Consider the following 55,283-nt stretch of genomic DNA (forward strand, 5'->3'; position numbering starts at 1 on the left):
ATAGTCTCTACGACCTCAAATCCGCTGCAAGAATGCCATCCTACAGCGAAAATCAGAGTTCTCGGACGGTCTGGGGGGGGGCGAATTTGGCTTAATCCCCCTTATTCCCGTCCGCTTATTGAACAGTTTGTTAAGCGTTTGGCAGAGCATGGCAACGGAATTGCATTGCTCTTCAATCGTTGTGACTCAAAGATGTTTCAAGATGTCATCTTTAAGAAAGCCACGGCAATGAAGTTTCTACGTAACCGGATTCGTTTCTTTCGCCCTGATGGAACACGTGGGGACAGCCCCGGTTGTGGAAGTGTTCTTATTGCATTTGGCCGGGAAAATGCCGAAATTTTAAGGAATTGCTCTTTACAAGGCAAATATGTTGAACTTAACAATGATAAATGATGAAAATCTTATATTTACTCATGCTCATTGCCGGTCTTTTATGGATCGGTGATTTCTCCATCACCTTAAAGCCCTTTTCTGTATCTTTACCATGCTGGTATAAAACCGTTGGCATACTTCTATTTTGGCTGTCAATGACTATATATGTTTTAGGCGAGCATACTAAAGGCTATAAAGAAGGATTTGATACTGGAGTTAAAAAGTGCATTGAGATACTTGATAGAAATTGCCACTCTAAAGAAATAAATAATGATGAAACGGTACAGAATCAATAAAACTACTACATTCGTAGAAGATAATCACAGCGGAAATAAAGAGAAATACCTCATTCCTGATTACAAAGTGCAAGTCAAATTTGCGTGGATTTGGATAACAGTTAAGTCCTTCCATGATGAAGATGAAGAATACGCAAAAAATTGTGCGAATGAACTTCTTGAAAAACTTAACGAAAAGATTTGATTATGATTGAATTACAAGGGAAATTCGGCAAAGATTGTAAAATATTTGCCAATACAATAGAAAATGAAGCTATCGGAACGATACAAAACATTTTGAATAATCCGGTTACGACTGGTGTTCCAGTTCGTGTTATGCCTGATACCCATCAAGGAGTAGATATAGTGATTGGATTCACTATGCCGGTTACAGATCGTGTCAATCCCAATCATATCGGAGTGGATATTGGTTGTGGAATGTTATGTGTAGAAATTGAAAACGCAATAACAAAAGATTCTTTTCCGGACATTAATCATGCAATCCGTTCCACCATACCTATGGGATTTGAGATTAACCAACAATCCTTATCCCAACAAGAAAGGGAGAATTTGTTTACCTTCTTATCTATCAGAATGGAACAGTTCTGCTCTAAATTCCAACTGGCAAAACCGGTTATTAGTGAGGAATATGTATCACAACTTTGTAAGAAGGTGGGAATAAATGAAACTACATTCTACAACTCTTTAGGTACATTGGGAGGTGGGAATCACTTTATAGAACTGGGGCGTGCTGAGTCAACCAATAATATATTTCTTACAATACACACCGGATCGCGAAACTTTGGTGTGAAGGTTTGCAAATACCATGCCGAAATAGCCAAATTTGACAAAAAAGCTTTTTCTAATGAAATTCAACGCTTGAAGTCCACTGTTGAACCACAATCCATGCAAGCTGAAATACAGCGTTTGAAGGAAAAATTTGCCGGGTATTCCGGGTATCTCACAAATGAAGCAATGCTTCACTATTTATGTGACATGGTGATTGCACAAGGATATGCCGCTTTCAACCGCAAGTTGATTATACAACGTATAATCAAAGCTTTGGGCTGGAACACTGCAATATCCGTTGAGACAGTCCATAACTATATCAGCTTTGATGATATGATAATCCGTAAAGGGGCTATTGCTGCATACGCCAATGATTATGTTGTGATTCCTATGAATATGGCAGACGGTATTCTTCTTTGTCGTGGTAAGGGAAACAAAGATTGGAATTATTCTGCACCCCACGGTGCCGGACGCTTATACTCCCGTTCCGAAGCTAAAGAAAGATTATCAATGGATGTATTCAAAGCCCAAATGAGCAATGTGTATTCTACTTCCGTATGTGAAGGGACATTGGATGAAAGTCCTATGGCATACAAAAATGTTCAGGAGATAAAAGAGCTTATAGAACCTACGGTAGAAATTGTTGATACAATTGTGCCCCTAATCAATATCAAAGCTGTATGATAGAAAAGACAGACTTCCCTTATACTCTTGGCGGCTATGTCGAACAGCAAAATTATAAAGGTTTCGACATAGCCGTTTCCATTCGCAGATACAAAGGAATATCAGCTTATGTCATTTCCTCGGAGAAAAGGCTGATCCGTGAAGAATCTGCCACCTTTGCCGACAAAGAAGACATGTTCCGTTGGGGACGAGAAGCGGTTGACCGGTATTTGGAACAGCAAGAACGTAGAAAAGAAGAGAATGCAGTCAAACGGGCAGACTATTATAAGAAGAAAGCTCGTGTGGCAGCATTGAAAGCCTTTAATGCCGCTATGTATTTCTCTGATATAAAGGACGGACTTTATGATAAGGCAAAAGGATTTTTTGAATATGAACTGGATAAGGAACATGCAAAGATCAGATGAAAACACTTGATATTATACAAGGCTTTTGCGATCATGTTTTTCGTGATAAAAAAGGAAACCGCATCTTTCCCAATATTTTTGTCGGGAAATGGGAAGCTGACTTATTGGAAGTTACCCGGTCACGCCTGACTTATGAATATGAAGTAAAAGTAAGCAGATGTGATTTCCATAAAGACAAAAAGAAAAGTGATAAATATGGCAAGAACAAGTTTGATGTTGTCACTTCCGGCCAACGTACCAATTATTTTTATTATATAGTACCGAAAGGTTTGATAAAGCCCGATGAAGTCCCTGATTTCTCCGGGCTTATTTATGCTTATGAAGGATCAGTGCAATGTTATTCTCTTGAAAAGGGAAGATATGCAGTAAAGAGAATTTTCTTTGAAGTAGCCAAACCTGCCCAAAAAGTTTCTGACATGAAAGCGGATGATAACTTCATTCGTAAACTCGACTTATCCATGTACTATCGCTATCACCAAATGAGAAGAGACAATTACAAAAACAAGGAATAATATGGAATTAAGATTAGACCCTGAAATACCGGTCACACGGGTTGTCAACGGGCATAATGTTTTCAATAAAGGCTATCACCACGGATTACGAGGAAAAACCTATGAAGAATACTATGGCAAAGAGAGAGCTGTTGAAATAAGAAAAAGACACAGCGAGGCTTTGAAAGGACATAGATATTGGTCTAATGGAAACGCCCATGCCTTTGCGTGTATCGCAATCACTCCCGAAGGCAAATGGTATAGATTCGAGTCAATAACCCAAGCTGCCCAAAAGTTAAATCTGAATTATGCCACAGTTCGCCGGTATATAAAACGAAAAATCAAACCCCAAAATGGCTGGCAATGGTTCTTGGAGAAAGATAATAACTGGATAAAACATATTGATGATGGAAAAGCTGAATGAAATCGCACAAAAAGCTTATGAATGTGCTGTAAGACGTGGAAAGATTGATCCCGACAATGATAGTAACAACAATCTCCACCGCGATCTGCTTGAAGAAGTTGCCGAAGTCTTTGAATGTACAGGTGAGAAATCTCCACATATTAAAGAGTATTTAGATGTAGAAGAAGAGCTGGCAGATGTAATCATTGTTGCCCTAAGCACACTACACCATTTCAAATGTGACATTGATTCACTCATTGAAGCCAAAATGAATTATAATAAAAATAGAATGGATTGATATGGGAACCGGACAATTAATAAAATTGATTGTTGAGGCGTTTGTGCTTATCTTTGCACTACCATGTGTCTATAAAGATTTCATGAACTTATGGAAAGAAAAATAAGTGATATAAAAGACAAAAAGTTGAAAGCTGAAAATATCACATTGGCAGCAATATATAACATATTGTTCACCAATGATATAGTTTGCTCCTTAATTGTAGAAATGTTAAGTGCATTACGCAAATCAGGGCTTTGTCGTTTCCGTGTAAAGCAGCAAGGAAATAAACTGGAACAGTTGATGCTTCAATATGAAAAGAAAATCAATAAAATAGCCGGAAACCGAGCTTTTTTCATGGCTGATGCCAACCAATATGTTGCAGATGAAGTACAACCTGATTTGCTTAAAATGGAATACTCCATTAAAATGGAGTTTGACAAATGCCGGATTGAGAATAGTGCCTTACTTGCCAAAGTAGAACTTGCAAGATGTATGGCAGAGCTTGCTTGCCTATCCCTTGACAAACGGATAGAAGAAGTCCGTCCATATAATAAAGAAGTAACCGGAATAACATATCTCCGGCTCACTGACACATTTAAAGTATTGGATGAACTTTCTGATATTTTATATAGGGGAGGGTATTGTAACCTCAATCAAAGCGATAATTGCAAAAGGGGTATGGCTATCATACAACGAAAACTTACTGATTGTGATATTATCAGCAGCGCAATCAATGAGTCAGACAAGTTAAATCCTGCTGATAAAGACGGATAAAAATGGCAAAATATCGTATAGGAATATCCGAAAGTTTATTGGGAGATTCTTGCTATTAATGTCAGATCAAAAGGTTTGGCATTTGGTGAAATGATGAAAGTTTCGGTACCAAAGAACGAATTTTAGATTATGTTTGTAAACTTAAAAAAACGGACATATAGTGTTTAACTATTTATAAACTGATTATGAAATTAGAAGGAAGAATCATCGTGGCACAACCGATACAATCGGGTGTATCAAAGAATGGCAATAACTGGCAGAGACAAGACTTTGTTTTGGAAATTCCCGGCCAATACCCTAAGAAAGTTGCCTTTTCAGTAATGAATAGTAATATTCAGAATTTTGGATTGGCCGTTGGGCAAGATGTTGATATTGAAATAGATATTAATGCGAATGAATGGCAGGGAAGATGGTTTAACTCCATTACTTGCTGGAAAGCAACACTCCGTAATCCGGGACAGTCTGCCGCGCCACAACAGCCCCAAACTTATTATCAGGGAGCATCATCCACCACGGCACCCTCACAAAACATGCCTCAACCACCAGTGGATTTCGGGGAACAAAAAGACGATTTGCCTTTCTAAAAAAGGAGAAGGGAGCCGAAATGCCCCCTTCTTTTTATTAATGTTCCACTTTTACGATTTCATTATAAACTATTCTGCTTCGTGGGTTATAATTGACTATTGTTTGTTTATATCCCTTTGTACCCCATCTCCACCATAGGAACTTGTGTTTATATATCCGGCTTATCGCGCTTGAAAGACTGTCTCTCACTTCATAGGTAAATGTGCTATCAGGAATATTTGCATAAAAATCCACCCATTTATCTGAATAATTGAAACTGCTGTCTTTCAGAACAAATACAATACTGTCTTTAGTGACAACTTTTGTGGTTGTGATATATTCGACTTCTTTAGGACGCAGATTCAAATCTTTTATCAGTTTTGCATCCGCACTCCGCAGCTCTTTCAATTCTTCAATGTTAAGCCGCAAAACATGGTTTTCAACCACATTTAGACTATCCCTAATCTTATATTCTTCAAGTCCAGTACAGAGACTTTTCATATTATCTGAAAGTCGGGCACTTTCCATTTTCTCCTCCTGCCACAACCGGTACATCGAAAAGGTTGCCGCAAGGAGTAACACCCAAATTACTCCTATACCTATCTTCCACCTCATAATCAATCTGTATATACATTTTTACCAACTTCTGCAATAACCACCCATGCACCATTACAGAACCCATATATCTTACCGTCATTCGCCGGCATTTCAGGTATTGTGTTAAGCTTTGTCTCATTGGCAGTGGCTTTGCTAAGAGCACTTTGAGCTGTACTTTTTGCTGCATCAGCCGTTGTTTGTGCGGTCACAGCCTTTCCATCCGTAACAGCCAACATTCCGGTCAGAGTTTTTTCATTGGTTACTCCTGCAAGGAAGGTTTCAATTTCATTGAAGGTATCAATGGCCGTAGTCGCATCAACAGTGCCAACCAGTTCATCCAATGCTGTTTTCACTGCATTTATGGACTGTTCCAGTTGGGATTCTGCCAATTGAGCACGTCCGCTTTCTGCCAAAATATCCGATTTATTCGCATAGCTGCCACTATCAGAACTCTCCAAAAATGAAGATGAAATAGGAAGTTCATTACATCCTACCATAACATACTGTCCGGCTATCAACCCGTCAACATTTATATCACAGAACTCTCCGACACTAAGTGCTGTTTTGTAAGGTACATAATCCTTTCCATTAGAACTTTTATACACAACAACTCTATTGTTTGCTGCATCTCCAAAATTGATGCTGATTGCAAATTTCCCAGTAGATAACTGTACCGGTTGGCTTTCGTACCAACCCTCTTCTTTAAGAGTAAAATTCAATTTTGCCATATCTTCTATATGTCGTTTATATGTTTGTTTCCTATATCAACTCCCAGCCTTTCCTTACCTCATCCATATTTGCAGGAACGCCATTCTCAACATAACTCATTGCAGCTACCACCGCAATAAGTTGTTCCCGGTTGTTTCTGTTCAGAACTGTATGACGAGATATGCCCGAACGTTTTTCGACTGTGGCAATATACACGTCAGTATTGTTTTCACATGGCGGTGCCCATCGCATAATAACATCTTCAAGTTCATTGGCCGTACCATCTTTGTCAGTATCATACTTATTAAGAATATAAGTTTGAAGGGTTTTAAAAGCAGCACGATAACCGTATGCCATAGTTTTAAACTGAAAGAAGCTTTTATCTGTCTGTGTTACAGACAATCCCTGCCATTTCGTATTATTTCTTCGTATATTTAATGGATTATTATTCCGTAGTCCCCGTGTCATTTTTATCCTCCTTTTCTTTTTGTGTTTCAAACAATATTTGTGCGGCCAGTCGTGCTATATCGTCCTTATTCTCAATGATTATACTCATGGTCTTTTCCGCTTTCCGAAGCTCGGCCTTTTCCCATGATTTCTCACGTACCGATTTGAACTCACAGAAAACGCAATAAACCGCCCATAACATAGCGAATACTGGAAATGGAATGACGATGCAACATATAAGGTCAATCATAACCAGTGTCAGAAACGGATTAAAATATTTCTTCGCTTTTGTCGCTGTCATTTTGTACTTCTTCGAGGTACGAAGTTCCCCACGCTGTTTGGCCTTCTGAATCCCCGAAATAAAATCTATCCCCATTGCGATTATGATAGCTGTCATACTTACCGCTATCAAAACCAAATGTAAAAACAAATGGTCGTGAATGAATGTTTCAATAATGTCGTTCATATCCTTTTGTGTTTGCGTTTATTATTTTTATTCCAATAGTAATTTGTTGATAGCATCAATAAAGGCTGGGGAACATAAACTTGCGTATTCCTTAATCATATTACACTCTTCATCGTTATACTCAATTTCTCCATTGGAGTTGAATATTTTAAATGCGAGGGCATGAGCCTCTATTCCCCTGCCAAGTTGATAAATGATATTGGCAAAATCCTTCTTGTAGTTCTCAACGGAACATCTCGTCTTATCAATATCAACAAATATCTCAATTCTTTCAAAATTTATCCTTTTCATAATCACTTCCAATCATTATCATTTGAAGCACCGAACATCAGTCCTCTTCCCAACCAGTCAGAGTTCGGTGACGGATACATAAAATCCACCAACTGCATACAATGGTGCATGGAACCGCCATTCAATGTTTGCTTTGTTCCATTCGCATATATCTGAACATTATTATAATTGTCATTTGCATTAACCACGAATATCCTTTGGGTGACGGCAAGACTCAAAAGATAACGGTAGGTTACATTCGATGTTATTCTAAATATAACCGTATCAACTGGAAAACCCGAAGTTTCACCGTTATAATCGTATCTTGGCGAATAGCAAGGAACTGTATAATAAGTTTCGTTAGCAGAGGAAGTCCCGGAAGTCAAAGGTATATAAGTACCGGTTTTATCAGCACCTTTTGTGTACACATAGGCATAGGAGCCGTAAACTACCATAATGCTTCTTTCCCTTGCGCCAAACACGCCTCTACACCATAAGTCAGAAGTGTAGAAACGTAATGACCGGTTATCCTTAGTACCTTGATGATACATATCACCATCAAACCACATTCTTCCATCACTTCCAAAGCTGATTCCTCCAACCGCATCACCAGCAGCATTCACGCAATTCAACCTTGTAAAAGAGCCTGATACACCTTTCAATGTACCTTCAAAAGTGCTGTCACCTGAAATAACCGCACCAGCCGCATAGAGTTTCCCTGCTATACTCACCTTATATGGCGCATCAGTCGGTGTTGTAGCTCCAACCCATAACGGATAGTCACCACCAACAAGACCTGCTGCAACCGTTTTATTATCGCCCTTCATTATCAAAAGCTGATTACCCTGCATGAACCGTAGAATAGCATTTTGAGCCATGATAAGCGGAGTGTACACTGGCACCAAAGAATTAAACTTCTGCCAATAAGTTGTATTTGTCACCGGAATGGAATCACTGGACGTATGAGTTTTCAGACATTTATACGCATTAAACGTATTAGCACCGGTAGTCACAATTGCAATATCCAAGTACCGGGTACCGGAAGTCAAAGCCTCGTCATTGCGATACTCTATGCCTTTAGCCCATTCGGATTGCCGGAGAATACAGCCTTGCAGCCCGTTTTTCCCCGGTTCCCCATTAGTACCGTCAATTCCATTTTTGGCCTTTCTTCGTATTAATATATGCCCTTGCGCCTCCATACCGGATTACTTCAATTTTGCTAATACTTCTTTTGCGATCTCCTTAGCCTTGATACGATAACTCTGATAATCAGTGTATTCTTTCAGATATTCGGCACGCTTACCTTCGTCAAGTTCCGAAGCCATATCACGTGCCATTTCCAAGTTGGCGAAAATGGCATCACGTTTATTCGCATCATAACGTTCCATGATAATGGCACTTACAATACTGTCATAATCATGTTCCCCTTCAACATCCACGTTTTCACAGACATACTGGTCTTCAACCACCACATCTTCCGAACCGGCCTTTTGAACAGCTTCTCTTCTCTCAAAGTCGAAGTAAATGCGTAGCAACGCACCTTCAACTACAAATTCAATACCAGTCGGCAGTTCTCCTACAAGAGTTCCATAACTTTTCATAAATTACCTCCATTTTTATAATTATTCTTCAAAATAATAAGCACTCTTCCCGTCACCTAACGAACGCCGCTTGACAATCACATTTTCCACTGGAAAAATCTTCTGACCGTTATTCTCCGCTTCGCGAGCCTGATCCAACACATCTTTCAGATTGTAACAGTTCGTTATGAATTTGCTACGTTGTCCGTTCTGTTCAAAAAGAACACAATATCTACCTTCACCTTGCTTTGTCTTCACATTCGTTTCAAAGTCCACCACTGTTATAGGGACATTGAGAATATCCATCAATCTTGTCTCTTTTACATCGAAGAACTTCTTTCCGTCCTTTGTTCTACCACTCTGTTTGATACCTTTATCTGCAAAACTCATATCATTATTTGTTATTGTTCTCCATAAATTCTTACAATCTCCCCACTTACACCAGCCCCAGTATGAAGCTCGTATCTCGCGGTTACGTTTCCGGCTTTTTATTCGTTTCACCTTTCGGGCAAAGTTCTTTTTCATATTTTTACGCATCCGAACATTATCTTTCGTGAAGCAATAGCCCAAAAAGTTAATCCTTCTTCCTCTTACTACGTTTTCGCTTTCTATGCTTTTTGTTCCCATTTTTTGTTTCTGTTCCTATCGGAGCAATACAACTGTTTGCTTTAACTACCAACCCAACTTTTGCACTTTCCCGTTCATACGCACGAATAAGAAACAACGCTTCGGCCTTAGAACGAGCCAGCATAACATTATCATCGCAATATCTATGCAGGCATTTGACACGATATTTCTCCTTCATTGTATGATCTATCCGGCTTGCCGCAAAATTCCCGATAGGTTGGCTTGTAAATGCTCCAATCGGAACACCTCTTCTTCCGTTCAACTTCATTCTCCAATACGTCAACTAACTCTGTTCCGCTGTCATACGATAAAACAGCTATCTCGATCAATTTAATAAATCGTTCATCTTTGAATTTCCTTCTCAATGCAGCAACAATAAGCTCATGAAGAATACTTTGATAGAACTTTTTGAAATCAGTCTTTACGAACCATTTGTATTCCGGGTACCGGTGAAGAAAACGTTTCATTCTCCTTACTCCAAAATGTAATCCCTTTCCCTTGATACACGCACTTGTATCATAAATCAAATTTCTATAAACATCTTCTTCAATCACCCTCATAATTGCATGGTGCAATATACGCCACGGGAAATATTTCTGTTTGACAATATCTCGAACCTTTCCTGCATCACTTTTTACTCTCATTACGCTATAATCCGGTGCCGGAAAATCCAATGTCAGGATCATCAACTGCAAAGCTCGGAGGTCTTCTTCCGGGTGTAGATTATGCCGCCTGATAAAGCGGTTTTTCTTAACCTTCCCATCTTGTGCTTCTTTGTCCGCTTCACGTAAATTATTTATCTCTGCTATACGTTCAAGAATATACCCGGCTCTTTTAGATTTCTTTCCACCGTTTGCTTCTATCCGTTTATTGTCAGCCTCTATCCTTTCCGCTATAATTCTATCAATTTCATTATGCGATAGACTCTTCCAATCAATATCACTTCTTCCAATATTCACTGCTGCTTTGTTTTAAAATTTACACCATACTTCCAATTTTGTCTTGTTCAGACTATTTTAATTATTCCGATAACTGCAAGCTGTTTTTACTTGCTTGAATAATTCGCCCGGAGCTTTCGAGAACCAACCTACTAACACCGCTTGTTGCCTTTCGCAAATTGGGCAACCTTTCCGCATTCTTGATTTTCTGACATCGTAACCAATTGATTACTACGTTGCAACGATATAAATCCTGCAAGGTCATGGCTCGGAGAACTCGCAGATTACTCTACGATAAATAAGTATGGCGAGAGCCGATATTCGCATTCGAGTTCGACCAATCGTTATTCGAGTTCGCATAAGCGAGGCCGCAATTCGCACCGTTATTCGCATTACCGCCCCAAAGAACCAGCTCTTGTTCCCCTCTGCCAACCGTCCACGCCTTTCGGCTTTCGTCCCGTTATCCGTTGCCGTAAAACGAGAAGGTGGACGGGTTTTAATTAATTGAAATTCAAAGAACTAATATTTCAAAATCTATTATGCAGCCATCAAAGATGCACCGCTAACAAATGTTAAATTCCCAAAATACGCAAGGCGAGAGCCGATAGTCGCATTCGAGTTCGACCAATCGTTATCCGAGTCCGCATAAGCGAGGCCGCAAGCCGCACCGCTATACGCAGAACCGCCCCAAAGAACCAGCTGCCCAGTAGTGTTTGCCCATGAATAATCAGCCCAATAAGAAGTGCTGTTTCCACCAATCTTTTTCGGGAAAATATCAAAATGCTCCCCAAGAATTATTTCCTGCACTTGACCGGAAGCTGTCTGACGGGTAGCTTGTCTGTATTCACCATTTGGATGCGCAGCTAATTCAGCAGTAGTCGGTAAACGGTTTCCTTTGTAAATGAAAATTTCCGTTCCACTTTGAGCACTATTGTTGGAACTACCGCAAAATACTCCTTGCAGAAATTCCCACTGCCACCCATAAGGATCTTCTATACCCATCATGTTCACCCGTGAACAATCCACTCCAGTATTACTTCCATTCACCACAGAAATAGCTATTTTGCCCCAATTGTCACCGAGACTCTTTGTTGCGCCAGTTTGCAATGCTGCCGCAGCAGCCCACAAGTCTTTACTGGAGCTACCACCCACACCATAACCAAGTTTGGCTTGAATATTGGTATCTCCGTACTGGGACAGCCCCAACATCATAATAAGCTTTCTCTGATCGTAATCGGTCAGTCCCCATTCCTTACCGTTCACTTGTGCAGCATTCCAAAATGCGTTGATTGTCTTGCTGCCTGCCGGTGCAACTCCTGAACGTGAAACAAGTGCGCTACCTGACATGGAGCCTTTGTATGCACCGATACAGTTATACATTCCACCATTTGCCCCACCAATAAACTCACCGCCAATAGGTAGCATCGAGAGCCATAAGACTGGTACACCACTTACACTGTCAGTCTGTACACGATAATACAAACGTGGCCCTATCCACATCACATGCCCTTTGGTTTCATCCACCGCAGTACCATCAGCAAACACCGCACTATTGGTAGGGGACATTTTAGCAGCCCTTCCATCATTCGTTACGAGATAACGGCCACAATACAACTTGTATTCTGTCCATGCGGCTGTATTACCTATCACACCATAGTTCGTGCTACTTTGGGTTGATTGTTTGATTGGAATCCCCCAAGCCACCTGCCTCAACATTTGTTCGTCACCATTATTAATAGCATTCATGAAGTTTTCCACGGTAATGCGTCTGACACTACCACCAACTTCCACCAATACTGTATTGGAACGCAGAATGGAGGTCACCAATGTTTCATTTCCTAATCCTTTAGTTGCCATAATATTATTTTGTTTTTATGTTAATTAAAATGACATTCTGCCAAAACATCAACATCATATTGAGTCCCGTTTCTGTCAGTTTCCGTTGTTGTTACAGATATAGAATTTGTTGTAGAATGTTTCAAACTCTTCCAGTTTTCCTTATCCATCACATCCATAGTCCACGATGCGGAAGTAGGAGTATAAGTTGATCCAGTAGTCATATTTACAATCTTGGCACTTACAGTAACGGGCTGTCCGGTATCAACCTCTTTGTTAGAAGAAGTTATATAACACACAATCTGAAATTCATCTGCTGTGTCAACAATGCGTACCCCAGCACGTGCTATCGGCTGTGAAGCACTTGAAGACTGATAAACTTCCGCTATGAACAATTGAGTACCATCCACATCACCACGGGTAACAGTTATGCTCTTTTGTCCGTTCTTATCAGTCCAAACCGCCGTGTCCTTATACCATTTTATATAGTAATCGGTAATAGCATTAGCACCGGCATACAGTTTTGTAGTCAGAGTACAACTTGTTACTTTACTTGTTAGCTGCTCGGTACTTGCAAGAATAGCAAGATAATAAGAACTGGCTCCCATGTTCTGAATGGCAATAGGCAGTTCCCCAGTCAAATTATACTCAACACCTGCCGTAGAAGCGACACATGAATAAGTCAATGTATCTCCTGCAATATTCGTTTTGCTTGCCAAGTTTCCGACAATTTTAATGGCACCGGTACTGGCATTCAAAGAGAATTTGCCCGTACTGTCTTTTTTCCAACCTCCACTTTCCGCACCGTTAAAATTTAAAGCCACTCCATTATAAGCCCAACTATGGCCTGACAAACTGACCGCCAACCCACGTGCCGAAGTTACTTTGGGTGTCCGTACCGGCTGATTCGCAGCTATACTCCAATCAGGAGAGACAGCCCCACTTTCTTCATCTACGGCCTGAAACAATGGAATGCCATTATTTTCAAAAGTCAGCATCAGGCTGTCATTGGAACGAAGACGTTTAATCGTGATGCTATTTTGGGCACTATAATTTTCTGCCATATTCCCAACCTCCTTCTGATATAATTTGATTCATGCTTGTATTAGTATAAACAATACCGTCCAACAACAGTATTCTATCTTCCAGTTCTCCATCAAGAGAAGGCAGGCACATTACCTCCTTTTCATTCAAGATGATGGATTCTCCCTTTACCAAGTGCCCCAACAACAGAACCCCGGCATCCAAAGCCTTTTCCTTATTTGCTACAACATACCTCATATCAATTATTTATATATATGTTCCCGTTACTGTCCGTATATTCATTTGTCCCATCAGTCAATACAGAGAAAGCCTTTTTTTGCTCGGCCTTAATGTACACGTCCAACCAATCGTCAAGATAAGTTTCACCAATACCGGTTCCATCCAACATTATCACAGTTTTTTCCCCTTCCTGCCATTGTACCCCGGTCTTATTTGCACTGTCCGTAAACCATACCATGCGGATAATCGGTGCCGGTATCGGCACAATTTCGCCATTCCACTGTACCATAGCTATATTCCTATGCAGGATTTCATCAGGATTGATGGAAGCCTGACTTGCCGGTATGCACGTAAATTTTGGATAAACACGATTGACGGAGAATTGCTGTCTTGCAACCTCCTTTCCACCAACCTTCACCAACAGCAAGTAATCCCCCTTCTCGACCAAACGCAAGTCCATTGTCAGGCTGGTTAAGGACAAAGCCACTATTTCATGGTTTGCGGTAGTCAGCATTGTTTGACTTGATATGCTGTTCACCTGATAAAGTTCAATTGTATATCCGGTAGTTATTTTATTCACTCCCTTTGTTACCATAAGTGGAATGGTGCGCTCGTATGAATTTTCATCCAAAGCTGCATTCCTATTGGCCGTAGATGCGGAAATCAAATTGTTGGCTACCTTGTAATCATACAACAAAAGCTTGTCAAGAAATGGATTGTACTGGATTATCTGACTATCCCCAATAGACAAACCGTAGGTATCTTCACTCTTATCTACCGTTGTCAACATGATAGAGTCAGTCTTAACGGGAATATTCACCCCAAGCCGGGTATCAGCTATCAGACCTTCAAAATACAACTCAAAACTTTCACCCGGAGCCACATTTCTGCTTATGGTAATGGCACCGCGTGTATCTCCAACCGTATCTATACTGTACTTCCCATTCCATGAACTGATTGCAGAAATATTCTCTCCATTAGCAAACCAGTTCATTTCTGCCAACAAAGAATTAACATAAGGCATATCCCAGCTACCGTCAGCGGCATTCGCTATGACTTCCGGTAAAATCACCAGCGGAGTACCCCCACGGTCAGGATCATATTCATTTGCCACCGGATTATAGACCTGATTGGCCGGACTGTTCGGTGTCATTATCTTCAAGCTTACTGCAATCGTAAGCGGTTGAAACTCTTTTCTGATTCTTTTCTTTTCACTCTCTATCATATCGTCACAATTGCTTCTACTGATGCAGTATCATTTGTTGCCGTTATGGTAAACAAGGTACTTACCACTGTTACTGAATTATTTCCTAAATCACTAATTTCCTTTGTGTTATGTATCGTTATTGAACCGTTGAAATCTTTATGCTTGATATTCCAAGCTTCATCATCGGCGGTATCTCCACTATCCCTTCGGATAGCCCATTGTCTAACTGTGTCTGTAATATCCTCCCAACCTTTAAAGACCTTGCAAGTAATTTCCATTGATTCACCATAAGCAAGAAAATTGTCACCTTGCGTATCAATCTCAATGCGTACTGGTGCATCTATCTGTAACTGTTCGATTGTGCCGGTCATATAAATGTTATTCAGATAAGCGGAATAACCGGTCATATCCAACCCGAAGATGTTGAGATTGCTCAAATCCCCATCCTGCATTGCAACCATACTCTTTGTAAACTCCCAGTCATTTACCCCTACCAAGAAACGGCGGTATGTCCTCGTCTCATAAGCGGAAGTCTGGCGTTCCTTGTTTGTAAAGTTGCCATAAGCGACAAAATGCAAAGCCTCACACGGATGGAAAGAATATTGCCAACGATCAGAAACACCACGAAGCACATAGCGAAACCTTTTGTTTGTTCCGGCATCCAATATTTCTGTAATACGAAAATAGATTGTACAGAAACCGGCAAACATACGGTTGCCACGGCTATCATCTATATCAGATACCGCATTATTCCCCGGCGTTTCATAGTCATGGAAATACCCCATGCAAATATCATCCACAGCCACAGCACCTATTTCACCGTCTTGTAATTTCAAACTTATTGTCCCGGAACGTAGCAAGTTACCATCAGCATCATAATCAGGCTCAACACTCTCTATAATTCCAGCACCGGGAGAACGCCATTTGTCACCAAGCACAATTTCAGCACGGTTAAAACGCAATTCCGGCACCTCTAAAAACCTGCGTAACGTGAGGCTTTCCATATACCCACGTCCCATGCTGTCTATTTTCGCCCCAAAGCCGGTCAAACCCTCTGCAAAACCGCTTGCACCAAAGATAGCACCGGCTAAGAAGCCGATAAGCCCAGCTGCCGTATCATTGTGGGTGCGCGAAAGAAAAAGCTGATTGCCCAGTGAACGGATGATAGACTGTATCTGTTGGGTATTCAAGCCACCGGTTCCCTGCCCACCACCTGCAATAGAGTCTATCTGATTTTGGATTTTTTCAAGCGATCCAACAGCCTTTTCCTCCCGAAGTGTCATAGTGTACTTCGGTATCATATTTTCTCCCTCTTTGATAATAAGGGTATCAATAATGATGCTGCCTTCAATACCAAGATCGCTATCAGTGAATAGCATCAAGTCCCCTTCTTTCAAAGTATCATGTATGCTTGCTTCCCCCCTTGCAACAGCCTCATCATGTTGGCGTGCCATGAAAATATCATCCACCTTCGGTTCATACGAATAGCGCACATAGTCATTCTTTGCAAGATATTTTTTCGCGGTAGCAAGCAACCGTTGTGAAGCGGCCTGAATATAAACGTCCGGCATATCAATATAAAGCAGGACAAACTTGTCACCGGACTTTATATTGTAATCCTTGTATGGGAAATATAATTTCAGACTTTCATCATATACACGGTTACAAGTCAGCACATATTTATTGCCCTTCTTCTCACATTTGGTTATTTCAAAATCCCGGCCACCACACATGCCGTTTTTCATGCTAATGGTGGCTGTTTCAGAAGTTAGGTAATCGTTTATATTGAAACCAACATCTTTTAGCGTTATTGTAAAAGGTGGGACATCTTCACCTTCTTTCAGGCTATCCATTGTACCATCATCTGTCAGTTGTTCGGCATCAGCCACTTCGTCAAGATTGCCATTATCCCCGGCATCCAACGATACATAAATACCTGCATCTTTCAACTGTTCGGCGGTCATACCTTCCATTGAAGGACATATTTCTTCCAAATCACCGGTACCGTCAAAATAAACACTCCCTTCCCGAATGCCAAGCACAGCAATATTCTTGCTGTCAATATATGGATCAAGCGTTGTCTTAGGAAAATCAGGTAACATCAGATTTTCCACGGCCATGTTATTCGGCAAATAATTGGTAAGAGAACTGTTTGAGAGCTTATTATAATACCGGTTAGGCATATTTCTTGTACTACCGTATGCACGCAATCGCGTAATAATCTGTTGATCCGCATCGGCTGTACGTTGAATTTCGTACAAACCGTTTCCACGTCCATACTTGAAAATATTGCCCACAGCAATACCGGCAGTACCGATTGTTATTGTTCGGCCACGAATAACAAAGTTCGCACCAAATTTTGAATTGAGCAACTCCAATGCGCCCCATACCTTTATATTGTTCACATCAATGTTTACATTGGTAGTGCTCACATATTCAGGGTGTACGACAACCGTCCATTTTTGTGCTCCGGTATATATACGGTCAAGATTTACTTGAACACGGTCTGCCAAATCTTGTATAGACGAAGCGAAGAAACTGAACTTTGGCAAAGAAGTGAAGTGTATCTGATTATCACTTTTCACATAATCAAGAAAATCACATCGCGTCAATTCATCTCCCGGCCAGTTAAACTTTATGTTATCATAAACAAACGCTTCTCCCGAAGTTTTTCTTGCCGCCTTTTTTAATGCCGTAGGATCATAGTTTATCTCAAACTTCTCGCCACGGTACATAACATAGTCACCTATCTCAAAAAGAATGGGCACGGCACTTTTCAGAGTGCTTGTCACAAAACATGCACCCATCCATGTACCATTATACTCCAAACTTTTCAGCGTACAACGTACCGTATTGCCAGTTTTATCATAAACCTTCCATGCCATACAGCTATACTTTTTCAACCAATGCAACTATCTTTGTCGGTTCCGCAACACTATACGAGGGGATTATTTGAGTTCGAGGATCAGTTACTCTAAATTTTACCGGGAAGGTCAAGACTTCATCCATATTGGACTTGTTAAATTCAAAATCTCCAACCTCCAGCAAGTAAAGTCCTTGTCGCCCGATACCCGTGTGCGAGTTATATATTTTCAAAGTGGCACCGTCACCATTCTCTCCCGTAAGATAGTTTTGAAAGGCCATAATTTTATCGTATGCAGTACCCAAATCCCCCTTATAGCACATCTCGGCCTCCAAGTCGTATGCTTTTAATGGTAGCTTGTCGGGTATGTAAGTATCTTCACCGTCTTCATCCGACCAATCCCGTTTGGGTAAATCTTTCGTTTCCCCACCCGGCTTGAACGGAAATTCAGTGCACACAATTCCAAAATGCACCAAGCTGTCTTTGACCGGAGCATTCTCGGTAGTTTTCTGCATCAAAATAGAATACGGTTCGTTCATATCCACATATTAAAAAAGAGCTTGCCGCAGAGATATTTAGTCTCCACAACAAGCTCTATGGCCTTATATTTTAATCTTATTTCAACGCAAATATAATTGTATTTTCTATATAATCATAGAAAATAATACCATAAAAGCATTTTTTAGTAGATTATTATACTCAACCCTAACTTGCTTCCACGTGTATGTTGAAAAACATAAAAAATATCATTTGTCATAATTTTATTTATTAATACTTTTGTATTTAATTATAAAAGAGGTTATTATATGTTAGGAGTTTTAGTTTGGATAGTAGTGATTCTTCTGATCTGCTTTAGTGTTACTGGGTGGCATTGGATTATATTTTATGTAGTCATACTACCATTTTCAACATTGCTATTTTTCTTCTATGTCGATTTTCCCGAAAATCGTTTTAATATAAAAAGATTCAAGAATGACATAAAATATTTATTAAATAAATTACATAAGAAATGAAAAAAAATATATTATTCTTTTTGCTTTATACTATTATGTGTTTTACTTCCTATTCGCAGAACAAACAGATTAGTTATTCATCTGTAAATGGGCTTGTAACTTACGACAATGGTTCAGGTACGAAAGCCGATATTGGTGCAAAATTATATATTATACCATGTAAATATTTCAAACAAGATATTGAATTAAAAAATGACTCTATACAAATGGGGTATGAATCTTTGTTACAATACATCAAATGGAAAGAACTTGTTGGGCAAGAACAAGCAATAGCCAAATTAAAAGAATATGACTTTTACATTTCCGCTGAAGAACAAATTAGGAGAGAAGGTGAATTAGCTATATGTTTGGTTGATATTCTCAAATCAAATAAAGTAAAATATAGTTGTACGATTGACAATACGGGAAAATATAAAACTACAATCCCTTATGGTAATTATTATTTTATATTTAAATCCGCAAATAAAAGCGTAGATAAGTCTATACTTAATGGTCGTGGAACATATAATATTTATAAAATCAAATTATATTCTAAATATAAAGATATTAGTACGTCTTTTAACGCTGACTACCATTAAATATTGAGCTAACATAATCTGGCTAATGTTTTCGCGTATAAATTATAATTAGGCTGGCTCCAAAGTCAGCCCAATTTTATTTTGTGCATTTTGCCACTCTTAGCCAAAAGTATTCAGCTTTCGAGATATTTGTTAAGCGCATCTCTCAATTTACGAATTTCATCATTTGAAAATACTATTTCGGATATTTCATCTTCACATGCGCAATCGCACATTGAAATAAGCATACCTTTTATGCCACCTCCCTTTTCTATTTTAGCATCTTTTGAGAACATTTCTATCGGGAGAAACTCGACTACCCCTCCGCTGTCAAAACTTACCGAAGCCGCAGCGTTTTTCTTTTCCCATTCCTCCACCTCACTACATGACATATAAGCCGTTTGACAATTTTCTAATTCTGGCTTCTTTTGCTCTATCATATCTAAATAGAACTGTATAGCCATTAAACCTTTCTCTGTTACCGTATTGTCTTTTGCAATAAGACCATTTACTTTGAATGTTTCTACAACGCATTCTTTGTTGCTCATAAATTCTACTAATTCCATATTGATTTATTATTTATAGTGGATAAAATTTGTATTTTCTTGCTGTAATTGGAACACGGCAGGATAGTTCCTTTTTGAATATTGTTTTCTAAGGTATGATATTAAATTATCGAAGTTGGTAATGAATCCCTCGTTGATTAAATCAGCCACCTTCTTTTCAAGCTGCCACAGTTCGCGTTGTTTGCTTTCATCACCCTGCTTGTTGCGAAGCATTTTCTCATGTGAGTTAAACACAACCCAATTCAATGCTTCCCCAACCTTTTGCATTGCTTTCGGCATAAACTCTTTAGGAACTATCTTCTGAACGGCAGAGCCAAGTTCTTTGTAAGCATCCCCGGCATCGTTTCGATAGCGAATCATTTCATCGTACACAAACCGTAATACTTTGACTTCAAAAGCCGGATTTATCCACATAGCAAATTTGATAAACAGAAGCGGATTCATCCAAACTTTATCGGGTGTTTTGCCTTCTTTCGTATTTCTACCCTTAACTTTTATAAGTAGTTGATTTTCACCAATGAGCATTTTTGCTCTATGGCTTTCATCCTCTGCAAGAGCTTTCAAAAACTCTGATGTATTATCAGATTCTAAGAATTTACTCATTTGCCTTCTCGGATTCCCTTCTACATTATTCCACTGCCGAAGCAATTCAGTTCCGTCAAAATAACCATCACTCGTGCGCTGAACCACAGAAAAACTATCAATGTATCGCACCATTTCTTGATTTGTTTTCATATTATAAATTTAGATTTTACTTAACAAAGATTTCTCCCTTTTACGGGAAAGTTCACGCTTGTTTTCTTCAAGTTCTTCCCAACGATTAATAATTTTGGCTCGTAAGTTTGCATCATAACCACTTGCGAGAAGCAAGCAGTCTTTTTTAGTGAGAAGATAATAAGGGTCTTTTCTTTCTGCGTTATTCCCTAACTTTGTGATTTTGAACATCAATTCAAAATTGAATTTATGTTTTTCTTCCAGTTGTTCAAGGATATTGCGAATATCTCGCATTACATTTGAATGAGTTTTGCCCGTAATTTCTGCAATCTGCAAGGAAGTCATTGTTCTTTTTTTACCTTTTCCCTCATCAATAGGTATTAACTGATTAAAATTTTCCATATCTTTGCACTATAAAGTTAATGTTTTCCCCATCAGCGGCTCGGACATCTCCGCTTTTGGGGAATTATTTTGTCCGATCTTGTAGTAGGCAGGGAATCGAACCCCAATACGCCATTACTCGTACCTACTGAACCCTCCTTAATATAATAGTCACGCTTGACATAATAATAAAGAGAAAGGGCAAATCTCAATGAAGCCTAATGTGGTTGCCTGCCTCAAAGAGAATGCCCTATAATATTTTACTCCAGTTCATGACAACCACGAAATGAACCTAACAGCATTGTTTCCGACACAAATATAAAAACGATATTTTCACCATACAACAGACTAAAAATCAAGAAAATAAATTCGGTAAACATCAGTAACAAACGGTAAGAATCGGTAAATAAAAACAGTTACATTTACTCTAAAATTTAGACACAATATAAATAATGCGCGTATCTACCGTATTGTGATGAGATGTTGGTTGTCATTTATGATACCGTTCAAATAATTTTCAAATATAAAAGGCTGTAAATAAAGATATTGCAGAACATGCGTTAGTCCACATTCATTTTATATCTTACCATGACATTGCCATCGGCTTCAACTTTACAGTTTTTGCCATGAACATATACATAAACTTTAGCCATATCGCTTTGCCTTACATGTAGTATAGCCCGATCATATACACTCACAAAAACTTTGGCACAATCCTCCACTTCAAGAGTCAATTCACTATCATGCCGCAAATGGAGAGTAGCGGCTGCAAATTTGCTGAAAGAAAATTTGCCTGAACATTTACCGTTCAGCACATATACACCGTTGTCACCTCCGGTCACTGGTTCATCAACAAAAATATGGTTTTGATGGAGCAGACTCCGGTCAAAATTACCTTTTATATATTCCACTGTCGGATAATCGTGCTCAATACAAAAATCAATGCCTCGTATATACATTTCAATTAGTTCTTGCTGGCTTTTATTGTTTTGCCAGTCACCTTGCCATTGTGTGCAGAGGCCATACGATACGGCATGACCTCTCAATTCACTATTCAATCTGTTCATAATCATACATTAAACTTGTTTACACCGTTTATATTCCTATGCAGTATATCTCTGATCTCTTCCACAAATTCCACATTCTTTGCTGTATTTATCTGTATCATTGTCAGTTGTCGCAATTGTGCTTGTGCTATTACATTATAGGCCGGGAACAATTCTTCAACCAATCTGCGTACATACTCCCGTTTGACACTCACGTCAGCCCGGATTGCATTTATATAAGAAGCCAAAAGGTTAGCGGTATTTTCAGTAACATTCTGTATGCCTTTAGATAACCCACTTCCATTTTCTTCTTCCTCTTCTTTCATGCTGATACCATATTTCTTTTCCATATAGTTGTTCAGCTTGTCAAGCATGGAATAGTAATCATCGGTTTTCTCACTCACTCCCATTAGATAGTCCGCAATACTTTCCAACTCCCTTTCGTCAAGGGAGAAATCCTTGCCGAAATAACCACTCATTCCATCCTCACCGAAAAGCATCTTCTGAAGCTGTTGCATGGCCGGTTCCAAAATACTTATTTTGAGAATGGAGTTCATGACATCACCCATAATGTCGGCAACCTTATTTTTGAAAGCTTCGGCACCATCCTCGCCTTTCTGCCATGCCTCATACAAGGCATCTCCCAACTGCGAAGCCCAGTCTTTCAAATTAATGCCATAGAGAGATTCAGCCGTTTCCTCGGCAAAATCCTTTATTTGCTGTTTCATCTCCGCAATCTGATTCTCATAATCAGCTACCTTGCTATCATCCGTCTTCTTTTTATCAATTTCAGCTTGCCGTTGTTTCTCCAACTCTGAAAGTTGTTCTTGCATCAAGGCACGTTGATATCCGTATGCACCACCTTCATCGTATGCCGAAACACGTTTTTGAAGTTTTTCCGCTTCCTGCTTATATTTCTGCAAAGACATCAAATCGAAGATGTTGATCTTTCCCTTATTGCGTATTGCCTCAATCTGATTATTTAATTGATTCAACCGGGTACGGTCATTTTCTGCATCTACAAGTTTTAGTTCCGTGCCACTGCCCAAGAAACGTTCAAGAATACCGTCAATTTGTTCGTATATATATTGCAACTGTTGAGCACGAAGTTTACTCTTTTCAATAGCCTTATCGAGTTTCTTATCATGCGCTTGTGCTATCTTCCCAATCCAGTTTACAGCTTCACCGGCAGCGGCAGCAATACCACCAACTATTCCACCTTTGGCAAATCCCTGCCCGATATTGCTTATAGAAGACATGGCATCCTGCACATTGCCCATCGTGTCGGCCATGCCCTCATTGCCCAAAGCATCGAACATGGAGGACATTTGCCCTGCAAAATTGCCGACAAGATCAGCGCTTTCAGCGGCACTTTCTCCTATGGCTGCAATCTTTTCTATGGTACCTTTTTCATCTTTATCTCCACTGGAGAATAAAGAACGAACATTTTTTATGAGAGTGGCAAACGGATTCTTCTGTAATCCGGCCTTATACAAGTCTTGTATGGCTTTCTTTAACTTCTCAATTTGAGAATATTCTCCTGAAACATCAATCCTTTTACCATTCTCATCCAAATACCAAGAAGTAAAAGCAGTTGGCTTTCCATTCTTATTTTTAGTTACAGAAGCATTATCAATAATCTGTTGAGCATAATCGGATGCTTGCTGTATTTGTCCGTATGATTTATAGGTTTGATCTCCAAATATCTGTTCCCATACCGGAAGAAGTTCAAGTAGCTGTCCCCTTAGCTTTGCAAGTTCCTCCTTATATTCAGTGAAAAGAGCTTTTTGTCCGGGAGTCATACCTTCAACATTACCAATAAGTTCACTATTTTCACCAATGAAGGTGCCAGTTAAGGGAGCATATTTCTCGCTTAAATCCCGTATCTTTTCAGCGATAGATTTGTATTTGTTGAGGGCAATAACTTCTTTCAGCTTTACTTCCAAGCTATCTTTTTCAATAGCATCTTTGGCTTCTTTCCATGCACTGAAAAACTGTTTATACAAAACACTGTCTTTACCTCCAAGTGATTCTGTGGCCTTTTGCTCGGTGAAAGTCAAAGGTATATATACCCCTTTATCCTTCATTTTCTTAGTCACCTTTTCAGCCAATTCCTCGGATTTCTTCTCATATTCAGACAATGCTCCGAAAGCGTATAAAGAAGCATCCTTCTTACTTGCACCGGCATTGATAAGCTGCTTGTATATATCCCATTTCTTCGAAACATCAGATACGTACCTTTCAAGTTCTTTTGTAGCCTTATCCGAAGCTTCTTTCATAGCATTGGCATCAATATCTAAAAGAACTTTCCGTATAGAAACTTTCAATTCCCTACGCTCTTTGGTCTTATCGTCAAGCTGGTTAAGAATCTTATTCAATTCATCCCGATAATTGGAAATATCCACTGGTTCCTTACCTTTGAATAAGGAGTCAAAAATACCTGATCCTTTAACCTTATTGGCAGCTTCTCCCTTTCCAACAATGTCAGTCCACTTCTTATATTCAGAATATGCCTCCTTTAGTAAGTTTACCCGTTCTTTCAATCTTTCGGCGAAGGCATCCTTTTTGCTCTTATCCTTACTTGGATCAGTGAGAGAAAAACCGATTTCTTTGGCTCCTTTCTCGCCGGCTTGCATTATGTCGAAAGCCTTTTTATAATCTGATACAATTTGCTTCTGCCAGTCAGGGAGTTTTGACAAGTTAATAGCTCCAATACCTGACAAATCTATTCCGGCTTTAATCAATACCGGCTTCAATTGATTTGTTGTCTCTTTAGCTTCCTTATACGCTTTTTGTATTCCTTCAATAATTTTCTCTGAATCCGTAGAAACCTTTATTTGGGCTTCAAATTGCCCATCTGTAGCTTCATTGAACTTTTTCTGCAAATCAGAAAAACTTTGACTGGTTTCTGTATATTCAGCATTAATTTTGATATTGAACTCTTCTTCAAGAGTCTTCTCGTTAAAGAAGTCTCGCATATATTTCGGCATCTTCTCGAACGTATCAAAGAAAGAACTTATATCCAAACCGATAGCTATTTTCTGCGCATCACTCAAATTGTCCAAATCCCAGCCGGCAGCTTCCAGTCTCGACTTGTACCCAGATAGGAAGTCCTTCATATCCGGCAATACATCTTCCATATAAATACGCTTAGAATTTTTCCACGCTTTCCGCAATTGAAAAATATCATCTCTATATCCTCCAGTGAAAGGCAACTCATTATTCAGGCTGGCCAACGCTTTAGGGTATTCTTTGAGAATGGAAAGCTGCTCTTTCAACGGTTTACCCGAAGCTGCTTTAGCAAAATCATCATGTTTGGTTATAACTTTCTGCATGGCGGTAGAATACTCGATATAGCTGCTTGACATGCGACCAATAATCTTATTTACCCGTTCCTCCGCTTTGATGTAGTCATTGATATTTTCAAGAAAGCTGTCATCAAAATAACCGTCAGTCGCTTCATTGGCATGTTCAGAAGTACCTCTTATGTCGTTCAACAGTCTATAAGCCTCTTTTGTATCATTCAAAGCATTCCGAAGCAATATATATTGTTCTGCAAGGCTTTTAACTGTATTTCCTTCATCATCAGTCTTAAACGTTTCATTAAAAGTATCTGCCCAAATCGGAGAATAATCCTTTAATGCTGTTTTCATTTCTTCAATGGAAGAAATCAGTGAGGCATCATTCGCCTTAAAAGGATCAACATCAGCAAATTTTTGAGCTTCTTTCGTTAAATTCTTGAAACCGTCTTGTGCTCTCGTTGTCAATTCGGAAATACGCTCGTTCATTTCGTCAGCCTTTTGCCCGGACTTATACCATAATTCAGCAATGGCAGTAAGCCCAGTAAACAGAAGCATGTATGGATTAAAAAGCAAACCTTTTAATGCAACTCCTACTTGTTTTATACCATAACCCAATGAGATCATGGCTACACGCCATTTACTTGTTGAAAGTGCAGCTGACATTTCAGCACGAGATATACCAAGTACCTGCACAATATGGCCGACTTGTCCTGATTTCAATTTTCCAAGTGCCATTAACCGCAAGGCATACTCCTTAGTTAAAGCTCCACTACTTGCCAACGCTTTCCAATCTGCGGTTGTCATGGTATTACTTGAAGCTATAAGTCCTTTTTCCGCATTTGTAAGTGTACGATAACTGGATGCGACAACAAGATTGGCTGCTGCCTTTTGCTTGGCAGCAAGCGTACTTTTTATAAGAGCTGCACTTTCATTCCCAATCAAGCGGTTTGCACCAAATGTCGCTACCTTATATACTCCAAAGGCTCCAATGGCAGCTTCGATAGCCGGTACAACTTCTTTCCAATTTTGTGCAAGGGTGGTAAGGCTTTCGGCAGTCCATTTCAATGTACTACCCATTGACTCCGCAATATCACCAAGCATAATGTCAATCGCATCAGCCAAGTTCTTCCATTTGGACTTAACTGATTCTGAAAGAACTTCCTGCATGTTATTAAACATGCCACCATCATCCGTAAGTTCCCAAAGAACATCTTTTACATCCTCAAACGTAACCTTCTTTTTCGAGATCATATCAAGCACTTCACCGGCACTGACAATGCGGCCTTCCAACTTGCTGAATCGCTCGGCCAGTTTATCCACCATAGGAATGTTCGCTTCCGTCAATTGTCGTAATTCCGTTCCTTTCAAGAATTTAGCAGCCTTTATCTGACCGTAGGCCAATATGATACGCCCCATATCAACACCTACACCGGCTGATATATCAGCCAGCCTTTTCATGGTATCATACAATTCATTGTATGGTATAGAATATGCGGAAAGTTGCTTGGCATACTGATTCAAATCCATAATCCCGAATGGAGAAGCAACAGCCAGTTTCTTAATTTGATTGAATATGGTTGTAGCTTTGCCTTCATCTTGCAGAATAGAGGCCATTGCAATTTTCTGATTTTCCAACTCACCACCAATATCAACCACTGCACGCAAAAAGTTCTGTGCTGCATAAATGGAGTATAGCCCCAAAAATTCATTTCTTAATTGTCCGACAATACTCAATTGACTGTTCATTGCTCCATTCATATTGAGAGTGGCTGTCATGTGCCGTCTTGCTGCATTGGCTGATCTCTCACGGGCATTAGCCAAATCCAGTTCCGCTTTGGCGGCACGGGCGGCTCTTTGTCGCGCAAGCTCACGTGCGGCTGCGGCAGAAGCTTCCGCTTTGGTTTGAATGGCTGCGGCTTTGGCGGCGCGTAAATCACTTGCTGTAAAGTTTGTATTCAACCCGGCGGCTTGCAAGGCGGCACGAACAGCTTGTGTAGTACTGGCCTTATCCACTACCACATTGATCTTAAACTTCTCACTTTGAAGCAAAGTCTTCATATCACCAACCAACTTCTTCTTGTCAAAACCCACATCAAGTTTTGCCTGCAAGTCTTTGGTGATTTCCGCTTTCAATTTTTTACGTTGTTCCGCTGTCTTATCACGGAATAAAATATCGAAGTAAAGGTTTCCAAGATCAGCCATATATTATTGTGTTTGTATTACTTATAATCATTGATATTAATTGCTGTTTCTCCATTGCCATACTTGTCTTTCCAGCGTTTGGCAGCATCCTCTATATCACTTACGGAAGGGGATTTGAAGTTTTTTGTATCGTGTTTCTTTCCCTTGCTGTCTTTGTCACAATCTGTAACCACAATAGACACATCCATTGCCAACAATTCAATTTGTGCATTTGTAAGTACCCAATAAATACCAAACAAAGGTTTACTTATTGGAATCCCAAATAGTCTCAAAGGCTCTGTCAACCACGGATAGGACTTGCCTATTTCCCACGTTTGTCCGTAGCTGGTTCGTGAAGGATATGCTCTGCTTCCTCTTTTGTCATTGTCATCATCGTGTCCTTCATCGCGGTCAGATATATGGTAGCTGTCAAGTAATCTTCCACTGGAATTTTTTTTTTGCCGACAGCTATAACCTTCATCAGCTCATGATCTCCATATTGTTTGATATAAAAGAACCAACGCCACAAAAAGGGATAGAGGAACTTGATTTTCCAATATCCATTCAAAATGATAGCGGCTGCACATTGGCAGCTGATCTTATCATCATTCCCTGATTTCTGCATCGTACTGGTGAATTTGCGTATAGTCCCTCTTTTCAGCCACGAAATACCATATTTCTTCCCCCTGACTTCCACATAATCCACACTGTCTTCCATCACATCATTCAATAATCTCTCATCCTCTGGCTTAGGAAGTGTTATATCATTTTCTTTTGTCATATTTTATTGTGTTTTATACGAAAAAAGGTGGTGGCCGGTATCAAGTAGCTCACCACCTTTTCATTGATATGAATTTTGCAAAGTGTCACATTCTAATCACTTGCACCGGGTGCCTTTTTACGTAAAATATAGATGGAAGCACCCTTAGCATCGTTCAATGGAGAAACAGATACATTAAAGTACCCCGGCTTGTCCTGCTCGCTGACAAGGTTGCTATATCCCTCAATATTCGGTAAAAACAAGGCTGTTTGACGGTCTTCACTACGCATGAAGAGGCCTCCGGTTACTTTCTTCGGCTCGATATTGTAACCTTCACCCTCATAAGTTTCGCCATCAATGGTAGCAGTCATAGTCACTGTTTCCGCTTTCTTGTTCAGTAACAAGTCATTGATCTTTCCTGCCACGGAAGGCACTTGAAACTGAATATCAGAATCTCCGGCATTAGCAACGGAAGTCCAAGTGGCTCCGGTTGTCAATTTGATCTTGGAAATATCGGCTGCTCCGGTATCAAATGTTACTCCATCAGAGAGTACCGGCAGCTCCATATCAAAAGCCGCTAAAGTTGCGAGGTCACTATTGACTTGGGACACATAATAGACCTCCTTCATCTGATTGAAGAGTACCTTTAACTCTTCCAGTTTGGTAGTAATAGAAATCTCTGCCATAATCGTATTTTTTTTAAGTTTGTGTCATTTGTTTATTATTAGCTTCGCTTGTATTATTAAGGAATGAAAACCGAGTCCGTCATTTCCTCCGGGAAGTAATCGTGGACTTACAGCTGAAAACAATTCCGTCACTATTGGAAATTTTGAAACCACTTCCATTTGCATTTCATCTAAACGGACTGTATTCTCAATACCATTTGAGCGATCATGCGCAAAAACGTTAATCTGACAGTAAGTGTCTTGGTAGGTACTTCCTTTATCTTGGATAGTTTGTGGCAGTCGGATAACAATAAAGTCCTTCATTGCCTTTTGTTCAGCAGCCGGACGATCCGTTATAAAAACTTTTTCACCAATGCCGGTTACTGCATCAGCGATTTGTTTTAATATATCCATACGTCTATAAACTATCCGTCCCATTATCTCATTGGTTTAAAGTTCTTGAACAATGTGTTTTGTGCCCTTTGAAATATTCCGGTCAGAACATCTGCATTCAGCACATTCTCCAAATAGGTTGAATATTCAGTACCCGTACACATTACTATCTCAAACCCTTTACGTGATTCTGACTTATATTTTTTCAAGAAATCAAAGGAGAATGCTTCACCATACCCCTTATCAGTTTCCACCGTTCCGGTAAAACGTCTGCTCTGATTATCATAACTGACACCTACAAATGTTTCACCTTTAGTCAGCTTCACTCTCACCGGCTGTTTCATTGAATCACCACTACAAACGAAATAGGAAAATCTACCGTCCATGAATAATCCGCACGCATAACTGGTTATTGTATTACCCGTAAGATTCTGAAAGCCGGACTTATTATCAAGTGCATCTTGGATAAGGTCTTCACAACATTTAATCAAGACATCAAAGATATATCCTGAAACAAGTTCCTTTGCTTTTTTCATTCCTTCGTCAAACAATATGTCATTACTCCGGTTATCCATAGGTTAATTCTTTGCAAGATTGAAATACACAGTTGTTCCCAAATTTCCAGCATAGCTATCAGTAACCATACATTGAGTGAAAGTGCCTTGTCTGTCCGTAACATCTATTAAATCACCGGCCAATATTCCTTCAACAATTCCGGGAAGGCTCAACAGATAATCGCTTTTTATCACATTATTAGTTTTGAATGTTCTCAAATTTGTACTACCTTCCTTTCGGCATATACCTTCATATAAGATCATTTTCTTACCATCACTGAAAGAATCCTCACCTATAATTCGGTAAACAGTACATTTGTGCGGATGCCGTGGATTGTTCACTTTCATACTCAAAAATTGACAATTCTGATTTTACTACCCTTTACAACTTCTTCATCCCATTTTTCATACAGTTCTTTCGCCATTTCACGTAGTTGTCGCTTGTCGTATGCACTGGTCTGCCAACCCCCTTCCTTATGTTTCCATCCCCCGTCACTGTCTTCGGTATCATTCTTACTGCTTGGAGTGCTTGCACACCACATGTAAATATCGGCAGTGGCAAGATCAAGCTGTCTTTCAGTCAGTTCACTTACCATTGTTCCAAAAGCGATTTTCCGCTTGACAAGAACCCTTTTGAGGGCGTTATCCGCTATTTCATAAGCGGTTGCGCCACTCAAAAAGTCCTCAATGGTCATATCTTCCGTATGAAAAAGTTCCTCACTCATTCTTGCATGAAGTTAAGACTTACACGGTCACAGTAGAGATAAACATATACTGCGGCATTCTCGGTACACACATTTGGGCGGCTTCACTTTCAATATAGATTGAATGAGTTTCAGGATTGGCTCTCTGTGTCAGTTTCAAACGTCCACCGTCATAAGAGGCGACCTTGTTTGCCTCATAACCCAAAGTCAAAGGCTCCACACCTTGAATTGTACCAATCTGACCTACCGGTATAAAGGCAATATTGGTAGCCTTGAAGTTCTCCACTTGTTCAGTGATAAGATCAGGCTGTCCGTCCGCATCCTTACCGGGTTTGTCAACAAAAGCATAGCTGTCACGTGGTACGATTTCATCTACCTTAACCAGTTTTTTGAAAATGGCTTTCAGGCGGTCTTCATCTTCATTCTGTGCATTGGCAATAACCGTACTATCATCCGTTACAGTCGGATAGAGGGAATGACCGATACGTTTAAGAACTGCGGTATGAGTCATTAAATCATCCCACAAGTCCTGCGCCAGCTCCATCCTGATCTTGCCTAAATAATGATATTTACGGCGAATCTCTTTCACTCTGTTCTTTATATCCATAATCGGATCAGAGGCAGAGCCTTGATTTGCCGGAATATGTTCATCCTTAGTCCACCAACGGCTTGTACCGGTCAATACTTGATAATGGTTTTCAGGGATATTAAAATCAATAGTGATACCTTTCAAGCCACGTGGGTTGTTATCAGTATCAATAGTGAACTTACCCGTGGAAACAATTCTCATTCGCTGGTGAGTAAGCGCATTGTAATACGATCCGATAAGACCGTCAGCACTTTCATCAAGCAAGCCCAAGAATACATTCTGCATCTCTTCCGTCAATGCGGACATGCCTACCCGTTGCAACAGTTGTAATTGTTGTCTTACAGTCACACGGTTCAAACGATAGAACTTCTTTTGAGTCGGGATGTTACCCGTCCGTCCTTCGAGTTCTCCCAATGCAGCTTCATAGCCCGGACTTTCCGGATCAACGTAAGCTGGCAGCGTTTTCACGCCGAGGCTCGTAATAAGCTGGGAGAAAGTATAATCCAACTTGGTTGCTTCAAATTCAAAACCATCAATTTGGAGAAGGTCATACTTCTCCTTGTAACGGTCAATAAATTCTTGCCAAGTGTCCCCACCAAGCCCATATTCGATAACCCTGTACAAATCAATAGGAAGTGTATTCATACAATTGTCGTGTTTTAAATGTTATCTTCAAATTCTTCTACTGCACCCATACAATTTGAGGAAGTGTAGTAATCTTTTGCAGGATAGCAACCACTTCTTCGTCAAACATGTACTGATAAATCTCTCCGGCATAGACTACTGTCCCACTGGCCTTCGTGTTTTCACTGGCTACAAGAACATCTTCTTGCAAATAGCCATTAATACCAAGAGTGGTAATATCTGATTCAGCCGCCTTGATCTGTGCGTCCGTATAAGCGGTGAATGTCTTACCTGAAAGATCAAACTTCACAGCTGTACCGGCAGGAATTTTGCCAACCGCAACCCAATCGGAAATGTTGCTCACCATACCACCGCCCGGATAACGGTGACGGATTTCACGCCACACTTTACGGGCATGTCCGTATTTCATGGTGTTCACATCAAACGTGTTACCCATCGTTCCCATACATTTACTGTTTTAGAGTTAATAATTTCAATTCTTCTTCCAGCCTTCCTTCTTGCCTTTACGTTCAAAGTATCTGCTGGCTGCATTGTGTTGTGTTCCACCTGAACCGTCAGAAGTTCTTGGGGCAGTGCCATATCCCCTGCACGCTTTATATTCTGCATCATATTTCGGCAGAAATTCAGAAACCAGTTCATCCACAGTTTTCTTGGTATCGAAAGTTACCCCTTGTAAGGTCTTGCTCAACACATAATCATCATTCGCTTGCTTGGTCTTCATTGCAGCCGTAACCTTCTTTAGCAGGTCAGCTTGAACCTTTTTGCTGTCTTCTGCATCTAAACGTGCTTCCAATTCTTTCAGCTTCTTCTCCAGTTCATCATCGTTTTTCGGTGGTACCGGTGGAGTTGGAGGTGTCGGGGGAGTCGGTTGGGGCTTATAGTTTTTCTTAAAGTCCTCAACTTTGGTTGCGACATCGTGGTTGTATTGCCCTTGCATCCCTTTCAGAAAACCCACTGCTTTGTTCCAATAAGCCTCGTCAGGCTCCGAACCTTCGGCTATGGGATTAAGTTCTACATACGTCTGTAATGTCTGCGGTGAAAAACTGGTTTCTCCAAGTTTCTCGCTTAATGTGGATAAGATTTTTTCTTGTTCCATCGTGTTTATTTTGTGTTTATGTTGAATAAAAAAAGAGTCAGACAATGCTTTTTGCATCAATCTGACTCTTTGGTCTTATTTTTCATTTAATAGTGGGCAGTATTGGACTCGAACCAATGAAGACGAAAGCCAATAGATTTACAGTCTATCCCGTTTGCCACTTCGGTAACTACCCGTTTTGCGGAAGCAGAAGGATTCAAACCTCCGAAGCCTTTCAGCTTGCCTCTTTAGCAAAGAGGTGGTATCGTTCACTCACCCATACTTCCAATATGCGGCCTACAAGACATCTCTGTGAAACCACCGCATTTCCCTTGTACTTCGGACGTTATTCATTTTGTGTAGCGTATCAGAGAATCGAACTCTGGTTTCCACCGTGAAAAGGTGACGACCTAACCGTTAGTCGAATACGCCATTTGTTGAGATACAAGGATTTGAACCTTGAATAGCAGAACCAAAATCTGCTGTGTTGCCATTACACCATATCTCAATATGCGCGAAGAGAAGGACTCGAACCCCCGACAATCAGATTTGGAATCTGACGTTCTTCCAACTGAACTATCTCCGCTTCATTGCGCCCGGTGATAGAATCGAACTACCAACCTTTACATTAACAGTGTATTGCTCTACCTATTGAGCTAACCGGACAATATACCTATACTCACCTGACCTGCGATACCCCCATTATGGCGTACCTGTGGGAATCGAACCACACCGTATAGGTTTTGTGGAAAGAGATGAAATCGAATCACCTTAACCGGATTTTCAGTCCGGCGCATACACCACGTCTGCCATCTTTCCATATTCTCCCTTTATCCCCATACGCCGCATCGAAGGGAGAAACAATGCGGCAACTCCAACTATTGTTGCGGAGATTCGACTCGAACGAATGACCTTTGGGCTATGATCCCAACGAGCTGCCAGCTGCTCCACTCCGCGATATTATCCTGAAAACTACTTTGTACCCACAATATCCACATTTATGTAGCTCTTGCATCTACGACACTTCACTCTCAATATAACAACACCATTGACATAGCTTATATCAGTTAGTTTCTGACCGCATATCGGACATAAAACTATCTTGTTGTATATTTCCCTTTGATCTGCATCTTTATCCGCACTAACTTTTATCATACTCCATGTTTTCGTTGCAAATATATGTACTGGATTTCTTTTCTCAAAACATTTTTGATATTATTTTCTATTAAAATGTAGAAAATAATACTCTTTATACGTATTTTTGTACTGTAATATTAGAATCAGAGCTTATAGGCCGGTCTCCACATGTGTAATGTGAGGATCGGTTTTCTTTTTATGGAGAAATATAGTGGAATAAAAACGGTTAATGCCAGTTTGGTGCTTGATTATGAATATATCCAAATGTTAAGGGACGCGGATAGGAAAATTCCTAATCCGAATAAGATAATCGCACAAGGTGGAGGGCAGGAAAACATGCTTTCCACCCCGGCTGATATTACCATCTGTGGGGGATGCCGTGGGGGAAGTAAAACTTTTACTCTTCTTATGGAAACATTGAAAGATATAAAAAATAAAAACTTCCGTTCTGTTCTTCTCCGGCATGAGATAGACGATCTCTCTGATATGGTAGAAACATCATCCACCTTATATGATGATTTTGGGGAATACAACAAGTCCAAAAACGACATGCGTTGGAATTTCTATAAAGGTGGATTTTTAAAATTCAGCTATCATGCTGACACACTTGACGATTTCAAAAAGCGTTTTCAAGGTAAACAGTTCGCATATATAGGTGTGGATGAAATAACCCACATGGAATATCTCAAATTCAAATACCTTATCACTTGTAACCGTAACGCTTTTCATATCCGTAACCGCTTTATTGGAACATGTAACCCTGATCCTGACAGCTGGGTTGCAAAATTCATTGACTGGTGGATCGGAGAGGACGGTCTTCCAATCCCGGAACGTGATGGCAGAGTCCGATATTGCTTTATGGACGGGGACAATGTTTCAGGTATATATTGGGGAGATACCCGTGAGGAAGTATATGAGCAATGCAAGGATATTATACACGCCTACTGGAAGCCGGAGTATGAGCAATATGGTACACCACAAGAACTGTTTATCAAGTCAGTTACTTTTATTGAAGCAAAACTTTCCGATAATGTAAAACTGATGTCTTCTGATCCGACTTATTTGGCTAACCTTGTTAACCAGTCAGACGAACAACGCGCACGCGATCTTGACGGTAACTGGAAATACAAAGCTGCCGGAGATGATATAATAAAGCTGACTCACATGGAAGCCTTATACCGCAATTCCATGCAGATAGGTGATGGAATACGCCGGGTATCGTGTGATGCGGCATTTGAGGGTGGCGACAGTCTTGTCATGTGGCTGTGGGAAGGATGGCATATAAGAGACATATTTGTTTGCAAACTTGACAGCAAGAAAACAGTCGATACCGTAAAAGCAATGCTGGAAGAATGGCATGTAAGGGAAGAATGCTTCACCTATGACCTTAACGGACTCGGACAAATATTCAAAGGTTTTTTCCCGAATGCAATCCCATTCAACAACAAAGAAGCCGTGGAAGAGAAATTCAAATACATCTATGCGAATTTAAAATCACAAGCGGCATATCTGTTCGCACAAAAAATTATCAACCGGGAGATTTCCATTGAACCGACTCTTCTTGAACGCAAGTTCTCCGGCAAAGGGTTTGAGAAAGTTCCCCTTAGACAGATTCTCGACAAGGAAAGGAAAGCGATACGAAAGGATGAAGACAGTGAAGAGAAAGGCTGGACTATTATCAAGAAGATTATAATGAAAAAATTAGTAGGCCATTCTCCCGACTTCATAGAGGCATTGCTTATGCGAATGATTTTTGAAATTAAACATAAACGCAAACACATAAAAGGTTTAGGATTAATATGATAGCAGAGATTCTTACAAAAAAGCCTTTTGCAAGGGTTACTCCCGAAGGTTACTTGCAAGGCAGGATTACGAGCGATTTAAGAAACGCATCGTTCACAAACAATAGTGAGAGGCTGACATGGCAACTCATTTCGCAGGCTGATTTTATCCGTGAGTTTTATCCTTCAGGGCACAAGATCAATTCGGAATTGTTTTACCCGGATAGATTGAAATATGACGAAGAGAAGAAACGGTTCTTCCGAGAAAAAGTGTTCCGTGCCTCTTTTCCCTTTCAGATGATAATCACTATTCAACAGCTTGTACATCTATGTGGCAATGACATTCATCATGAGCTGACCGATACCAAAGTCGATGATAGTTCACGGGAAATATTTCTCGAATTTCAAAAAGGATGGCTGGATAAGAATATGGAAATTGCATTTTACGAATATGCCAAAAGTGTAAAAATAACGGGAGATGCAGCAATCGTATTCTATATGAATGAAGGTAAGGTATTCACCAAGAATCTCTCCTATTTTGATGGTGACACTCTTTATCCTCACTACGACTCCATAACCGGTCAAATGACACTGTTTGCCCGACGATACAGTGACTATGACGAAGAGGGAAAGGAACTCATTTCTTGGGTAGAAGTGTGGGACAATAAAAAAATGTACCGTTACCGTCAGGATAAAAGGGGAATAGTCGGAGCAATAAACAAAGTGAAACAGTATTTCGGTATTGAAGGATATACATTAGTGGAAGAACACGATCATGGATTTGCCGAATGTCCGGTTGTATATTATCGGGACAAACACGGTGCTTGCTGGAGCTTTTCACAAGATAATATCGACAAGTACGAACTGGCTATTTCCCATTTGTGTCAAAACAATATGGCATACGCATTTCCGATCATGTTACTTAAAGGAGAAGATGTTGAAATTCAGGGAGATATGTATGGTGCGGTAAAAGCTATCACTATGGGGAAGGATGATGATGCAGGCTTTATGAACCGTCCCGAAGCATCACAATCATTTGAACTTCAAATTAATACATTACTTAAAATGATTTTCATGGGGAGCTTTGTTGTCATGCCTCCCGAAGTAAAGTCAGGAGATTTGCCGGGTGTTGCTATCAAGCTGATATATTCACCATCCTTGGAAAAAGCCATGATTGACTGCAAGGAATTTGACGAATCAATAGACAAAATGAAACGGCTGTTTCTGCACGGATATGGAACAGAAAAAGGCCAACTTACCAAATTCCTCAATTTGAAAATTTTTTCGTGGGCAGTTCCATACGTCCACCAAAATGCAGCCGAATTGGTATCGAACTTGGTACAATTAGTCGGTGCTGGTATTTTATCGAAAGAAACCGGCTCGGAAGAATCCGGTTATGGGAAAAACAATGAATGGGATCGTATCATGCGTGAATATAAGGAACAGCAACAAGCTGACTTGCTATATCAACTGAAAATCAAGAAAAATGAAAGTAAAGAGGGTAATGCAAAATGAACTGTACCAAAACGCGGAGCGCGAAAGCAATCTCGTACTCCGCGCTCCGAATCCAATGTAACTATACATCGGAAAAAGCCGCCTCTGCCTACATAAAATAGACAGAGGCTTTACTTTTTCAACAACTTGGTTGATAAGCTTGTGTTATAACAAGTCAACTTCTACATTGCAAATGTAATGAATGAGTTGAATATGACACTACTTTCGATACAATTTTTTATTATAAGGCTTTCGAGGATATTTCCGGTTAAGCTTCTTTTGCAGATCATCACTGATACTTTCATTCAGAAGAATTTTAGAATTTAGCACCCGGACTTCTCCAGTAAGTTCCATAATAGTTTTGGCTTGTGTCGCATTTTGTTTTGAAAGCTCAACATTGGCAATAGCCAGTTTGCTGCATTCTGATGTAAGATGATTGAGTTTCTTTGTGCTGATTAATGATATTCCAAACATAATATTCTGATATTTAATCTATTAAATAATTATATTGCTGATACGGGAACAGCAAAGCATTTACAATGGCCGTGATACGGTGGTAATTTGTCCCATTCCACATGAAATCCGACTTCATCGTCACAAATGTTACAAGGATAGGAGCTGCCACGCATGACAAAGAACCCTATGGCTCCACTGGCTTTAGCTTGCAATTCCCAATGCTTCATCCAACCCTCTGCCACAGCATACTCCGTCAAATCTGACAGTGCAGTCCAAGAGCTTACAGTACGTCCTACTCCAAAAGACTCCTGAACACCGATTCTTGAAATAATAGAATAACCCTTTGAAATAGCTCTCTGTATATGCTCATTAAGCAATGGCGTTTTTACCGACTGCCTGATAGATGAAAGTAGTTTGTCTTTGGAAAGGTTCAGTAGTAATCCAGCGGCAATGGCCGTTTCAACCTCCTTTGAAAACCGGTCAACATATTCTCTTGCGCGTTGTGTGAAGGTTTTGCCGTATGATTCTCGCGTTATATATGTTATGATTACATCCTTATTGTCCTCATGTGTCGCTACTGCCAAAGTATAAGTATAGTCTTCAATTATTTCAAGAAGGGATAAAATTATGGCATCCACTTCCTCCTGCAACTGTCTGTTTGCTGCAAAACGGAATAATTCAGGGCTGATCTTGTACCGGTATGAAATATCTATAATTTGTTTTGCCGCCTCGATCATCACAATTTGAAGATTAGTGCGCATGGACAGCTCCGCATCCAGACGTTGACGGAGATATTCTTTGGCCTCTTCAATTTCCTTATCAGTCGGTATCCTCATTTTTACGTTCCTCCTTAATACCTTCCTTGATACTATTCATGCTTCTTTCTTCTTCCAGTATCTTGGCATCATCTTCCGGTGATACCGGTTGCTGCAAGCTTCGTAGCCGTTCGGTAAGATCAGAATAGCTTTTAAAAAATTCTTCCATAAACTTAACATCGGGAGTTGCATTACTGATAAGGAAACATACTTTGATCCATGTTTCTAAATATTCTCGAAGTTCCTTATTGTTGGCTAACTCCCGAATCCGAGAGAACATTCCGTTGTCATCCCGAAAACGCATACTCCAAAAACCTGACACTGCCTTAATGCTGATCCAGTCATGTTCACTACCATTATCTCTCGTAACAATAAAGTTACCTACCTGAATACCGTTTGTTTTTTTGCCCATACATGTCTTTATTTAATTGTTTCTCAATATATTGTTTCCTTTTATAGCGCATTTTTCCAATATCAAAGTTATACCTCCACCATTTTTTCCTTATGCAAAACAGATGTGTCGGAATTGGAATGCCCAAATGCACATATCTATATGCAGCCTTTTCCTTCCAATTTCTACTCATAATCAAACATCTACAATTTCAAATTCATCCGCATGTTTTTCTCCAATCCACAGTCTTTTTTGATTTTCAGTAGCCGTCTCATAAATTCTTCCTCTCTTGGAAAGATTTCTTTTCCTGAAAATAGCTTCTTCTCCTAATTCGTTATACATTTTTATTGAAGGTGATAATCCCTTTGCCCTGCAAAAGAACAGTCCCGTTTCCTTATGTCTAAATTTTACTGCCATTCTTATTCCTCCCACGGATTTTCATCTTCTTCCTCAACGTAAATCCGTTTTAATTTGTCCGATACTTCTTTTAATTCACGCTTCATTTGATTTATATGAAATTCAACTGGCATAGGAATTTCCAATGCTCCCCGCAGGTTATCAATTCTTTCAATAATCTCTGCAAATTCATCCGGTGCGATCATACTATTTGGTTCTTATTTTTAATTGTTTGATAATCTTCTCCACAGCGTCCAATTCAAAAACTGTTGTTCTTTTCTCCATGTGGTACGTCCCTTCCAGTTTCTTCTCCCGGAACAAACGCTGGACTTGATAAATGCTTAATGACAAGCAGGCCGCAAGTCCTTCATGGGTATAGGCATATCGTTTGCCATCTTTGTAAACCGGTTTGGCGATCCTTTGCTTATAGTTGCCCCGTAGGTCTTCCCGTTTCTCATAATAGAGTTTTTCCGTCAAGGCTGTTCCATATAAGCCATATACCTGACCGTTCGGGGTTCTTTTTTTGCGATAACCGGCTTCCGAAAGAATACGTCCGAATACTGTCACATTCTCTTCTTTGGCATTATTGTCCTTACACCATTTGCAGTATTTCCGGTACAGAATGGCCGAAGACATCCATTTGGGTTCAATATCGGCAATTTCCTCATATCGGCACAGATAGTTCATTTGATACATGAACTTCATTACGGTACTACTTTCCGACTGATATTCATCCATGACATTTTCAAGTTCCTTACTGTCCGTCAACTTATAACCATTGGCGATAAAACGGTCACGACCTTCCAATATCCAGTTGAATATAGCCGGGTATTCGGCTTCCAAATCCCGTGACAGTTCTTTTTTCTGCCGGGCTTTGGGTATCTCCACTTCAAAAGGAATAATGCAAATACGCCGTCTCATTCCATAGCTCCAATCTTTCAAATATGGCATTTGGTTGGCATTTGCCATCAACAAGGGAATATTGTAAGCAGTAAAGTTGTCACCATAAATAGGCCGGGCTTCGGTAGGCTCACCACTAATAAGACTTTTCAACGTGTCACTATCCTTACCAAACTCTAACGCTTGTATTTCAGAACAGTAGTTCAACCGCTTGCCATTGATGAAAGCGATATTCTTTTTTCTTTCATTTCCAGTAATCAATGCACCTATACCGAAATTGCTGACATTCTCCCGGCCAAGTATGCCCATGATTGTTTCAAAAACCACACTTTTTCCATTGGAACCGGAGCCACGAAGAACAAGCATTGTTTCCATTTTCGCCACACGCCGGTCAACGAAAATACTTCCAAGAAATTCCTGCAAAACTTTTTGCATGTTTTTGTCCGGCAAAACTTCATCCAAAAACATTCTCCAAAGAAAGACATGTTCTTCCGGCTTGTAGTCATAGGGAACGCATGTGGTCTGTACCCAACGGCGGTTGAAAGAATGCGCACGGCGAGCACTCATATCAAACACGCAATTGTTAAATACCACAATAGCATTATCAGGTTTCAAGGCTTTTCCTGCCACTACACGCTTACAGACTTTCAATACGCCTTCCACGCGAGAATAATCGCCATTGGGCATCTTGCATTTACGCATCAAGTCATATATCAGGTTGCCAAAATCATCCCATGCCATCTCTTCATATATCCGGCCACTGAAATAGTAAGGCGTACCATTGAATTTACAAATCGAAGATCGTATAATGGCTGCACGCATTAAGTCCTGCACAGCATCAACACGAGCTGCACTCTTGGACTCTTGTAAGGCAGCATCCAGTTTCTCGCCTTTCATAAGTCCAAAGACCTCATTCAACAACTTCCTATACTTTCCCTTCTCCATGTACAATCTATGAATTTGAATATCCGGCACGAGTTAAAGCCTCAACCATATATGCTGACAAGTTATTTATGGCAACATCACCTAAATATCCGCATCGCCACAAATCAGCACGCCAATCCTCTAAAGACGTGTCACAAGGTATATGATATTTTTGCATAATATCTCGCATCACCGCACAATCTTCATATCTTTCCTCTTCCTGCGCTTTTCTGAACACAGAAACAAAAACGTATCGCCCATAATCAAACAATATAGACTCAAACTTATTCATATCATCATTTTTATACCCGAAAACAAAGCATTTCTACTGTTTTTATACTATTTTTCAAGTGTTTTTATGCCACAAATATAGCTTATTTTCTACATAATTACCGCATAAAAGCTATTATTTTCTACTTAAATATAGAATAAATACGCTTTTTTTGAAGTCTTTTTTGTTATATTTTTATTGGTTTCATCATTCAATATCAATAATCGCAAAATATTGATAAACAAAGGAAAACGGCTCTATTTCAATAGAAAATACAGATGAAACATTCTCTCTGATATGTATGGTTTATGTAGGGTTTTAAAGGCAACTATACATATATAACATATTGAAATACAAATCAATGGAAAAATAGTGCATAGTATGTATAGTTTTTTATGCAAACCATATATTATATATTTTTTTCCATACGCAATTTACATATAAACTATACATACTATACATTAAATTTCCATTGACCTAATAATGAATGATTTACACATGTATAGTTATGAAGTAAACTATACATATACTATACATTTTCAGAAGTAAAACTATACATCGGACATTCACTTTTGTAATTTATCATTGGAAAAGCCTTAAAAACATCCATTATTGGCTCCAAAAAAGAAAAAAAATAAAAATCTTGACCGGGATTGAAACATGCTTGGTGTCTTGGGTAGCCGGGGGGGTGCCCTCCCTGCTTTCATTATCCAGTTAACCAGCAAAGAAGGAGAAAAGCCGCGTTTTGTCTTGATTCTCTTTATATTATACCTATAATATTAAATATTATCCGGCTTTTCCGCTCCTTCTGCTTTCCGCTTTGCTCGATCAGCTATAAAAAGGCTGCATCTATAACATTGCAAAGGTAGATAATAATGTACTGTTTCCTCTTCTTCCGTGTTTTCGTCCTTCTTCATTTGCTGGAGATCGGCTATTTTCATTAATACATCCGCGCGATCTTTGCCCCTTAAATAAGGTAGGGTTTGTTCGAGGCCTGATAAAACAGCGTCTTTATCTCGGTATTGTACAACATTCCCGGCTTTTTCTTCCTCTTCTGTTTCTGTGTTTTTCTTTTTCTTCTTGCTTTTGGGGCTATCATTGTCAGGAAGGAAGGCGGCGCGGTTATCTTCAAAAGACCGTATTAGTTTATTAATGCCGGGTTTATCCTTTGCAAGTTGGGCGGCTCCGCGTTGCGCCGTTTCTATTTTGGTTGATCGTGGTCTAAATATAGTTGCGTATGCTTCGCCACGACTGGCACCGGATGCAACAAGCATACAAAAGAAAACATCATCCGGGGTTAATTGATAAATTTGCTGTAAATCTGTTACGCGCTTACTGTACACCATATAAAACGATATGAAAGAGTTTATTATATTGGCGTCTCGCGCTCTGTAACTTGCTACAAAGTTAAACAAAGGCTATAAATAAAGCAAATAAGCGTATTTAAACACCTATTTTCTATAAATATTTCCTTACTTCTTAAATACTTTATATTTATCATCATATTATTTATTAATTTATTGATAATCAATATATTATATCAATATTAATAAATGTAAAAACGGAGCATTTTATTAAAAAATAAAAGTACATTTTGTTTTGTATTACAAATATTATTCGTATCTTTGTAATACAGAAAAGGAGATAAAAGACCGGATCACCTTCCACAAATTCCGCTTTTACTTCTTCTTGGTTGAGTGTTTAATTTAAAATATAAGATCATGGAAGTATTACTAAACTTACAAAACAAAAATGTAACGCTAAACGCCGTACATGTAGCCCCAGAGGGCACAAACTGTTGCAACCGTTTGAAGGTTCATTTTGATGTGTTTCAAGAAACGGCGAAAAAAGCCGCTATTATAAGACTATCAACGGCAAATAGTTTTGAACTGATTCACTATCAAGATAAACATATAGCGTTATTAATTCCTTTTGATCGCATTCAAAAGATTTCATATTAATAAAAAACCGGGTCGAGTTTGGCGACTCTTCCCGGCCTCCCTTTAAACTTTGCGTTTATCGGATCACCTTCCACAGTGATAACGCAAAGTTAAGGGAAAAACAAAGACAAACCAAGTTTCACCCTTTAAATTTTGCGTTATGAACACAGATTTATTAATTATCTATATTCGCAATTCTCGCGATATTTACGCGCTTACTGAATGGCTGCAAAATGCACTCTTGAAAAAAGTAAACCGCGGTTTAACTCCTTCCGTTGAATATCTTGCAAACTGTTCTACTATGAAAAAGATCGTCCGGATGGCGGCTAAAATGCTTTCCGATCAGGATCATAAGACCGCAACCAAGCAAGAAAAAGAACAAGCGGCAAGAGAACACGCGGCCTATATTATCGGATGCGTGGAATATCTTTCTAAATTCTAATAATAACTATTTTTCCGGGGTTGTCATGGCTCCGGGTTACTTCTTACTTTTCATTATTCACCCTTTAAAACTTTGTATTATGACTACTACAAATAGACTTTGTTACACAGTATCAAAAAGATATATTCAAGCCGGGACAACCTTTGAAATCAATGTTAAAATATTACTGGCTGATGATTGCAAAAATAATATATGCGATTGGAGTATAACGGCGGATATTTACGAACAACGCAAAAACGGGCGTTTCGTTTGGTGTGCTGGTGGTTGCTGCCATGAAGAAATACTAAAGCGTTTCCCACAGTTTAAAATGTTCGTTGATCTTCATTTGTCTAATCATTACGGCGCGCCAATGTACCCAGTTGAAAACGGTTTTTACCATATTACGAACAGCAGCAAAGAAACTGCAATTAACTATTTGCGTATCACGGAAACGGAATATAATTTGCTTCATCAGGCAGAAGATAAACAATACTTTAAATACCTCCTTTATATGCTCGGTATCGTTGAACGCTGGAAAAGAGAATCTAACGAGGCTTTAAAAAAGCTGGAAGAGTTAACCGGGCAAACATGGGAAAACCCATATAAGCCGGAAAACGAACGTTTTACTTTGAAATTGACGGACGAAGAACGTACAACTATAACTAACAGAATAAACGATGGTTATTATCGCCCTGAAGCTGTACAAGCGCGAAAAGACGAAGAAAAGCGCAAAGCATACGAGAAAAAACGCGCTAAAATAATTAACGATTGCAAAAAGAAACAACAAAAGGCCGAAAATGAAAAGCGGGTTATGTTGGCCGTTCTTGATGCCGGGTTATCAGTTAATAATGTGATATATTACGATCATAGTAACGAGCTTGTTTTTAATTGGAAAGACTACGAAACAAAAGTAACGGAGAACGATTTTAATAAATTCGTTTCCAGTGTTAACCGTTCTTTGTTGCCTGCTGGCATAACTTTTAAAATGAAATAGCCATGTCAAAATACACGATAACCAATCAAAAAGAGTTACGCCGATCTTTTTGGGAGTTCTGCAAAGAGTTCGGAGGCGAATTTGAAAGAGAAGCCAACAAAAAGAAACATTCTTTTAAACTGGATTTTAATATAGCTTTCGGAGAATATAAAGACGGACTTTGTAAAGATGGCATTATATCGCAAAGTTTATACGAACGTGCAACACTTTATTAATAATAAGCTATGTTTTGTTTAATGCTGCTTTTATTCGGTGCCGTGGTGTTTATCTCCGGCACCGATCCCAAAAAATTAAAAGACTTCATAAATAAAAACGATCAATCAGACAAATTTTAAATTTATGGAGAAAAAGATATTATATCATATTGGGTTATATGGATTTAGAAAACTTATAGTTTATGTAATTAAGGATAACGGGGATAATAATACATCTATTGTTAGCCTTAACAAAGACGGTTCATTCCCTAAACACGTTTGGAACTGTAATTTGCATAACATAAACGAATAATACAAATATTCCACCGCGCCGGGCGGTTTCCCGGCATTCCTTTAAACTTTGATATTATGACTACCTATATAATAGAATCCCCAAACGGAGAAACGCACAAATTAGAAGTATTCCGCACCGCAACCGGATTTAGTGTTTGTGTTGATGGCTCAAATATATGTGAGAGTATAACGGAGGAAGATTTTTTGCAAGAGCTTGAAAACCCTACTTTCTAACATGGTGGGCGTAATTATTTGGCTAATAGTAGTTTTATTAATCTGCTTTAGCGTGTTTGGCGGTCTTTGGCTGCTTCCTATTTACTTGCTTTTCTGCCTTGCTTTAGGCTTTTACTTTGGTGTAAAATATCTAACTATTTAATGTTATGAATGAAAAAGAATTTAACGGCCTTATTTTGGCCGAACTGGTTAAAATAGCAAACGAAGTTTTTACAAATGAAATAGAAATAGCTCCCGGCACCTATACCGCCGCGGAGCTTGCAAAGCTGAAAGATGCCAACGGCAACGAGATAAATATAAAATATCTTTGCGTTGATGCCAAACTAAATATAACGGATTTTAGGGCTGTACAAATAAACAGCTTTAAGTGTTCCTTCCCAGTGGATCAGGTTTTTAATCTTGTTTGGCAATTTGAAAAGCTGATAGGCACCAAACAAGCCAATAAAACAAGGTTTACCAAAATAGAAGAGCGTGAAAATATTGTTTGCTCCTTTGATATGTGGATTACAAAGGAACATCTAAATATCACTAAATTAGTAACAAAAGATTCTCTAAGACCAGCATTTAATTATATTTATCTTGATCCTTACAAATCGGCTTTAGTTGCTTCTGACGGGCGTACATTAAAAGAATATCCCGTAATTATTGAAACATCCGGGCTTTTGCCTGACGGTCTGAAATTATTTATCAATCCCAAACATTTAAAAGAAATGGTTGGCCGGTGCTCTGTTTGTGTTTGCAGTCAGGAAGGCGGCAATATTACAGAAATAACCAACGATAAAAAACAAACCTTTATTTGTGATTTTGCCGGATATTTCCCTAATTACCGGCTTGTATATCCCAATCTTTCAAAAGACGGATTTATAAAGATTCAGAAAAGCGAATTAAAAGCGGTTGCCGGTTTTGTAAAAGAAATAGCCAAACGGAACAAAAAAAGCGGTTTCTCACTTCGTACTATTGCCGGAGAGAACAAAGTTTATTTATCTTATAATGACGCAGACAGTAACGGACACAAAGAACTTTGTGTAACATTGGAAAAAGCCGCTTTAATTGATATAAAGTTAGGTTTCTTTGCATCAAACGTTATCCCTTTGCTTTCCGGCTGGACTGGTGGCGTATGGCTGGTGGCACCTGATCGGGCGGCGGTCTTCGATGATAAGGCGGCACGTATAGGTGTGGTTATGCCTGCATTTATAAATGATTCTATTTGCCCGAACTTAAAATGTAATATAAAGGCTTTAGATCGCGCCAAAGCTCCGATCATCCCGGAAAAAGAACCGGTAAGAGAACCGGAAAAACATTTACCGGCCTTATATGTGGATGCACAAACGAAAACACCGGCGTTTGTCTTTGCTTTGGTAGCTCTGATAGATTTTATTTCCCGTTGGTTTTATCAGGATCAAATAAACAAAGCATTACAGAGGCTAACAATGTTAACCGAACTATCCGGCATTTCTTTGCCTGAACTATTAACCGAATCAGTAAGCGAAGAAACAAACGCAAATGTACCCGAACCAATAACAGAGGATGAACCAGTACGCGCATACACACCCGAACTATTGTATATTGATCGGCCTTTGGTTTTTCCGGTGCCTATCTTCATACATAAACATGAACGAACTATCAGCCGAATCGTTGTGCCCAAACTATTGAATCACCAATGTATAGCGTTACTGTTTGTTTCCATGATGTTACCCGAACTATTACGGCGATATGTTTGGGGAACAATCCGACCAAAGGCAAATGCAGATGAACTATTTTGGGGCGATTTCAGACGTTTTCACACCAAAGGTAATCATCGAATCAGAGACGGAACAAAAGAGGCAAACAAGCCTAAATTACAGCCATTTCAAACGAATTATTACATATATCAATGAATTATTATGGAAGAGAATAAACAAGCCAAAAGAAGTTATCGCCGAAACAAACCGGTTACGAAAAGTAAGGTCTATGCTATTAGACTGGATATTGATTTGGTTGATTTTGTCAGAGAGCAACCGAACATGAGTAAATTTATTAATGAACTGATCCGAAAGGAGAAGGAAAATACCCAAAAGTATGAATGAAAAATCAAAAGCTTTTGAACTGATAGAATTTGTTTGGAACAATGAAAAGACTGATTCTTATTTACGAGTCAACATAGCCATGTATGAAGCAGTAAAGTTGGCTATAATATCTCAAATGAAATTCAATAAAGAGGATTTTCAGAATATATTTTCAAAATTCAGCGGTGGTTACTGGTTTGGAGTCAACGCCAACGGTAAGGGCTATGGTGAAAATTTCTATCGGAAAGCTGTTACTTCGGGAAATATTTCAGCCTGCCAAAGCTATGAAGCATTCTGCAATATTAAACCCTTCATAGACTCCAAAGGCAGAAGGTTATGCAAAGGGGCAATGTACCGGGATAATGAGAAACGTTATAGGGTGACGGGATTTGATTTCAGCACTAAAAAAGTTTATTTAGTAGGTTATGCCATAAGTGATTGGGAAGAAAAAGGCAAAAAGACTCTTTTCAACTTTACCAACAACGAATGGAACGAATTTAGAAAACAAATAAAGCAATTTTAGCATAATTATGAATCAAAAAGCAAAAGATTATATCAGACGTAACACTTTGGATTTGGAAAGTGACAACCGGATGGATTCTACCGGCTATGTGCAATATGCCATATCAGAAGCAAAAGCCTATGCAGCAATAGCGATAGCCGAAGAAGGAATGAGACAAAAAGCCATTGAAGCATTCAAATTTGCTGTTGATGGTTACTTCATAATTGGTGGTACCGATTATTCAGCCGATAGATTAAATGAATTTATTAAAAAACTTGAATCTTAATTGGATATTTATATGAGAATGATAAAATTTAGAGCGAAAAGGGTTAACGGTGGTGAATGGGTAAAGAGTATGACCATTTCCTATGGAACCATCAAAAGAAAGATGTACAATGTATTCTTTGAAGTAGAACCCAACAAGTGGGTTGGTGTTATTCCCGAAACAGTCTGTCAGTTCAGCGAAATAACCGATAAGAACGGTAATAGCATCTTCGAACATGATCTAATACTGATTCATGAAAGTGAAAGCTCCTATCAATTTACAGTTGAGGTATTATTTCATAAAGGTATGTTTTGCTACAAGAACAAGGCATGTGGCTTTACTCCGTTGTGGTACGTCAGCGATAGATGTGAAGTGATAGGAAATGCTTTTGATAATCCTGAATTGATGAAAGAAGGAGTCCAACCATGAATATGCCATATAAAACCAGTCGTGACTATCAGCTTCTTAAAAAGCTACTGGATGAAGGAAAAGAGATCGTATGTTTTACAGACTTTCCGATAGATAATCGGATTTTCCGTGATGTTTGTAAAGCAAGAAAAATAGGAGAAGGCCGATATTCCGTTACTTGCCGTGGTTGTGAATATGCTTCATTTTGGGAAAATCACAATTACAAATGGACGTTTGAAGATGAAATGCGAATGGCTAATATAGAATTTATTGAACCAAATATTTAATTGATATGAAAGCTATTATAATATATTCAGGCAAAGGCGGCGTAGGCAAAACCACAACAACCGCAAATATAGCAAGATTACTTGCAAAACAAGGGAATAAGGTGTTTATCATTGATGCAGATATAAACACCCCGTCAATGAACACCGAATTTGAAGGCGATCATCCGCATGAAATGATTTGGGTACACTCTTCTGGAAATATGTTTTCCAAGTTTATTTACTTGGAAAAATCAATGGTAAGGCAATATCTTGAACTGGCTAAAAAGAAAATACACTCTATCAACCCGGATTATGTTCTTATTGACACGCCTCCAAGTGTTACAAACGTGCATATAGAACTTCTTAGTAGGGTAAAAGTAAGTTATGTGCTGTTTGTCACCCAACCCACGAAATTAAGCAACCAAGATGTATTGCGTACAATGGACTTCTTTCATGAAAGATGTGGGAAGGTTAATTGTGGTATTGTGGAGAATATGTGCTACGGTACAGAACATAATGAATACCCAATAAGACTTGTTGCACAAATACCCATGCAGGACAACATGAATACCGAAAACCTGCTAACCAATGCCCTATAATGAGTTTCAAAAGATAGTTGATGAAATCGTACAGAGTGATATTGTTGTTCTTGAAGAATATTCCACCGAAAACGGATATGATGAAAACTTTGATGTTACGGATATACACATTACCGGCTCACGAAAACATTACTTTACCCATGAACTTAAATATGATAATGGTGTAGAAAAAACTCTTACTCTACCTGCTATGAAATTTCTGTCTGTAAGAACATGGGATAAAGTAAGAGATTATATCCGATTCCATGATGATATGGGACATCTTTGGGACGAGAGAATGAGAAGATGTGATACAGAAAGGGTTGGCAGAGTAGTAAATCATTTCCAAAATGACGATAACGCCTATTTTATGGTTATAAATGCGCCAAACACGGAAGTTCATCTCATTACCGGAGAAATCGGAATCTGTTCTTTATTGACTGGGCAGAGAGGGCATTTTGAACTACCAAGAGTCAGTTATCAAACGAGTAAAGGAAACGTGGTGCTGTTCCCTGATGAAATTATGCCAGTAGATATAAACTTGCTACAACAAGAAATAAACGAAGGCTATATAATGTTAAGTGACGGGAGATATTTACCACCGAAAGAAACGGTACAACAATGTTACAACGCTTTCGGCATAAGGGTTGGCTTAGGTGATAATTGGGAAGATATTTATGATAGTTGGAATAAAGAAATGAAATAAAAATGAAAGATTTACGTACAGCATTTTTGGTAAAATACCCCAAATATGAAATTATACTCAACATGTATAGTAAGGCGAACGATTGCCCGGCAACATGGGAGAATCTTTCAAAAGTCCGATTGCAGGCTTTTGTTGATTATATGGAAGAACGGCTGGCACCAAACTCTGTTCGCCAATATGCCGCCAAATTAAAAGCTGTATTGAACTTGTATAATGAAGAGGTTGAGCTACCTAAAGACTATAATAAAATCCTTTCAGTAAAAAATGTGAGAAGCACTAATGTTTGGCTTACTGATGAAGAACTTGAACAAATTATCACCTATGTTCCCAAGAATGCCAACGAACAATTGGTACGCACACAATTTTTAATAGGAGCCTTTACCGGTTGCCGTCATAGCGACTATACACGGTTGAACAACCGTAATATAGTGGGTGGAATGATCTCTTATGTCAGCCTAAAAACTAAAACTCATGCCACAGTGCCATTGAAGCCAATCGTGAAAGAGCTACTAACAAATTTGCCAAAAGAAGAAGTTACTGATCCGACATTCAACAATAATATCCGTAATATTTGCCGGAAAGCCGGAATCACAGAGGCGGTTAAAGTATTCAAGGCCGGAAAGGAAGTGGAAGGTGAAAAATGGGAATTTGTTTCAAGCCACACGGCACGCCGGAGTTTTGCAACCAATTTGTATTTACGCGGTGCCGATTTATACTCAATAAGCCAAATGATGGGACATGCAAGCGTGGAAATGACTCAAAATTATCTTTGCTGTGGTCTCCGTGAACAATCGGCACAAGTTATGGAGTATTTTAAATGAAACAAGCCACGCTAAATATCGGTAGAACTATTTTAGCGTGGCTCTCTTATACTATGACAAAATCCGTTCCAGCATCTCAAAGTCTTTTTCCACTTCGGCATTCAGAACTTTAGCATATTGTTGTGTGGTGCGTACATTTGTATGACCGAGCATTTTACTCACATTTTCCATTTTAACCCCATTGTTCAGGCACATTGTCGCAAATGTGTGCCTGCTCATGTGAACGGTCAAATTTCTATCAAGCCCTGCATAATCAGCAACTATTTTAAGCCGCAAATTGTATTGTTGATTACTGATAATCGGAAGCACATAATCATATTTTTTCAATATTTCCATTGCAGGAGACAGTAATACGATAAAATAGTTTTCTTCTGTCTTTAAACGAATATCCAATATAACATACTTATTGCCGCGTTTTTGTACGTCACGTTTGAAATTGAATTTAGCAAGATCAGCATAGGATATTCCAGTATATGCCTGAAAAATAAAAAGGTCACGGACTCTACAGATCGTTTCCGAGTCTATTTGAGCATCTTTCACTTTCTTCAATTCTTCGGCAGTCAAATATTTCCTGATGGCATGTTTGCCACGGGAAAAACGCTCCCCCTTATACGGATCATTTTTTAGCAAATCAAACTTTATGGCCTCGTGGATATAACGTTTGTTACGTTTATGATAGTTATATATTGTCGGCTGTGAATAGCCCTTAGCATGTAACCAATCATCATACAATGTGATATTGGCTTTTGTGAGATCAGAAAAATATATTATTCTGTCAAATTCACGTAATGAGGTCGCAAATGTCCGATGGGAAGCTTTGGTACTTTCCGTTATATCTCCACGCTCTTCAATTCTTCTTTCTACAAAGTCAACAAAACTTTCCGATTTATTGGTATATCTCAAAAATCTATCCAGCTTATCAAAATCAAAAACTTCCTTTTTGCTGATAAGTTCATTAATCCAATTTTGGATAATCCGGAGTTGTTCATCAAGACACTGGTTCAATTGAATCATTTCAACCGAATTGATTATCTTCTTTCGATCATTCCATTGGTCGGAATAGACTTTAACGCCGGTTCCGATCCATTTTCTCTTACCTTCGCTCAAAACTTCAATTTGAACGAGTCCCTTGTGTGTCTTTGTCGCAACCTTTTTACGGTCAAAGACGAATCTCATTGTCGGATATTTCATATTCTTTTGAGTTTTGGTATCTACTGATTATCGCTACAATAAAAAAATGGTATCAAAGGCGGTATCATTATAGGTGAAAATATCGGTAAAAATCGGGAAATACTGGTAAGTTTCCGGTAAATATGCACCCAATTTTTATATGTTCTCCATCTACTCCCAACGCCTTAATTGCTTGATACACAACAAAAAAGGGAGTAACTAATGTTACTCCCTTTCGCGGTGCGTACGGGACTCGAACCCGTGACCCCATGCGTGACAGGCATGTATTCTAACCAACTGAACTAACGCACCAAAACATCCACTAAAGCATCTCTCTCGATTGCGGATGCAAAGGTAGATATTTTTTTGAAACCTGCAATAGCTTCAGTATCTTTTTTTCTGAAAAAGTGGATTTATTAAGAATTATCGTGTACATTTGCAGCTATTACATAAAATAGAAAATAGAATGAAAAATACACCAATTGAGCGACATCTGATTGATGAAACTATAAATGAGTTTCAAATTGTCGATTTTTCCAAGGCTACTATCAGGGAAGTGAAAGCTATTGCATCAAAGGCTGAAGTAGCATCGGGAGTGGAATTCATTAAAATGGAAATGGGTGTTCCGGGACTTCCGCCTTCTGCCGTAGGGGTAAAAGCGGAAGTTGAAGCATTACAGAAAGGCATTGCCAGTTTATACCCTGACATTAACGGATTGCCGGAGCTAAAGAAAGAAACTTCTAATTTTATCAAAGCATTCATAAATGTGGATTTGAGCCCGGAAGGATGCGTACCTGTGACAGGTTCCATGCAGGGTACATTCGCTTCATTCCTCACTTGCAGCCAATGCGATGAAAAGAAAGATACGATTTTATTCATCGATCCCGGATTCCCTGTACAGAAACAGCAGTTGGTAGTGATGGGACAAAAATATGAGACGTTTGATGTATATGACTATCGGGGCGAGAAATTGAGAGAGAAACTGGAAAGTTATCTGAAGAAAGGAAATATATCGGCAATTATCTATTCAAACCCGAATAATCCCAGTTGGATTTGCCTGAAAGATGAAGAATTAAGAATCATCGGTGAGTTGGCTACGCAATATGATGTAATCGTTTTGGAAGATTTGGCTTATTTCGCAATGGATTTCCGTCAGAACTTGAGTAAGCCATATCAGGCACCGTTCCAGCCATCGGTTGCTCATTATACAGATAATTATGTATTACTGATTTCAGGCTCTAAAGCATTCAGCTACGCCGGACAGCGCATTGGCGTAAGCTGTATCTCAGATAAACTATACCATCGAAGCTATTCGGGACTGACCAAACGATATGGTGGCGGTACCTTTGGAACTGTTTTCATCCATCGCGTACTTTATGCGCTTTCTTCGGGAACAAGCCATTCGGCGCAATTTGCCATGGCTGCGATGCTGAAAGCTGCTAATGAAGGACAATATAACTTTCTTGACGAGGTGAAAATATATGGTGAAAGAGCAAAGAAGTTAAAAGATATCTTCCTTCGCCATGGATTCCATTTGGTATATGATAATGACTTGGGTGATCCGATTGCAGACGGATTCTATTTTACAATCGGGTATCCGGGAATGACCAGTGGTGAATTGGCCAAGGAACTCATGTACTATGGCGTAAGTGCAATATCATTGGTTACGACGGGAAGCCATCAGGAAGGCTTACGGGCGTGTACATCCTTTATTAAAGACCATCAATATGCGCAGCTTGACGAGAGGATGAAGCTATTTGCGGAAAATCATCCGATAGTCTAAGCAATAGATAGGAGATATTCATAAAAGCTACTCTTAAAATGAAAAAAAAACGGAAAGAACGATTGTTATTCCGTTTTTTTTATTACTTTAGTGGCATGAATATAGACCTGAACATATTTAAAATTCAATCGAATAATGTACTTCCGTCAAGAGGAAAGATTTTAATATCCGAACCTTTTTTACGTGATGTGACGTTTGGCAGATCTGTAATATTACTGGTTGACCATACGGAGGAAGGAAGTATGGGATTGGTCATCAACAAGCCACTGCCACTACTTCTCAACGAGATCATCATGGAATTTAAATATCTCAATGAAATTCCTCTATATAAAGGTGGGCCTGTTGCTACCGATACCTTATTTTATCTTCATACATTAACTGATATCCCCGGTTCTATTTCTATCAGCAAAGGTCTTTATCTGAATGGGGATTTTGACGAAATAAAGAAATACATATTGCAGGGGAATGAGATAAATGGGCACATTCGTTTCTTCCTGGGATATTCCGGCTGGGAAAGCGAGCAGTTGCACAATGAAATTAAAGAAAACACATGGCTGGTCTCTGAAGAAGAAAAATCCTATCTAATGAAAGATAACACCAAGGATATGTGGCGGAAAGCTTTGGAGAAGTTAGGCAGCAAGTACGAAACGTGGTCGCGTTTCCCACAAGTGCCTACCTTCAACTAGATGATTTATCACTTTAATTTCTTGGGGTTCAAATACTGAAGGAGTGCCGCATCTTTGTAGCAACCGCCTACTTGCAGCCAATTCTTTAATAGTCCGCATTGGGTGAAGCCGCAAGATGTAAACAATCTCATGCAGTTCTCGTTATCTACTGCCACGTGTGCGTATAGCTGGCTTAAAGAAAGAAAATCAAAGGCATATTCGCAAAGCAATTTCAATGCATCACTAGCATAGCCTTGTTGCCGATAGTCTTTATGAACAGCAATTCCTACTTCGCCACGAGAATGGAGAGGAACAAAATCCGTAATATCAATCGTACCAAGTATACAATGTTCGGATTTGCTCATAATCATCAGACGCAACTGTTTATCCGCAAAGACATCACACTGCGACCCTTCGATATACTGCCGTAACACATAGCGGGAATAAGG

General features: G+C 39.3%; 68 protein-coding genes and 9 tRNA genes (1 of these 77 running past the window's edge). 28 read left to right on the forward strand and 49 right to left on the reverse strand.

All coding sequences use genetic code 11. The annotated features are described in order from the left end of the window. The first annotated feature begins 24 nt into the window (after positions 1-24). The 10 genes from NSB03_RS03965 (at position 25) to NSB03_RS04010 (ending at position 5,056) form a co-directional block, all read left to right on the forward strand. Positions 25-393: a DNA N-6-adenine-methyltransferase gene (locus tag NSB03_RS03965; protein WP_257466245.1), complete on the forward strand. Its 369-nt coding sequence runs from the start codon at positions 25-27 to the stop codon at positions 391-393. Next, positions 393-668: a hypothetical protein gene (locus NSB03_RS03970; RefSeq protein WP_007854390.1), complete on the forward strand. Its 276-nt coding sequence runs from the start codon at positions 393-395 to the stop codon at positions 666-668. Before NSB03_RS03965 ends, NSB03_RS03970 begins: the two co-directional genes overlap by 1 nt. Further along, on the forward strand, positions 643-852 hold the full coding sequence (locus tag NSB03_RS03975) for a hypothetical protein (protein WP_004326728.1): 210 nt from the start codon (positions 643-645) through the stop codon (positions 850-852). Before NSB03_RS03970 ends, NSB03_RS03975 begins: the two co-directional genes overlap by 26 nt. Positions 853-854: 2 nt before the next feature. Further along, the gene (locus tag NSB03_RS03980; protein ID WP_008673397.1) at positions 855-2,120 is read left to right on the forward strand and encodes an RtcB family protein; all 1,266 of its coding nucleotides are present in this window, start codon (positions 855-857) and stop codon (positions 2,118-2,120) included. Beyond that, positions 2,117-2,524 (forward strand): hypothetical protein, encoded by a 408-nt coding sequence (locus tag NSB03_RS03985; RefSeq protein WP_004326730.1) that lies wholly within the window; start codon positions 2,117-2,119, stop codon positions 2,522-2,524. The genes NSB03_RS03980 and NSB03_RS03985 overlap by 4 nt, the downstream gene beginning before the upstream one ends. Further along, complete coding sequence (locus tag NSB03_RS03990) at positions 2,521-3,036, forward strand: hypothetical protein (protein ID WP_007854373.1); 516 nt, start codon at positions 2,521-2,523, stop codon at positions 3,034-3,036. Before NSB03_RS03985 ends, NSB03_RS03990 begins: the two co-directional genes overlap by 4 nt. 1 nt (position 3,037) lies before the next feature. Then, positions 3,038-3,439 carry a hypothetical protein gene (locus NSB03_RS03995; RefSeq protein WP_007854369.1) on the forward strand — a complete coding sequence of 134 codons (402 nt, stop codon included), beginning with the start codon at positions 3,038-3,040 and terminating at the stop codon, positions 3,437-3,439. Further along, positions 3,423-3,716, forward strand: coding sequence for a nucleoside triphosphate pyrophosphohydrolase family protein (locus tag NSB03_RS04000; protein ID WP_007854367.1), 294 nt, complete (start codon positions 3,423-3,425; stop codon positions 3,714-3,716). Before NSB03_RS03995 ends, NSB03_RS04000 begins: the two co-directional genes overlap by 17 nt. 90 nt (positions 3,717-3,806) lie before the next feature. Next, positions 3,807-4,472, forward strand: coding sequence for a hypothetical protein (locus NSB03_RS04005; RefSeq protein ID WP_024987267.1), 666 nt, complete (start codon positions 3,807-3,809; stop codon positions 4,470-4,472). 185 nt (positions 4,473-4,657) lie between these two features. After that, positions 4,658-5,056 carry a DUF3127 domain-containing protein gene (locus NSB03_RS04010; protein ID WP_007854364.1) on the forward strand — a complete coding sequence of 133 codons (399 nt, stop codon included), beginning with the start codon at positions 4,658-4,660 and terminating at the stop codon, positions 5,054-5,056. A 37-nt stretch (positions 5,057-5,093) separates the two neighbouring features. On the opposite strand, the gene NSB03_RS04015 is transcribed toward NSB03_RS04010, so the two are convergent. The 15 genes from NSB03_RS04015 to NSB03_RS04085 form a co-directional block, all read right to left on the reverse strand. After that, positions 5,094-5,651 (reverse strand): DUF6549 family protein, encoded by a 558-nt coding sequence (locus tag NSB03_RS04015; RefSeq protein WP_008673404.1) that lies wholly within the window; start codon positions 5,649-5,651, stop codon positions 5,094-5,096. 2 nt (positions 5,652-5,653) lie between these two features. After that, on the reverse strand, positions 5,654-6,361 hold the full coding sequence (locus tag NSB03_RS04020; protein ID WP_007854362.1) for a hypothetical protein: 708 nt from the start codon (positions 6,359-6,361) through the stop codon (positions 5,654-5,656). 31 nt (positions 6,362-6,392) lie between these two features. Beyond that, on the reverse strand, positions 6,393-6,809 hold the full coding sequence (locus tag NSB03_RS04025; RefSeq protein ID WP_007854361.1) for a hypothetical protein: 417 nt from the start codon (positions 6,807-6,809) through the stop codon (positions 6,393-6,395). Continuing rightward, on the reverse strand, positions 6,787-7,254 hold the full coding sequence (locus NSB03_RS04030) for a hypothetical protein (RefSeq protein WP_005794369.1): 468 nt from the start codon (positions 7,252-7,254) through the stop codon (positions 6,787-6,789). The genes NSB03_RS04025 and NSB03_RS04030 overlap by 23 nt, the downstream gene beginning before the upstream one ends. Positions 7,255-7,281: 27 nt before the next feature. Next, complete coding sequence (locus NSB03_RS04035) at positions 7,282-7,545, reverse strand: hypothetical protein (RefSeq protein ID WP_004326738.1); 264 nt, start codon at positions 7,543-7,545, stop codon at positions 7,282-7,284. Positions 7,546-7,547: 2 nt separating this feature from the next. Continuing rightward, a complete protein-coding gene (locus NSB03_RS04040; protein WP_004326739.1) occupies positions 7,548-8,723 on the reverse strand; it encodes a hypothetical protein in 1,176 nt (391 codons plus the stop codon). Positions 8,724-8,729: 6 nt separating this feature from the next. Further along, complete coding sequence (locus NSB03_RS04045; protein WP_005794372.1) at positions 8,730-9,125, reverse strand: hypothetical protein; 396 nt, start codon at positions 9,123-9,125, stop codon at positions 8,730-8,732. A 21-nt stretch (positions 9,126-9,146) separates the two neighbouring features. Beyond that, on the reverse strand, positions 9,147-9,629 hold the full coding sequence (locus NSB03_RS04050) for a DUF8468 domain-containing protein (protein WP_224205385.1): 483 nt from the start codon (positions 9,627-9,629) through the stop codon (positions 9,147-9,149). Between the two features lie 245 nt (positions 9,630-9,874). After that, positions 9,875-10,690 carry an RNA-dependent RNA polymerase family protein gene (locus NSB03_RS04055; RefSeq protein ID WP_005794376.1) on the reverse strand — a complete coding sequence of 272 codons (816 nt, stop codon included), beginning with the start codon at positions 10,688-10,690 and terminating at the stop codon, positions 9,875-9,877. Between the two features lie 516 nt (positions 10,691-11,206). After that, positions 11,207-12,526 (reverse strand): hypothetical protein, encoded by a 1,320-nt coding sequence (locus NSB03_RS04060; protein ID WP_257466233.1) that lies wholly within the window; start codon positions 12,524-12,526, stop codon positions 11,207-11,209. Positions 12,527-12,546: 20 nt separating this feature from the next. Continuing rightward, entirely contained in the window at positions 12,547-13,569 is a 1,023-nt protein-coding gene (locus tag NSB03_RS04065; protein ID WP_008775827.1) for a hypothetical protein, read from the reverse strand. Further along, the gene (locus tag NSB03_RS04070) at positions 13,553-13,786 is read right to left on the reverse strand and encodes a hypothetical protein (RefSeq protein ID WP_005794383.1); all 234 of its coding nucleotides are present in this window, start codon (positions 13,784-13,786) and stop codon (positions 13,553-13,555) included. The genes NSB03_RS04065 and NSB03_RS04070 overlap by 17 nt, the downstream gene beginning before the upstream one ends. A 1-nt stretch (position 13,787) precedes the next feature. Further along, positions 13,788-14,993 carry a hypothetical protein gene (locus NSB03_RS04075; protein WP_008775828.1) on the reverse strand — a complete coding sequence of 402 codons (1,206 nt, stop codon included), beginning with the start codon at positions 14,991-14,993 and terminating at the stop codon, positions 13,788-13,790. After that, positions 14,990-17,860 carry a hypothetical protein gene (locus NSB03_RS04080; protein ID WP_005794390.1) on the reverse strand — a complete coding sequence of 957 codons (2,871 nt, stop codon included), beginning with the start codon at positions 17,858-17,860 and terminating at the stop codon, positions 14,990-14,992. Before NSB03_RS04080 ends, NSB03_RS04075 begins: the two co-directional genes overlap by 4 nt. A gap of 4 nt (positions 17,861-17,864) precedes the next feature. Next, the gene (locus NSB03_RS04085) at positions 17,865-18,377 is read right to left on the reverse strand and encodes a hypothetical protein (RefSeq protein WP_024987266.1); all 513 of its coding nucleotides are present in this window, start codon (positions 18,375-18,377) and stop codon (positions 17,865-17,867) included. Between the two features lie 470 nt (positions 18,378-18,847). Here NSB03_RS04085 and NSB03_RS04090 point away from each other — a divergent pair, with 470 nt between their 5' ends. Next, positions 18,848-19,429: a hypothetical protein gene (locus tag NSB03_RS04090; RefSeq protein WP_005794395.1), complete on the forward strand. Its 582-nt coding sequence runs from the start codon at positions 18,848-18,850 to the stop codon at positions 19,427-19,429. A gap of 113 nt (positions 19,430-19,542) precedes the next feature. Here the strand turns inward: NSB03_RS04090 and NSB03_RS04095 are convergent, their stop codons facing one another. From NSB03_RS04095 to NSB03_RS04205, 23 genes are all read right to left on the reverse strand, one after another. Next, positions 19,543-19,974, reverse strand: coding sequence for a hypothetical protein (locus tag NSB03_RS04095; RefSeq protein WP_024987265.1), 432 nt, complete (start codon positions 19,972-19,974; stop codon positions 19,543-19,545). Between the two features lie 9 nt (positions 19,975-19,983). Next, positions 19,984-20,709: a KilA-N domain-containing protein gene (locus NSB03_RS04100; protein ID WP_004326766.1), complete on the reverse strand. Its 726-nt coding sequence runs from the start codon at positions 20,707-20,709 to the stop codon at positions 19,984-19,986. Between the two features lie 9 nt (positions 20,710-20,718). Next, positions 20,719-21,033 carry a Rha family transcriptional regulator gene (locus NSB03_RS04105; protein ID WP_004326767.1) on the reverse strand — a complete coding sequence of 105 codons (315 nt, stop codon included), beginning with the start codon at positions 21,031-21,033 and terminating at the stop codon, positions 20,719-20,721. A 596-nt stretch (positions 21,034-21,629) separates the two neighbouring features. Next, positions 21,630-22,142: a hypothetical protein gene (locus tag NSB03_RS04110; RefSeq protein ID WP_024987264.1), complete on the reverse strand. Its 513-nt coding sequence runs from the start codon at positions 22,140-22,142 to the stop codon at positions 21,630-21,632. Continuing rightward, positions 22,139-27,619: a tape measure protein gene (locus tag NSB03_RS04115; protein ID WP_257466234.1), complete on the reverse strand. Its 5,481-nt coding sequence runs from the start codon at positions 27,617-27,619 to the stop codon at positions 22,139-22,141. Before NSB03_RS04115 ends, NSB03_RS04110 begins: the two co-directional genes overlap by 4 nt. 17 nt (positions 27,620-27,636) lie before the next feature. Next, positions 27,637-27,858, reverse strand: coding sequence for a hypothetical protein (locus tag NSB03_RS04120; protein WP_004327374.1), 222 nt, complete (start codon positions 27,856-27,858; stop codon positions 27,637-27,639). 62 nt (positions 27,859-27,920) lie between these two features. Continuing rightward, positions 27,921-28,379 carry a hypothetical protein gene (locus tag NSB03_RS04125; protein ID WP_024987263.1) on the reverse strand — a complete coding sequence of 153 codons (459 nt, stop codon included), beginning with the start codon at positions 28,377-28,379 and terminating at the stop codon, positions 27,921-27,923. Positions 28,380-28,471: 92 nt separating this feature from the next. Beyond that, positions 28,472-29,044: a hypothetical protein gene (locus tag NSB03_RS04130; protein WP_024987262.1), complete on the reverse strand. Its 573-nt coding sequence runs from the start codon at positions 29,042-29,044 to the stop codon at positions 28,472-28,474. Between the two features lie 24 nt (positions 29,045-29,068). Next, positions 29,069-29,437 (reverse strand): hypothetical protein, encoded by a 369-nt coding sequence (locus NSB03_RS04135; protein WP_257466235.1) that lies wholly within the window; start codon positions 29,435-29,437, stop codon positions 29,069-29,071. A 23-nt stretch (positions 29,438-29,460) separates the two neighbouring features. After that, positions 29,461-29,991: a hypothetical protein gene (locus NSB03_RS04140; protein WP_024987260.1), complete on the reverse strand. Its 531-nt coding sequence runs from the start codon at positions 29,989-29,991 to the stop codon at positions 29,461-29,463. 3 nt (positions 29,992-29,994) lie between these two features. After that, on the reverse strand, positions 29,995-30,189 hold the full coding sequence (locus NSB03_RS04145) for a hypothetical protein (RefSeq protein WP_257466236.1): 195 nt from the start codon (positions 30,187-30,189) through the stop codon (positions 29,995-29,997). Positions 30,190-30,320: 131 nt separating this feature from the next. After that, a complete protein-coding gene (locus NSB03_RS04150; protein WP_008673428.1) occupies positions 30,321-30,695 on the reverse strand; it encodes a hypothetical protein in 375 nt (124 codons plus the stop codon). A gap of 19 nt (positions 30,696-30,714) precedes the next feature. Further along, a complete protein-coding gene (locus NSB03_RS04155) occupies positions 30,715-31,908 on the reverse strand; it encodes a major capsid protein (protein WP_257466237.1) in 1,194 nt (397 codons plus the stop codon). Positions 31,909-31,945: 37 nt separating this feature from the next. After that, positions 31,946-32,353: a hypothetical protein gene (locus NSB03_RS04160; RefSeq protein ID WP_229032981.1), complete on the reverse strand. Its 408-nt coding sequence runs from the start codon at positions 32,351-32,353 to the stop codon at positions 31,946-31,948. A 27-nt stretch (positions 32,354-32,380) separates the two neighbouring features. Further along, positions 32,381-33,004, reverse strand: a complete 624-nt coding sequence (locus NSB03_RS04165; protein WP_149951613.1) for a hypothetical protein — start codon at positions 33,002-33,004, stop codon at positions 32,381-32,383. A gap of 93 nt (positions 33,005-33,097) precedes the next feature. After that, positions 33,098-33,179: transfer RNA gene (locus NSB03_RS04170), tRNA-Tyr, on the reverse strand. Between the two features lie 6 nt (positions 33,180-33,185). Next, positions 33,186-33,270 (reverse strand) — tRNA-Ser (locus tag NSB03_RS04175). A gap of 73 nt (positions 33,271-33,343) precedes the next feature. Continuing rightward, positions 33,344-33,415 (reverse strand) — tRNA-Glu (locus NSB03_RS04180). Positions 33,416-33,420: 5 nt separating this feature from the next. Beyond that, a tRNA-Gln gene (locus NSB03_RS04185) sits at positions 33,421-33,491 on the reverse strand. A 5-nt stretch (positions 33,492-33,496) separates the two neighbouring features. Continuing rightward, positions 33,497-33,569 (reverse strand) — tRNA-Trp (locus NSB03_RS04190). Positions 33,570-33,576: 7 nt separating this feature from the next. Continuing rightward, positions 33,577-33,649, reverse strand: a tRNA-Asn gene (locus NSB03_RS04195). Between the two features lie 80 nt (positions 33,650-33,729). Further along, a tRNA-Phe gene (locus NSB03_RS04200) sits at positions 33,730-33,802 on the reverse strand. A 65-nt stretch (positions 33,803-33,867) separates the two neighbouring features. Then, positions 33,868-33,940 (reverse strand) — tRNA-Met (locus NSB03_RS04205). Between the two features lie 348 nt (positions 33,941-34,288). Between NSB03_RS04205 and NSB03_RS04210 the strand changes: the two genes are divergently transcribed. Beyond that, positions 34,289-35,923 (forward strand): terminase large subunit domain-containing protein, encoded by a 1,635-nt coding sequence (locus tag NSB03_RS04210; RefSeq protein WP_005794423.1) that lies wholly within the window; start codon positions 34,289-34,291, stop codon positions 35,921-35,923. Then, positions 35,920-37,416: a phage portal protein gene (locus NSB03_RS04215; protein ID WP_024987256.1), complete on the forward strand. Its 1,497-nt coding sequence runs from the start codon at positions 35,920-35,922 to the stop codon at positions 37,414-37,416. Before NSB03_RS04210 ends, NSB03_RS04215 begins: the two co-directional genes overlap by 4 nt. A gap of 198 nt (positions 37,417-37,614) precedes the next feature. Here NSB03_RS04215 and NSB03_RS04220 read toward each other — a convergent pair whose 3' ends face one another. The 8 genes from NSB03_RS04220 to NSB03_RS04255 all read right to left on the reverse strand — a co-directional run bounded on the left by NSB03_RS04220 (position 37,615) and on the right by NSB03_RS04255 (position 42,894). Continuing rightward, on the reverse strand, positions 37,615-37,869 hold the full coding sequence (locus NSB03_RS04220; RefSeq protein WP_004327387.1) for a hypothetical protein: 255 nt from the start codon (positions 37,867-37,869) through the stop codon (positions 37,615-37,617). 29 nt (positions 37,870-37,898) lie between these two features. Continuing rightward, positions 37,899-38,687: a hypothetical protein gene (locus NSB03_RS04225; RefSeq protein ID WP_024987255.1), complete on the reverse strand. Its 789-nt coding sequence runs from the start codon at positions 38,685-38,687 to the stop codon at positions 37,899-37,901. Next, positions 38,671-39,078 (reverse strand): hypothetical protein, encoded by a 408-nt coding sequence (locus NSB03_RS04230; RefSeq protein WP_024987254.1) that lies wholly within the window; start codon positions 39,076-39,078, stop codon positions 38,671-38,673. The genes NSB03_RS04225 and NSB03_RS04230 overlap by 17 nt, the downstream gene beginning before the upstream one ends. Positions 39,079-39,252: 174 nt before the next feature. Beyond that, on the reverse strand, positions 39,253-39,474 hold the full coding sequence (locus tag NSB03_RS04235) for a hypothetical protein (RefSeq protein ID WP_128824322.1): 222 nt from the start codon (positions 39,472-39,474) through the stop codon (positions 39,253-39,255). 2 nt (positions 39,475-39,476) lie between these two features. Further along, on the reverse strand, positions 39,477-39,659 hold the full coding sequence (locus NSB03_RS04240; protein ID WP_024987251.1) for a hypothetical protein: 183 nt from the start codon (positions 39,657-39,659) through the stop codon (positions 39,477-39,479). Position 39,660: 1 nt separating this feature from the next. Beyond that, on the reverse strand, positions 39,661-41,298 hold the full coding sequence (locus tag NSB03_RS04245; protein WP_257466238.1) for a DNA primase family protein: 1,638 nt from the start codon (positions 41,296-41,298) through the stop codon (positions 39,661-39,663). A 7-nt stretch (positions 41,299-41,305) separates the two neighbouring features. Next, entirely contained in the window at positions 41,306-41,569 is a 264-nt protein-coding gene (locus tag NSB03_RS04250) for a hypothetical protein (RefSeq protein ID WP_024987250.1), read from the reverse strand. Positions 41,570-42,327: 758 nt separating this feature from the next. Continuing rightward, entirely contained in the window at positions 42,328-42,894 is a 567-nt protein-coding gene (locus tag NSB03_RS04255) for a hypothetical protein (RefSeq protein ID WP_004327397.1), read from the reverse strand. A gap of 375 nt (positions 42,895-43,269) precedes the next feature. Between NSB03_RS04255 and NSB03_RS04260 the strand changes: the two genes are divergently transcribed. The 13 genes from NSB03_RS04260 to NSB03_RS04320 all read left to right on the forward strand — a co-directional run bounded on the left by NSB03_RS04260 (position 43,270) and on the right by NSB03_RS04320 (position 51,216). Next, a complete protein-coding gene (locus tag NSB03_RS04260; RefSeq protein WP_004327398.1) occupies positions 43,270-43,509 on the forward strand; it encodes a hypothetical protein in 240 nt (79 codons plus the stop codon). Positions 43,510-43,648: 139 nt separating this feature from the next. After that, positions 43,649-43,930: a hypothetical protein gene (locus tag NSB03_RS04265; RefSeq protein ID WP_004327399.1), complete on the forward strand. Its 282-nt coding sequence runs from the start codon at positions 43,649-43,651 to the stop codon at positions 43,928-43,930. A 79-nt stretch (positions 43,931-44,009) separates the two neighbouring features. Further along, positions 44,010-44,903 carry a hypothetical protein gene (locus NSB03_RS04270; RefSeq protein WP_024987991.1) on the forward strand — a complete coding sequence of 298 codons (894 nt, stop codon included), beginning with the start codon at positions 44,010-44,012 and terminating at the stop codon, positions 44,901-44,903. Positions 44,904-44,905: 2 nt separating this feature from the next. Beyond that, the gene (locus NSB03_RS04275) at positions 44,906-45,118 is read left to right on the forward strand and encodes a hypothetical protein (protein ID WP_024987990.1); all 213 of its coding nucleotides are present in this window, start codon (positions 44,906-44,908) and stop codon (positions 45,116-45,118) included. A 653-nt stretch (positions 45,119-45,771) separates the two neighbouring features. After that, positions 45,772-47,502 (forward strand): hypothetical protein, encoded by a 1,731-nt coding sequence (locus tag NSB03_RS04280; protein ID WP_024987988.1) that lies wholly within the window; start codon positions 45,772-45,774, stop codon positions 47,500-47,502. A gap of 6 nt (positions 47,503-47,508) precedes the next feature. Next, positions 47,509-47,691 carry a hypothetical protein gene (locus NSB03_RS04285; protein ID WP_007846556.1) on the forward strand — a complete coding sequence of 61 codons (183 nt, stop codon included), beginning with the start codon at positions 47,509-47,511 and terminating at the stop codon, positions 47,689-47,691. Further along, a complete protein-coding gene (locus NSB03_RS04290) occupies positions 47,684-48,193 on the forward strand; it encodes a hypothetical protein (protein ID WP_007846555.1) in 510 nt (169 codons plus the stop codon). Before NSB03_RS04285 ends, NSB03_RS04290 begins: the two co-directional genes overlap by 8 nt. A gap of 7 nt (positions 48,194-48,200) precedes the next feature. Then, positions 48,201-48,458 carry a hypothetical protein gene (locus NSB03_RS04295; protein ID WP_007846554.1) on the forward strand — a complete coding sequence of 86 codons (258 nt, stop codon included), beginning with the start codon at positions 48,201-48,203 and terminating at the stop codon, positions 48,456-48,458. Between the two features lie 18 nt (positions 48,459-48,476). After that, a complete protein-coding gene (locus tag NSB03_RS04300) occupies positions 48,477-48,866 on the forward strand; it encodes a YopX family protein (protein ID WP_224241706.1) in 390 nt (129 codons plus the stop codon). Continuing rightward, positions 48,863-49,132: a hypothetical protein gene (locus NSB03_RS04305; RefSeq protein WP_007846552.1), complete on the forward strand. Its 270-nt coding sequence runs from the start codon at positions 48,863-48,865 to the stop codon at positions 49,130-49,132. Before NSB03_RS04300 ends, NSB03_RS04305 begins: the two co-directional genes overlap by 4 nt. A 5-nt stretch (positions 49,133-49,137) precedes the next feature. Then, positions 49,138-49,710 carry a P-loop NTPase gene (locus NSB03_RS04310; RefSeq protein WP_224205399.1) on the forward strand — a complete coding sequence of 191 codons (573 nt, stop codon included), beginning with the start codon at positions 49,138-49,140 and terminating at the stop codon, positions 49,708-49,710. Continuing rightward, the gene (locus NSB03_RS04315) at positions 49,700-50,395 is read left to right on the forward strand and encodes a hypothetical protein (protein WP_224205400.1); all 696 of its coding nucleotides are present in this window, start codon (positions 49,700-49,702) and stop codon (positions 50,393-50,395) included. The genes NSB03_RS04310 and NSB03_RS04315 overlap by 11 nt, the downstream gene beginning before the upstream one ends. Before the next feature lie 2 nt (positions 50,396-50,397). Beyond that, positions 50,398-51,216 carry a site-specific integrase gene (locus NSB03_RS04320; RefSeq protein WP_032581918.1) on the forward strand — a complete coding sequence of 273 codons (819 nt, stop codon included), beginning with the start codon at positions 50,398-50,400 and terminating at the stop codon, positions 51,214-51,216. Between the two features lie 51 nt (positions 51,217-51,267). On the opposite strand, the gene NSB03_RS04325 is transcribed toward NSB03_RS04320, so the two are convergent. Both NSB03_RS04325 and NSB03_RS04330 read right to left on the reverse strand, forming a co-directional pair. Continuing rightward, positions 51,268-52,407: a site-specific integrase gene (locus NSB03_RS04325; RefSeq protein WP_007846549.1), complete on the reverse strand. Its 1,140-nt coding sequence runs from the start codon at positions 52,405-52,407 to the stop codon at positions 51,268-51,270. A 217-nt stretch (positions 52,408-52,624) separates the two neighbouring features. Further along, a tRNA-Asp gene (locus NSB03_RS04330) sits at positions 52,625-52,698 on the reverse strand. Between the two features lie 154 nt (positions 52,699-52,852). On the opposite strand from NSB03_RS04330, the gene NSB03_RS04335 reads away from it, so the two are divergent. Together NSB03_RS04335 and NSB03_RS04340 are read left to right on the forward strand one after the other, a co-directional pair. Beyond that, on the forward strand, positions 52,853-54,169 hold the full coding sequence (locus tag NSB03_RS04335) for an aminotransferase class I/II-fold pyridoxal phosphate-dependent enzyme (protein WP_121767197.1): 1,317 nt from the start codon (positions 52,853-52,855) through the stop codon (positions 54,167-54,169). Positions 54,170-54,264: 95 nt separating this feature from the next. Beyond that, a complete protein-coding gene (locus NSB03_RS04340) occupies positions 54,265-54,855 on the forward strand; it encodes a YqgE/AlgH family protein (protein ID WP_024987987.1) in 591 nt (196 codons plus the stop codon). Between the two features lie 8 nt (positions 54,856-54,863). On the opposite strand, the gene NSB03_RS04345 is transcribed toward NSB03_RS04340, so the two are convergent. After that, positions 54,864-55,283, reverse strand: partial view of a GNAT family N-acetyltransferase gene (locus tag NSB03_RS04345; protein WP_024987986.1) — the 3' portion only. It continues 123 nt past the right edge of the window; 420 of the gene's 543 nt are visible here — the last part of the coding sequence; its start codon lies off the right edge, out of view; the stop codon is at positions 54,864-54,866.

It is taken from the genome of Bacteroides acidifaciens (assembly GCF_024623065.1).
GTDB lineage: Bacteria > Bacteroidota > Bacteroidia > Bacteroidales > Bacteroidaceae > Bacteroides > Bacteroides acidifaciens.

What these genes read in the sequence shown, in the direction of transcription:
- NSB03_RS03970 (WP_007854390.1), top strand. Translation starts at nt 393, where the DNA reads ATGAAAATCTTATATTTACTCATGCTCATTGCCGGTCTTTTATGGATC.
- NSB03_RS03975 (WP_004326728.1), top strand. Translation starts at nt 643, where the DNA reads ATGATGAAACGGTACAGAATCAATAAAACTACTACATTCGTAGAAGAT.
- NSB03_RS03980 (WP_008673397.1), top strand. Translation starts at nt 855, where the DNA reads ATGATTGAATTACAAGGGAAATTCGGCAAAGATTGTAAAATATTTGCC.
- NSB03_RS03985 (WP_004326730.1), top strand. Translation starts at nt 2,117, where the DNA reads ATGATAGAAAAGACAGACTTCCCTTATACTCTTGGCGGCTATGTCGAA.
- NSB03_RS03990 (WP_007854373.1), top strand. Translation starts at nt 2,521, where the DNA reads ATGAAAACACTTGATATTATACAAGGCTTTTGCGATCATGTTTTTCGT.
- NSB03_RS03995 (WP_007854369.1), top strand. Translation starts at nt 3,038, where the DNA reads ATGGAATTAAGATTAGACCCTGAAATACCGGTCACACGGGTTGTCAAC.
- NSB03_RS04000 (WP_007854367.1), top strand. Translation starts at nt 3,423, where the DNA reads ATGGAAAAGCTGAATGAAATCGCACAAAAAGCTTATGAATGTGCTGTA.
- NSB03_RS04005 (WP_024987267.1), top strand. Translation starts at nt 3,807, where the DNA reads ATGGAAAGAAAAATAAGTGATATAAAAGACAAAAAGTTGAAAGCTGAA.
- NSB03_RS04010 (WP_007854364.1), top strand. Translation starts at nt 4,658, where the DNA reads ATGAAATTAGAAGGAAGAATCATCGTGGCACAACCGATACAATCGGGT.
- NSB03_RS04015 (WP_008673404.1), bottom strand. Translation starts at nt 5,651, where the DNA reads ATGAGGTGGAAGATAGGTATAGGAGTAATTTGGGTGTTACTCCTTGCG.
- NSB03_RS04020 (WP_007854362.1), bottom strand. Translation starts at nt 6,361, where the DNA reads ATGGCAAAATTGAATTTTACTCTTAAAGAAGAGGGTTGGTACGAAAGC.
- NSB03_RS04025 (WP_007854361.1), bottom strand. Translation starts at nt 6,809, where the DNA reads ATGACACGGGGACTACGGAATAATAATCCATTAAATATACGAAGAAAT.
- NSB03_RS04030 (WP_005794369.1), bottom strand. Translation starts at nt 7,254, where the DNA reads ATGAACGACATTATTGAAACATTCATTCACGACCATTTGTTTTTACAT.
- NSB03_RS04035 (WP_004326738.1), bottom strand. Translation starts at nt 7,545, where the DNA reads ATGAAAAGGATAAATTTTGAAAGAATTGAGATATTTGTTGATATTGAT.
- NSB03_RS04040 (WP_004326739.1), bottom strand. Translation starts at nt 8,723, where the DNA reads ATGGAGGCGCAAGGGCATATATTAATACGAAGAAAGGCCAAAAATGGA.
- NSB03_RS04045 (WP_005794372.1), bottom strand. Translation starts at nt 9,125, where the DNA reads ATGAAAAGTTATGGAACTCTTGTAGGAGAACTGCCGACTGGTATTGAA.
- NSB03_RS04050 (WP_224205385.1), bottom strand. Translation starts at nt 9,629, where the DNA reads ATGAAAAAGAACTTTGCCCGAAAGGTGAAACGAATAAAAAGCCGGAAA.
- NSB03_RS04060 (WP_257466233.1), bottom strand. Translation starts at nt 12,526, where the DNA reads ATGGCAACTAAAGGATTAGGAAATGAAACATTGGTGACCTCCATTCTG.
- NSB03_RS04065 (WP_008775827.1), bottom strand. Translation starts at nt 13,569, where the DNA reads ATGGCAGAAAATTATAGTGCCCAAAATAGCATCACGATTAAACGTCTT.
- NSB03_RS04070 (WP_005794383.1), bottom strand. Translation starts at nt 13,786, where the DNA reads ATGAGGTATGTTGTAGCAAATAAGGAAAAGGCTTTGGATGCCGGGGTT.
- NSB03_RS04075 (WP_008775828.1), bottom strand. Translation starts at nt 14,993, where the DNA reads ATGATAGAGAGTGAAAAGAAAAGAATCAGAAAAGAGTTTCAACCGCTT.
- NSB03_RS04080 (WP_005794390.1), bottom strand. Translation starts at nt 17,860, where the DNA reads ATGGCATGGAAGGTTTATGATAAAACTGGCAATACGGTACGTTGTACG.
- NSB03_RS04085 (WP_024987266.1), bottom strand. Translation starts at nt 18,377, where the DNA reads ATGAACGAACCGTATTCTATTTTGATGCAGAAAACTACCGAGAATGCT.
- NSB03_RS04090 (WP_005794395.1), top strand. Translation starts at nt 18,848, where the DNA reads ATGAAAAAAAATATATTATTCTTTTTGCTTTATACTATTATGTGTTTT.
- NSB03_RS04095 (WP_024987265.1), bottom strand. Translation starts at nt 19,974, where the DNA reads ATGGAATTAGTAGAATTTATGAGCAACAAAGAATGCGTTGTAGAAACA.
- NSB03_RS04100 (WP_004326766.1), bottom strand. Translation starts at nt 20,709, where the DNA reads ATGAAAACAAATCAAGAAATGGTGCGATACATTGATAGTTTTTCTGTG.
- NSB03_RS04105 (WP_004326767.1), bottom strand. Translation starts at nt 21,033, where the DNA reads ATGACTTCCTTGCAGATTGCAGAAATTACGGGCAAAACTCATTCAAAT.
- NSB03_RS04110 (WP_024987264.1), bottom strand. Translation starts at nt 22,142, where the DNA reads ATGATTATGAACAGATTGAATAGTGAATTGAGAGGTCATGCCGTATCG.
- NSB03_RS04115 (WP_257466234.1), bottom strand. Translation starts at nt 27,619, where the DNA reads ATGGCTGATCTTGGAAACCTTTACTTCGATATTTTATTCCGTGATAAG.
- NSB03_RS04125 (WP_024987263.1), bottom strand. Translation starts at nt 28,379, where the DNA reads ATGACAAAAGAAAATGATATAACACTTCCTAAGCCAGAGGATGAGAGA.
- NSB03_RS04130 (WP_024987262.1), bottom strand. Translation starts at nt 29,044, where the DNA reads ATGGCAGAGATTTCTATTACTACCAAACTGGAAGAGTTAAAGGTACTC.
- NSB03_RS04135 (WP_257466235.1), bottom strand. Translation starts at nt 29,437, where the DNA reads ATGGATATATTAAAACAAATCGCTGATGCAGTAACCGGCATTGGTGAA.
- NSB03_RS04140 (WP_024987260.1), bottom strand. Translation starts at nt 29,991, where the DNA reads ATGGATAACCGGAGTAATGACATATTGTTTGACGAAGGAATGAAAAAA.
- NSB03_RS04150 (WP_008673428.1), bottom strand. Translation starts at nt 30,695, where the DNA reads ATGAGTGAGGAACTTTTTCATACGGAAGATATGACCATTGAGGACTTT.
- NSB03_RS04155 (WP_257466237.1), bottom strand. Translation starts at nt 31,908, where the DNA reads ATGAATACACTTCCTATTGATTTGTACAGGGTTATCGAATATGGGCTT.
- NSB03_RS04160 (WP_229032981.1), bottom strand. Translation starts at nt 32,353, where the DNA reads ATGGGAACGATGGGTAACACGTTTGATGTGAACACCATGAAATACGGA.
- NSB03_RS04165 (WP_149951613.1), bottom strand. Translation starts at nt 33,004, where the DNA reads ATGGAACAAGAAAAAATCTTATCCACATTAAGCGAGAAACTTGGAGAA.
- NSB03_RS04210 (WP_005794423.1), top strand. Translation starts at nt 34,289, where the DNA reads ATGTGTAATGTGAGGATCGGTTTTCTTTTTATGGAGAAATATAGTGGA.
- NSB03_RS04215 (WP_024987256.1), top strand. Translation starts at nt 35,920, where the DNA reads ATGATAGCAGAGATTCTTACAAAAAAGCCTTTTGCAAGGGTTACTCCC.
- NSB03_RS04220 (WP_004327387.1), bottom strand. Translation starts at nt 37,869, where the DNA reads ATGTTTGGAATATCATTAATCAGCACAAAGAAACTCAATCATCTTACA.
- NSB03_RS04225 (WP_024987255.1), bottom strand. Translation starts at nt 38,687, where the DNA reads ATGAGGATACCGACTGATAAGGAAATTGAAGAGGCCAAAGAATATCTC.
- NSB03_RS04230 (WP_024987254.1), bottom strand. Translation starts at nt 39,078, where the DNA reads ATGGGCAAAAAAACAAACGGTATTCAGGTAGGTAACTTTATTGTTACG.
- NSB03_RS04235 (WP_128824322.1), bottom strand. Translation starts at nt 39,474, where the DNA reads ATGGCAGTAAAATTTAGACATAAGGAAACGGGACTGTTCTTTTGCAGG.
- NSB03_RS04240 (WP_024987251.1), bottom strand. Translation starts at nt 39,659, where the DNA reads ATGATCGCACCGGATGAATTTGCAGAGATTATTGAAAGAATTGATAAC.
- NSB03_RS04245 (WP_257466238.1), bottom strand. Translation starts at nt 41,298, where the DNA reads ATGGAGAAGGGAAAGTATAGGAAGTTGTTGAATGAGGTCTTTGGACTT.
- NSB03_RS04250 (WP_024987250.1), bottom strand. Translation starts at nt 41,569, where the DNA reads ATGAATAAGTTTGAGTCTATATTGTTTGATTATGGGCGATACGTTTTT.
- NSB03_RS04255 (WP_004327397.1), bottom strand. Translation starts at nt 42,894, where the DNA reads ATGGTGTACAGTAAGCGCGTAACAGATTTACAGCAAATTTATCAATTA.
- NSB03_RS04260 (WP_004327398.1), top strand. Translation starts at nt 43,270, where the DNA reads ATGGAAGTATTACTAAACTTACAAAACAAAAATGTAACGCTAAACGCC.
- NSB03_RS04265 (WP_004327399.1), top strand. Translation starts at nt 43,649, where the DNA reads ATGAACACAGATTTATTAATTATCTATATTCGCAATTCTCGCGATATT.
- NSB03_RS04270 (WP_024987991.1), top strand. Translation starts at nt 44,010, where the DNA reads ATGACTACTACAAATAGACTTTGTTACACAGTATCAAAAAGATATATT.
- NSB03_RS04275 (WP_024987990.1), top strand. Translation starts at nt 44,906, where the DNA reads ATGTCAAAATACACGATAACCAATCAAAAAGAGTTACGCCGATCTTTT.
- NSB03_RS04280 (WP_024987988.1), top strand. Translation starts at nt 45,772, where the DNA reads ATGAATGAAAAAGAATTTAACGGCCTTATTTTGGCCGAACTGGTTAAA.
- NSB03_RS04285 (WP_007846556.1), top strand. Translation starts at nt 47,509, where the DNA reads ATGGAAGAGAATAAACAAGCCAAAAGAAGTTATCGCCGAAACAAACCG.
- NSB03_RS04290 (WP_007846555.1), top strand. Translation starts at nt 47,684, where the DNA reads ATGAATGAAAAATCAAAAGCTTTTGAACTGATAGAATTTGTTTGGAAC.
- NSB03_RS04295 (WP_007846554.1), top strand. Translation starts at nt 48,201, where the DNA reads ATGAATCAAAAAGCAAAAGATTATATCAGACGTAACACTTTGGATTTG.
- NSB03_RS04300 (WP_224241706.1), top strand. Translation starts at nt 48,477, where the DNA reads ATGATAAAATTTAGAGCGAAAAGGGTTAACGGTGGTGAATGGGTAAAG.
- NSB03_RS04305 (WP_007846552.1), top strand. Translation starts at nt 48,863, where the DNA reads ATGAATATGCCATATAAAACCAGTCGTGACTATCAGCTTCTTAAAAAG.
- NSB03_RS04310 (WP_224205399.1), top strand. Translation starts at nt 49,138, where the DNA reads ATGAAAGCTATTATAATATATTCAGGCAAAGGCGGCGTAGGCAAAACC.
- NSB03_RS04315 (WP_224205400.1), top strand. Translation starts at nt 49,700, where the DNA reads ATGCCCTATAATGAGTTTCAAAAGATAGTTGATGAAATCGTACAGAGT.
- NSB03_RS04320 (WP_032581918.1), top strand. Translation starts at nt 50,398, where the DNA reads ATGAAAGATTTACGTACAGCATTTTTGGTAAAATACCCCAAATATGAA.
- NSB03_RS04325 (WP_007846549.1), bottom strand. Translation starts at nt 52,407, where the DNA reads ATGAAATATCCGACAATGAGATTCGTCTTTGACCGTAAAAAGGTTGCG.
- NSB03_RS04335 (WP_121767197.1), top strand. Translation starts at nt 52,853, where the DNA reads ATGAAAAATACACCAATTGAGCGACATCTGATTGATGAAACTATAAAT.
- NSB03_RS04340 (WP_024987987.1), top strand. Translation starts at nt 54,265, where the DNA reads ATGAATATAGACCTGAACATATTTAAAATTCAATCGAATAATGTACTT.